Genomic DNA, 57,671 nt, shown 5'->3' with positions numbered 1-57,671 from the left:
CAGGCCTTTGTGGCGGTGACGTCGGTGGCTCACTGCGCCGTGGTGATCCGGGGGCGTGAGACGCCGCGCATTGTGGCGTATTACGTGGCGGAGATAACGCTGAATGACGAGCAGGTAAAACGCCGGTTGGCTGAGCTGCTGCCGGACTACATGGTGCCGACCGCGCTGGTGCAACTGCTGGCGCTGCCGTTGACCATTAACGGTAAGCTGGATACGCGCGCGTTGCCGGAGCCGGACTACAACCAGGCCAGCCAGGGCTATCGCCCAGCCAGTACCTACCAGGAAAAGCAGTTGCAGGCGGTGTGGCAACAGGTGATGGGGCGGGAGGATATCGGGATCGGCGATGATTTCTTGCGCCTTGGCGGTGATTCGATCACCGCGATCCGGCTGGTGTCGGAGATGCGCCGAGTGGGCATGGCATGCCGCACTCAGGATCTCTATCAGCACCGTTCGATTGCTGCGTTGCTGGAGAACCTTGCCGCCGAAGCCTTGCCCGACGCGCAGTTGGCGGAGCAGGGCAACCTCAGCCACAGCCTTCCTCTGGCCCCCACCCAGCAATGGTTCTTCGAGCAGGGATTTGAACAGGATAATTACTGGAACCAATCCTTCCTGATCCGGGTTCCGGCCTTGGATTTGGGGCGTTTGCAGCGGGCAATCGATGAGCTGGCGCGTCACCATGACATGCTGCGTGCCGCTTTTACGCAGGATAACCAAGGCTACCACCAGCATTATCAGGCGCAACTGGCTGCTCAGCCCATCCAGCGCTGCAACCGAGCCGAGCTTACCGAGGCCGAATTGGCGGCGCTGTTCGGCACCTGGCAAAGCGGTTTTGATTACCAGCAGGGGCCGCTGTGGCAGTTTGGCTACGTTGAGGGGTATCAGGACGGTTCTGCGCGTATTTTCTTTGCCTGCCATCACCTGATTATTGATGCAGTATCCTGGCGCATTCTGGTGGAAGATCTGCGCCGCCTGTATCTTGGCGAAGCCTTGGGGCCCAAATCTGCCAGCTATCGGCAATGGGTCAATGCCTTGCTGGATTATGTTCCGCTTGATGCCAGCGAAGCGGATTACTGGCAGCGGCAATGCGCGCAGCAGCGGGATTATCGCGCTGCTTTCACCTTGAGCGATAAGCTGAACCTGCATTATGACCGGTTGGACGCGGTGGCTACTGAGCGGCTGATGCAGATGAATGAGCCAGTGAATGAGGTGTTGCTCACCGCCCTGTTGCGCACCCTGCGCCATTACAGCCCGGCAAGCAACCATACGCTGATGTTAGAAAGCCATGGGCGCGATTTACCCGGTGGACACATGGACGTTGGGCGCACGCTTGGCTGGTTCACCGCATTGTATCCGGTGAGCTTCAGTCTGGCGGATAACCCGCAGGCGGATCTCGGGTTAGTTCAGGCCGCGCTGGCGGCGGTGCCCAATCACGGCATCGGTTATGGCGTGCTGCGGAGCCGGGAAACCGAACTGCGTTATCCCGGTGTGGTTTTCAACTATCTGGGGCAATTTGCCGATCGCGGGGCGGACTGGCAACTGTTGAGCGAGTTCGCCGGGCAAAACAGCCACCCGGCCAATACCAGCCGCGATCTGCTGATCCTCAATAGCTGGATCGCCGACCAGCAACTCGGTTTCCGCCTGGACGGCATGCTGACGCCGCAGGCATTGGCGGAGGTGGCCCGGCAATTTACCCATGAATTGCATCTGTTGATTGAACAGAGTGCCAGTTTACCGATGGCAATCGGTGCCGATCTGCCTGCAACGGTGCAGCAGGCGCTGCAACAGCGCTATGCGCCGCAGGCGATCTTCCCCTGCAATAGCCTGCAACAAGGGTTTATTTACCATCACTTCAGCCAGCCGGACGATCCGAGTTATCGCGTGCAAATGGTGCTGGATTACCTGACCGATCTCAATCTGGTGCGCTATCGACAGGCGTGGGAACTGGCGGCGGCGCGCTACCCGATCCTGCGCACCGGTTTTAACTGGCAATGGCAGCCGCTACAGGTGGTTTGCGCTGAAGTCGCTATCGATTGGCAATATGTGGATTACCAGCGAACAGAGGATTGGCAACAGGCGTTGAACCAGCTGTGCGAGCAGCAGCGCACTCAGGCATTTGATTTGCAGCAACCCGGCCTGTTCCGCTTGCGGCTGGCGCGGATTAGCGAGCAGCATTATTGCCTGGTATATACCGTACACCACAGCATTACTGACGGTTGGAGCGGCCAGCTTCTGCTGGAGTATGTGCATCAAACCTACCGGCAATTGCTGGCGGGGCAGCGGCCAGAGACCCGGCAGGAAACTACCTATCTGCAAGCGCAGCGCTATTATCAACAGCAGGCGGAACAGAGCCGGGCCTATTGGCAACGGCGGCAGATCGATCAATGCCAGGCCAACGATATTTCCTACCTGCTCAGCGTGCCTTACGAGGTAAAAAGCGTAACAGACACCGAACAGACTACGCTCAAGCGCCTGTTACCCGCTGCCGTGTTTTCATCGTTGCAGCAACTCGCCCTGAACCACGGGGTGACGCTGAATGTGATGCTGCAATTTGCTTGGCACAAGCTCTTGCACTTATACAGCCAGCAGGACGTGACGCTGGTAGGCACCACGCTGTCTGGCCGTAACCTGCCGATTGAGGGGATTGCGGAAAGCGTCGGCTTGTACATCAATACCCTGCCGCTGGTGGTGGAATGGAATAACAATCACAACTGTTTGCAGCAGTTGCAGGCGATTCAGCGTTCCTTGAATGAGCTGGATGAATACGGCTATCAGCCTTTGGCGGAATTGAGCCGGGGCGGTGAAGCGCTGTTCCACACCTTGCTGGTGTTTGAAAACTACCCGAGTGTGGCTATGCACGACATGCCGGTGCGTATCCGCTCGACCGCTGAGAAAACGGATTATCCGCTGAATCTGTTAGCACACACCACCGAGGAAGGGTTGATGCTGTCGCTGGCGTATGCCAGCCAGTATCTGAGCGAGCAAAAAGCCGACACGCTGTTGTCCCTGCTGATGACCCTATTAGCGCATTTGCCAACCCATCTGTACGTGCCGCATCAGCAATTACCGCTGCTGGCGGCGGCTGCGCCGGTTCCGCCACCGCTGAACATGCCTGCTACGGACTACCGTTTTGCCCTGCACCAGAACTTTATGGATTGGGCGCACAGGCACCCTGACGATATCGCCATTGTTGATGCGCAGGGGAGTTGCCGCTACGGCGAGCTGTATCAGGCGGCGCTGGTGCTCTCGAACCAGATCCGCCAGTGCGCTGGTAGTGATTCGGCGCTGGTGGCGATTCTGCTGGACAAAGGGCGTGCGCAGATCGTCGCCGTGCTGGCTACCCTGATGGCAGGCAAAGCCTATCTGCCGATGGATAAATCCTGGCCGGAAAAACGCCGCTTGGCGATTGTTGAGCAGGCGAACGTAGGGATGGTGCTGTGTGATGAGCCGTGGCAAAACCCCGCCTTCACTACTCTGTTGCTGGATGGTGCTGGCAAAGCAGCGGGCGTACCGCTGGAACAGCCGTTATTGGCACCGCAACCGGTGGAGCCGGACGCGGTGGCTTATGTGATCTTCACTTCCGGTTCTACCGGCGTACCGAAAGGTGTGGCAATCGCCCATGCGGCAATCAATAACACCATTATCGAGATCAATACCCGGCTGCGGGTTGGCCCGCAAGATGCCGCGTTTGCTATCAGCGCCCTGAGTTTTGATGTATCGGTTTACGACATATTTGGCGTCCTGTCAGTCGGTGGGCTGCTGGTGCTCCCGTCCGAACAACAGCGCTTTCAGCCACTGGCGTGGCATCAGTTGCTCTTGCAACATCGGGTGACGATCTGGCAGTCAACCCCGGCGCTGTTTGAGCTGTTGCTCCAGCATGTTGAGCAATATGCCCGTTCGTCCGATTCCCCGCTGCGCGCCGTAATGCTGGGCGGCGATTGGGTGGCTCCGGCCTTGGTGCAGCGCGGCCATGCCTGGGCCGCCCAATGCCGTATTTTCAACTGCTGGGGCGTGACCGAATCTGCTATCTGTTCAACCATGTATGAGGTTGGGCCCGCAGAAATCTTTAACCAAAACATTCCACTCGGGGTAACGCTGGCGAATCAGGCACTTTATGTGCTGGATGGCACACTGAAGCCGCTGCCGCAGGGCGTGGTCGGTGAGCTGTATATCGCTGGGGTGGGCTTGGCGCAGGGCTATTTCAACGATCCGGAACGCACCAGCGAACGCTTTATCTATCACCCAAACAGCGGTGAGCGCCTCTACTGTACTGGGGATGTCGGGCGCGTGCTGGAAAATGGAGATATCGAATTCCTGGGCCGCATCGACAATCAGGTCAAACTCAACGGCTATCGCATTGAGTTGGGGGAGATTGAACGTACTCTGTCTGGCGTCGCGGAGATCGCCCAGTGCGTGGCGCTGGTGACGGTGAACAACCCGAGGATCCTGCTGTATTACACCGCCAGCCAACCGATGGACAACGCATACCTGCATCAGCGGTTAGCACAAACGCTGCCGGAATATATGCGCCCCGCCGATTTGATTGCGCTGGAGAGTTTCCCGTTAAGCGTCAGCGGTAAAATCGACCGCCGTGCGCTGCCGGAGCCTGAGGCCACCGTGAATCAGCAGGCATATACCGCTCCGAGCGGTGAACAGGAAAAGCTCTGCTGCGCTGTGTGGGCCGAGGTGCTGCGTTGCGAGCGTGTGGGCGTTAACGATAATTTTTACAGCAGTGGGGGGAATTCGATCCAGGCGATCACGCTGTGCAACCGCCTGAGCCAAGCTCTGGCGAGAGAGGTGACGTTTGCCATGTTCAGCGCGAATCCGACGATCCGCCAGCTTTGCCAGCAGTTGGATCAGCAGGCAGAGGTGCATACGCCCTGGCCGATCGCTGCACAAGCACAAAGCAGATACCCGTTATCCTCATCGCAGAAGCGGTTGTGGTTTATCGAGGAACTGATGCAGGGCAGCAATCTCTATCAGGTTCCGATGTTGTTTGAACTGGGGGCGGAGATCGATGTCGATGCCTACCAACTGGCGTTGCAGGCGGTGGTCAAGCGCCACCATGTGCTGCGCAGCACGCTGGTGGAGCAGGGCGAAGATGGCAACGTGCAGTTTGCTCTGCAACAGAAACCGTTGCCGGTTGAGCGCCTGTGGGTGGAAGCCAGCGAATGGGAAGAGGCGCTGCAAAGTGCCATTAATCGGCCATTCAACCTGCGCAAAGAGTATCCGCTCCGCCACCTGCTGATTGAACGCCGGGCAGCCAGCGGCCAGTTAACCTGTTTCTCTTTGCTCAACTTCCATCACATGGTTTTTGACGGCTGGTCGGCCAATGTCTTGCTGGCTGAGCTGGAGGCGCATTATGCCTTCTTTGCCAGGGATAGCGCACTGGTGCTGCCTGAACTGACAATCCAGTATGCTGACTATGCTCACTGGCTGGATAACCAAACCGAAAACGATCGTCATCAGGCCCGGCAACGGTTCTGGCTGGATAACATGCAGGGTTATCAGTTGTTGGAACTGCCTACCGATTACCCACGGCCAAAACAGTTTGATCACCGTGGGGCAACGGTGGCTTTCCGGCTGGATGCCGAACTGAGCGACCAGTTGCGCCATTTAGCCAGAGCAACCGGTGTGACGTTGCACGCGGTATTACTCACCGGGTTCACCCTGTTGCTCGGTAAATACAGCCATCAGCAGGACATTATGATTGGTGCGCCGGTCGCCAACCGACCGCATGCGCAACTCGAGCCCTTGATTGGCCTGTTTGTGAACACGCTGGCGTTGCGCAATGTGATCGAACCTGCAATGCGCGTTGACGAGATGATTCGCCAGGTGTTTGCCAATACCCTGGCCTGTCAGGAATATCAGGATATGCCGCTGGAAACCCTGGTAGAAAGCCTGAACGTTGAGCGCGATCTGTCCAGACAGCCGCTGTTCCAGGTGGTGTTCAGCGTTGAGCAGGCGATCGGCGGGCAGCAGAAACAACCGTTGTTCACGCCGCTCGATCTCAGCGATTGCTATCAGGTAGCGAAGTTCGATCTCGGCCTGATGGTGGAAGACGGGCAGCCGCAGCTGGCCGCCAACCTCAACTATGCCTGTGCGCTGTTTGCTCCCGAGACGATCAACGGCCTGATACAGCACTTCCAGCAGTTATTGCGTGCCATGGTGCAAGCTCCGGCAGAGAAAGTGGCTAATTTGAGCTTATTGAGCGCCGATCAGCAGCGAAAATACCTGCAACCGGCGGTTGAAACCCGGCCAGCTGCGGACTATGCCTACGCCATTCATGAAGGGTTTATGCAGTGGGCAAAAGATCATCCGCATGATATTGCGCTGATCGATTCACTGGGGAGCTGCACCTACGGTGAGTTATATCAATTGGCGCTGGTGCTGGCCAATCAGATCCGCCAGGGCCAGTTTGGTGATTCGGCTTTGGTTGCGGTGGTGATGGAGAAAGGCCGGGCGCAGATTGTGGCGGTGTTGGCGGCGTTAATGGCTGGCCGCGCTTATCTGCCGATGGATACCTCGTGGCCGGAAAACCGTCGGCTGAGCATTATGCAGCAAGCGGATTGCCGCCTGGTGTTAACCGATCGCCCGTGGTTGCGGGATGAGTTTGGGACGATTTGCCTGAATGATCGCGGGCAAGCTCGCGATCTGCCCCCCCCCAGCAAGATCCTTCCTCCTGAACCGGTGATACCTGAGCAGTTGGCTTATGTGATCTTCACTTCGGGCTCGACCGGCGTGCCGAAAGGCGTGGCGATTCAGCATGTGACGGCCAATAACACGCTGGTTGATGTCAACCAGCGCCTGAAAGTTGGCCCTGGCGATGCCGCTTTGGCCATCAGTGCGCTGAGTTTTGACCTGTCGGTCTATGATATTTTTGGCCTGCTGTCGGCAGGAGGGCGATTGGTGCTCCCCAGTGAAAAGCAGCGCTATCAACCGGATGCCTGGTGCCAGTTGATGCTTGAGCATCAGGTGACGCTGTGGCTGTCTGCGCCAGCGTTATTTGAGCTGCTGATGCAGCAGGTTGAACGTGAACAGCTTGAGCAGAACCCTTGGTTAACTAAAGTGATGCTCGGCGGCGATTGGATCCCGGTGACCCTGCCGCAACGCTGCCACCGCTGGGCACCGCAGAGCCGGTTTATCAGCATCGGCGGTGCCACGGAAGCGTCAATTCTGTCCTGCGTTTATGAAGTGACACCGGGGGCGGTGTTCCAGCACAGCATCCCTTACGGCAAGCCGTTGACCAATCAGTGTTTCTATATTCTGGATCAGCAATTGAACCCGGTGCCACCGGGCATTATCGGCGAGTTATACATCGGTGGTGTCGGGCTGTCGCCAGGGTATTTTAACGATCCGGAGCGAACCGCTGAACGATTTATTCAACACCCGGTGACTGGGGAACGGCTCTATCGCCCAGGCGATCTTGGCCGCTGGCTGGCGGATGGCAATATGGAGTTCCGGGGCCGCGTTGATAATCAGGTTAAAATCAACGGTTATCGGGTTGAGTTGGGCGAAATTGAAAGCACCATGATGGAGTTTGGCGCGATCAGGCAGTGTTTGGCGATCAAATCAGGCGGCGAACAGGAGCGTTTAATTGCCTATTACGTGAGTGATACACCGTTGGACCACCCGCGTTTACTCGCCCATATGCAACAGCGCTTACCGGCGTATATGGTGCCTGCCGCGTTTATCTTCCTGAGGGAGTTCCCGCTTAACGCCAGTGGGAAAACCGATCGCCAACGGCTGCCCAAGCCTGAGTTCGCTGGCTCTGGGCAGGAATACGTGGCACCAGAAAGCGAGCTGGAGCGGCAACTGTGCGCATTATGGCAGGAGGCACTGAAGCAACAGAGGATCGGCGTCACCGATGATTTCTTTGCCTGTGGCGGCAGTTCCATTCTGGCGATTGCGCTGTGCCAGAAAATGTCCGGCCTGTTGGCAGAAAGCGTGCCGGTGGTGAAGCTGTTTAAGCACCGGACGATCCGCGGCATGCTGACGGTGGAAAGCTATCAACCGATTCAGCGCCTTAACCGTTATCAGCCAGAAGCAGGCAGCCTGTGGCTGATTCACCCGGCGATAGTCGGGTGCGAAGCCTACCTTAATTTTGCCCAGGCTCTGGAAGGGGAGATCAACTGCCTTGGGGTTGATAATTACAACCTGTACCACCCGCAACAACTGAGTGATTTGTCTGCAGTGGCGACTCATTATCTGGCCAATATGGAGCAGCAAGGGTTATTGGAACCGCCGACGATCCAACTGCTGGGCTGGTCTTTGGGTGGGTTGATTGCTCTGGAGATCGCCGCCCGGCTGGAAGCGCGTGGTGTTAAGTCGATCCAGCTTTATCTGTTGGACAGTTTCTATCAGGCCAAGGTGAATACGCAAGAGATGCCGGATCTGCGCCAAAACATGCTGGCGGAAATGGGGATTCACGGAGAGGCGGCTGCGCGTGCTTTGGCGGTGGAAGCGGCGGAGCAGAGCATCAGCCAGGGGCTGATTTCTGGCCGACTGCAACATACCCAAGTCACCCTGTTCAAGGCCACACAGATGTCTGCTTATTATCAGTCTGTTGCTGGGGGAAAGGCGCTATGGCTGAGCGAAGATAATGGGATAGGGGCAGTGTGTGATCAGTTGACGGTGATTCCGCTGGCGTGCAACCACCATAATATTATCGATTGTGTTAGTGAGATTGGGTCGGTGATAAGGTTGTTGCGGTGATTATGGGGTAATCAGAGAAAGGTTTTTATAACTTCGACCTTCTGATTTATTCCCGCATCAACCTGTCTCTTGTTCACATTTTGAGGGTTGTTGCGGAATGTGGATTTATTTCGGTCGCTACACAAATTATGTTCACTCGGGAATATGATGAAGGCGACCGAGTTGGGGGCTCAAGAGCCAGCCCCCAACACCCCGGCCCTTGCCATATCAGGCGGTGGGCTCCGCCCACTTCCCTCACTCCACCACAGCGCATCACGGCCGGCTACGACAGGCGTCCCTGCCTGTCTCGCCTGAACGCGCCGTCCATGGCGCGTTCGCCTATACGCTGTGTCTCCGTTCGGCGCCTTCAATGGCCTCAACACCCGTGCTCATCTCACCGACAATAATATCTAATCGGTTGTTATCAATACCCTTGTAAAGGTTGCCCTGCAATTGCCGTTCACTGTGGTTTCATGGGATTGCCTGCTGTTTACGGCAATTCCCTTACACCTGGCTGACATAGACAAACACGTTGTCTAAGAGACCAGCATCAGCGGGGATTAAGTCAGCGAGATCCCAGTGAGTGGTGTGAGATTATTACCCCTTCACCACCCAATACACCGCCTCAAATGGCCGCAGCGTCATGCTTTGCGGTTGTTGTGCCGCATCTGCGTAATTGCTCATTAACAGTTGCCACACATCGGCCTGCTCGACGCTTGCGGCGTTCCACGCCACGGGTTCGTGGCTCAGGTTGGCGACGACCAGCAACCGCTGCCCGTTCCAACGGCGCTGGTAGCACCACAGTGCCGGGTGCTCAGGGGCCAGATCCTGATAATCACCGTGTGTCAGCAGCGGATACTGCTTGCGTAAAGCGATCAGGTGGCGATAGGTATAAAATACCGAGTCTTGATCGGCCAGCGCCGCTTCGGCGTTGATCTGCCGGTAGTTATCGGCGCAGGCGATCCACGGCGTGCCGCAGGTAAACCCGGCGTTGGCGCTGGCGTTCCACTGCATCGGCGTGCGGCTGTTGTCGCGTGATTTGCTGGCCAGGATCGCCAGCAGTTCGGTGCTGCCTCTGCCCTGTGCGCTCAGTTCGGCGTACATATTCAGGCTTTCCACATCACGATACTGTGCGATCTGGTTGAACCCCGGATTGGTCATGCCAATCTCTTCACCCTGATAAATATACGGCGTGCCCTGCATCCCGTGCAGCAGCATAGCCAGCATCTTGGCGGCGGTGACGCGCAGTTCGCCTTCGTCGCCAAAGCGGGAAACAATGCGCGGCTGATCGTGGTTACACCAGAACAGCGCATTCCAGGCATGGTTGTGCATGCCTTGCTGCCAATGGCGGAAAATCTGCTTCAGCTCAACGTAATCTGGTGCGGCCAGCGTCCATTTCTGCCCGTTGGCGTAGTCCACCTTCAGGTGATGGAAATTGAAGGTCATCGACAGCTCTTTGCCACTGTGTGCCGCGTACTGCTGGCAGTGTTCCAATGAGGTCGAGGACATCTCGCCCACGGTCATCAGGCCGCGTGGCTGAAACACCTCGCGGCTCATTTCCTGCAGGAACTCGTGGATGCGCGGGCCATCGGTGTAGAAACGGCGGCCATCGCCTTGATGATCGTTGGGGAAATCCTGCTGTTTGGACACAAGGTTAATCACGTCGAGGCGCAACCCGTCGACGCCTTTATCTGCCCAGAAATGGCAGATCTTCTTCAGTTCTTCCCTGACCGGCGGGTGTTCCCAGTTGAGATCGGCCTGCTCGGTGGCGAACAGATGCAGATAATATTGGCCACTTGCGGCGTGCCATTGCCAGGCGTTGCCGCCGAATTTGGAGCGCCAGTTGTTAGGCGGCGTATCCGCCTCACCATTACGCCAGATATAGAATGGGCGCAGTGGGCTGTGACTCTCTTGCGCTGCCTTAAACCACGGGTGTTCGGTAGAGGTATGGTTGAACACCATATCCATCACAATGCGAATACCGCGCTGGTGGGCCTGCGCTACCAACTGCTCAAAGTCTGCCATGGTGCCATAAGCGGGATCGATGGCGCAGTAGTCGGCCACGTCGTAGCCGTTATCCACCTGAGGTGAGACATACACTGGCGTCAGCCAGATGGCGTCGACCCCAAGTTCCTGTAAATAGTCGAGCCGCTGGATCACGCCCACCAGATCGCCATAGCCGTTGCCGGTGCTGTCTTGGAAGCTTTTCGGGTAGATTTGATAGATGACACCGTTTTGCCACCAGGGGATAGGATTACTCATGGGAAGCGTTGCCTCTTTGTTTATTGCCATCGGCCCGCGCACAGGCGGGCCTTTTTATTGATTCAGACCGGCAACTCGCCGCGGCTGGCCTTGCGTTTGTACACCATGATGGTCAGCAGCAGCGGAACCACTACAGCAATCAGGATCGCCAGGGAATAGATCAGCCAGAATTGCGGTTTGATGGAGAGAATGCCCGGCAAACCGCCGACGCCGATGCCGTTGGCCATCACGCCGCTCAACCCGCAGATCAGGCCCGCGATGGCTGAGCCGATCATCGCGCACAGCATCGGGAAGCGGTATTTGAGGTTGATACCGTACATCGCCGGTTCGGTGACGCCGAGGTAGGCAGAAATTGCTGCCGGTACGGAGATCTCCCGCTCGTTGGCCTTGCGGCTGATAATGATGATACCGAGCACTGCCGAAGCCTGTGCGATGTTAGACAGCGCAATCAGCGGCCAGACCGGTGTGCCCCCCATGCTTTGGATCATCTGCATGTCGATTGCCAACGTGGTCTGATGCACACCGGTAATCACCAGCGGTGCATACAGGAAGCCGAACAGAGCAGCGCCGATCGGCGCAAAGCTGCCGGTCATCACCGCTTTCACCGCCCAGGCTACGCCATCGCCGATCATACGGCCAAACGGGCCGATCAGCGTGTGCGCCAGGAACACGGCCAGCAGCAGAGAAACCACCGGCACCACGACCAGATACAGATAATCCGGTACGATCTTTTTCAGTCGGGTTTCGATCCAGCCCAGCGTCAGGCCAGCGAGGATCGAGGGGATCACCTGTGCCTGATAGCCGACTTTCTGAATGGCAAACCAGCCGAAATTCCATACTTCCGGCACTTGCTGGCCGAGCAGGTAGGAGTTCATCAACTGTGGTGAAACCAGGGTAATCCCCATCACAATGCCGAGCACCGGCGTGCCGCCCATTTTTTTCACCGTTGACCAGCAGATAGCGACCGGCAGGTACATAAAGATGGCTTCACCGAGCAACCACAGGAAGTCGTAAATGGTTTTCCAGGCTGGATGCATTTGGGCCAGCGTTTGGCCGCCAGACATTGGGATATCGCCGATCACGTTGCGGAAACCGAGGATCAAACCACCACTGATCAGCGCAGGCAGGAGTGGGAAAAAGATTTCGGCGAAGTGAGAGATCGCGCGCTCGAACCAGGTCATGTTCTGGCGGGCGGCCAGTTTGGCCTGTTCTTTGTTGGCTTCGCTGCCGCCGGTAGTGGCAAGCAGTGCCTGGTAGTAATCGCCCACTTCCGGGCCAATCACCACTTGGAACTGCCCGGCATTGGTAAAGCAGCCTTTGACCATCCGCAGTTCTTCGATCGCTTTGGGATCGGCCTTGGCGGGATCGTTAAGCACGAAACGCAAGCGGGTAATACAGTGGCTGACGGTGGCGATATTCTCGCGGCCACCCACCAGCACAATCAGGCGATCAATATCCTGCTGCTGAACTTTACTCATGATGAAACCCTTTTGTAGGCGCAGAGGTGTGGATAAATAAAGCTTAGTCATTCGCTGGTTTTTATGAAATGGGAACGTTCCCATTTTGGGTTGGGGATCACAGAATGGGTCATGCCAGATGAAGCACCACGATTTTTGCGACAAAAGATGGCGAATTGACTTGTGTGATGCGATCTTTTATCGCAAGCTGTCAATGTCCTAAGCTGTATTGGATAGCTTTATCCTCGGTATCGCCAAGGATAGAATGTAGAGAAATTTTAATAGAATTAAGAGGTTATTCCATGACGACTGCAATTAGTGTTCGTCTCGATGGGGGCTTTGTTGAAGATGTGAAAGTACATGCTGAAGCGTCGAGCCGCAGCGTACCCAAGCAGATCGAGTATTGGGCCAAGATAGGCCGTATGGCCGAGGATAATCCCGACCTGCCATTCTCTTTCATCAGCGAAGCGTTGTTGGCCAAAAGCGAAGTTGATAATGGCAGAATGAAAAAGTATGAAAGAAGAACAGCAAGAACCGCCACAAAGGACGCGAAACAAGCTTGAGGTTTACGAAACCCGGCGCTTTGGTAAGGCGTTGGATAAGTTACACAAGGAAGTGTTACCGAGGGTAGAAGACGAGATTGATAAAATAATCGCCGAACCTGCCATGGGTGAGCAGAAGAAGGGCGACCTAAAGCATTTGCGGGTACACAAGTTTGTTATTGACGAGCAGTTGTACTTATTGGGCTATAGCTGGGTCGAGGATAAGCTGGTGTTGTATCTTATGACGCTTGGGTCACATGAGAACTTCTATGATGAGCAAAAAAAGCACCGCAAGAAAGATCTAAAGGACATCGAGAAGCTTCTTAAATAGAACCGAGCTTGGCGGTTCAGACTGCTGACAAAGCCCGTTATTAGGGGGAGCGCCCCTCGGTGCACTAGACCCGGGTATCTCGGGCTAAAAGATCACTTTGTCATCAAGCTCAACCGCCGCTTGGCGGTTTTTTCACAGAAGATTTTAATCAGGCCAGCTTGCTGGGAATAACGATCTGGCGGATGCCTAACTCACCGTTGAGCTGGCCCAGCAACTGTTGGGCCGCTTGCTGCCCGGCGGTACCATAACCCAGCTCGACCGACAACGTGTTGGGGAACAGAAAGTTAAGCAACGGGGTGTTACCGATAGCGCACACCTGTATGGGCGTAGCCAACTGCTGCAGGTATTTCATTGCGCCAAGGGCAATAGTGTCAGAGGCACACACCAGCGCGGTGGTGTGTGCCTCAATAACGCTGGCGGCCAGTTGGAAACCGCTTTGATAGCTTAATTCGCCCAGTGCGGTAATCGGTTGGAGCTTCAGCTTACGGCAGCTATCAAGGTAGGCCTGGTGACGGCGCATCCCGGTGGTGGCGTCAGCTTCCTGCACGCCGAGGTAGCTGATATGGCTATGGCCTTGTTTGCGTAAACGCTGCATCAGGAGCTGCACCGCGCCTTCATCGTCGTAACAAACGGAAGAAATACCGGGATACTCGCGTGCCATCACGACTATTTTTTCTTGCCAAGGCGTCAGCATGGCGGCGGTCAGGCCGGTAAAGCCGAACAGGATCACCCCATCGACGTTGCGTTGTTGCAGCACATGCAGGTGCTCCTGCACCAGCCGGGTTTCAAACTGGCTTTCCATCACAATCGGGTCAAAACCCTGCTGATACAGCAATGGCAGCATGGTGCGCACGGCCTGGTTTTCTGACGGAGAATCAAGGCGGGAAACGATAATTGCCACCACTTTGTCACTTTGGCCGCGCATGGCACGCGCCGACTTGGACGGTGTGAAACCGTGGCTACGGATTATTTCCTCCACCCGTTCACGGGTTTGCGGGCTTACGCTGCCTTCGTTATTCAGCACGCGCGAGACGGTGGATTTGCCTACTCCGCTCAGGCGGGCGATATCCTTGATTGTCAGCCGGTTTTGCATGGTCTCGTTGTCTTTAGGGTTAATAGGCTTGGGTTATGCCTGCCACAATAACGTATTTTTCTCCCCGGATCTTTGCGTAAAACAGAACGCTTGTGCCTGGGGAGAAGTCAGGCGCGCGCGAGTAAATCGGCATAAATCCCGCTCAGCACGCCCCCAGGTGCGAACTGCTTCTTGATCCACTGTGTGACCTGACCGGTCGCCGCATGCTGTGTGGCCAGCAACATACGTGAATCCTGCCGTGGGTTATGAATGTTGCGGATCACCAGTAAGCCTGCCGCCACCGCCTCAGCCACCATGTATTCCGGCAAAAAGCCGATCCCTTCCCCCAGAATCTGGCACTGGCACTTAGTGTTGAAGTCCGGCACCAGAATCGCTTCTTGACCATGCAGCAACCAGCCGACTTTTTTATTAATGGTATGTGCGGTGTCTTCCACCATGATGTTCGGATACAGCCGCAATTGGCTCTCGGATATGGGTTCCGGCATAAACGCCAGTGGGTGATCCGGCGCAATGGCGAACACCCAACGGATGGCACCAATTTCGGTGTAATCAATGCCGCCGCCATCCAGCAAAGTGCCGGGTGCGCCAATCGCCACATTGGCCTGATTATTAATGATGGAATCCCAAACGCCGTTGTATACCTCGGTGGTGACCGTGATATGGCAGGTAGGAAATTGCTTTTTCAGCACCTGCAATAGCCGGGCGGTATGGCGTGGCGTGTAGAGTAACTGGTTAATGCAGATGCGCATACGGGCTTCAATACCCTGTGAGATAGTATCGATGCCGCGCTTGATGGCGTGGAAATCATTCAGCAGATCGGTGGCTTTGCGGTAGAAATAGAAACCGGATTCGGTAAGTTCAATGCTACGGGTGTTGCGGTTAAACAGCACGACCCCCAAGCCGGTTTCCATGCGTTTAATGGTATAGCTGATGGCGGATGTCGTCAGGCCCAGTTCCTCTGCCGCCTTGCTGAAGCTGCCGAAGCGTGCCGTGATGGTAAAAGCCAACAGGTTCTCTTCGGTAAAAATGGAATGCATATATAGAACTCCGTAGCCAATCCCCTTGAGTTGGTGGATGCGGCGGTGTGAAACCCGGCGCATTCTCATGACTGAATATATTTGTAATTTCCCTTTTGAACAATCAGTCTTGAATAGGATTTAACACTGCCGTTACAACTGATTTGAAGAGAGTCACACTTCTGATTATTTGTTTGGGAGCTTATGTAGCCGGAGTTGAAAGCCGATCCATCACAGAACGGTTTCCCCGGCAAAAGCTCTGCAAATGCGCTAGAAAGCTTGCGCCGCCGCACATTTTGCCTCCATTGTTGAATATTATTCAATAATGCATCCCTTTGCGATGAATGATTCTTAAGCGGATGTTTTTCTTTTGCATCTGTTGTTATTCTCAGTACCCATCAAAAGTCACAAAAGCCCATCAGAGCAACGGGAGCCAGAATATGTCAGAGTCAGAGTTGATCACCGAATTTCTTTTTGCTGCGGAACAGGGCAACACCGATACCCTGAACAAATGCCTGGCTGCCGGTGTAGATATTAATATCACCAACCGTCAGGGGCGAACCGCAATTACGCTGGCCAGCCTGAATAAACATTATGACTGCGTGGCATTATTAATCTCTGCCGGTGCGGATATTGATAAACAAGACCAAACCTGTTTTAACCCTTTCCTGTTGAGTTGCCTGAATAACGATCTGACCTTGCTGCGTTTGATATTGCCAGCCAAGCCGGATCTGGATCGTTTAACGCGTTTTGGTGGCGTCGGCATTACCCCGGCCAGTGAGAAAGGGCATGTTGAAATTGTGCGTGAATTATTAATACACACCGATATTAACGTCAATCACACCAATTTTGTCGGCTGGACGCCGCTGCTGGAAGCGATCGTGCTCAATGACGGCGGAGCCAAACAGCAGGAAATCGTTAAATTGCTGCTCGATCATGGCGCTAATCCTCATATGACCGATAAATATGGCAAGACACCGCTGACGCTGGCACGTGAAAAAGGCTATCACCCAATCGCTGAACTGCTGGTTGCCGCAGGCGCTTAGCAGAAGGAGGACACCATCGCACGGCCATACAGGCAGTGCATTACGGCGCTATCGGCAGAAGGGGCATTCCCCCGCCAGGGGCTAAATGGGCAGGTCGAACAGGTGTTTACCCGCGCGGTAAACCTGTTCGTTCCAGAGCGCAACATGCTCTACACCTTATTAAGTGACGAGTACGATAACGCCCCTAATAGTTGCCGCATAGCGCTCAGGCACTGTGACAGAATATTTAGCCCCGGTGAACGGGTGCAGTTTTTTCCGGCGGGTATTGAAATTGGTCAGAATAAGTGGATTGATTTTTCCCACTGTGATTTATGGCAACCGCCTGAGCTACATTTAACCGACGAAAGTATAAGGTGCATTCATTGGAGGCAATGGGGGGAATGGATTAATCAGCAGGCAATATCAGGCAATTCACTTTTTCATTATTGTGGTGAAAATATATTTCACCAGGAAATAGCCAGATTATTACAGCGTAACCGTGAAGAGTTGCTGAGAGCAATAAGGCATAACGAGTCACCTGACAAGGCAATATATTCCCTGATGGGTTTAGGGATGGGTTTAACACCTTCTGGTGATGATTATCTGGTTGGGCTGTGCGTGATATTACTGATTTCAGGCCATCCGGCACAAAAGTATCGCGAAACTTTTCTTGCCGTGCTGAAAAGCGCACAAGAGAAAACCACGCTGTTGAGCGCAATTACGTTAGAGGCGGCAATTAATCAACGCTATCGGCAGGTCATTGGCAATCTGATAGTAAAAATAGTGCGTGACGATAGTCACCTCATTCTTCACACCATTAACGAGATTAAAAAGATCGGCTCAAGTTCAGGTTACGACATGCTGCATGGCATGGCGGATGCCTGCCTCTTGACCTCATATTTTGGAGAGCAATATGCCCATCAGGATCATGGTTAAAAAGAACACCTGGTTTGATTCCGTCTCACTGATGTCGATCTCAACCAAAGCCAACAAATTGGACGGGGTTGAGCAGGCGTTTGTGGCAATGGCCACTGAAATGAACAAAGGGGTGTTGCAGAACCTGGGGTTGTTAACCCCGGAGCTTGAAGCGGCCAAAAACGGCGACCTGATGATCGTCATCAAAGGGGCCAGCGAAGAGGCTAACGAAGCCACGCTGCAAGCGATTGAAGCGTTATTCACCCATAAGGATAAAGGCACCCGGCACGAGGCACGCTATGCCACATTGGCCAGCGCCAAGGCCAATATCCCGGAGAGCAATCTGGCAGTGATTGCGGTCAACGGCCTGTATGCGGCGCGCGAAGCCCGCCAGGCGTTGGAGAACAACCTCAATGTGATGCTGTTTTCCGATAACGTCTCGATTGACGATGAGCTGGCGCTGAAACAGTTGGCGCATGAAAAAGGGCTGTTGATGATGGGGCCAGATTGCGGTACCGCGATCATCAACGGCGCGGCGCTGTGCTTTGGCAATGTGGTGCGCCGGGGCAACATCGGCATCATCGGCGCATCCGGCACTGGCAGCCAGGAACTGAGCGTGCGCATCCACGAGTTTGGCGGCGGTATTTCGCAACTGATTGGCACTGGCGGGCGCGATCTGAGCGAGAAGATTGGCGGCCTGATGATGCTCGACGCTTTGCAAATGCTGGAGGAAGACCGCGAAACTGCGGTGATCGTGCTGATCTCCAAGCCGCCAGCGCCCGCAGTGGCGCGCAAAGTGCTGGAACGCGCCCGTACCTGCCGCAAGCCGGTGGTGGTCTGTTTCCTTGGCCGCAACGCCCCGCCTGCCGACGAGGATGGGTTGCAGTTTGCCCGCGCCACCAAAGAAGCGGCGCTAAAAGCGGTGTTGCTCACCGGTATCAAGCAGGAATCCCTCGATCTCCACCCGCTCAACTGGCCGCTGATTGAAGAAGTGCGCGCCAAGCTGACGCCGCAGCAAAAATACATTCGCGGCCTGTTCTGCGGTGGCACCCTGTGTGATGAGGCGATGTTCGCCGCACTGGAAAAATACCGCGACGTTTACAGCAATATCCAACCTGACCCGGCGATGCGCCTGAAAGACCTGAACCAGAGCGTGGCGCACACCTTCCTCGACTTTGGCGACGACGATTTCACCAACGGCAAACCACACCCGATGATCGATCCGACCAACCGTATCAGCCGCCTGCTGCAAGAGGCGCGCGATCCTGAAGTTGGCGTGATCGTGATGGACTTTGTGCTCGGCTTTGGTGCTCACGACGATCCGGTGGGGGTGATGATCGAGGCGATCAAAGAGGCCAAGGCGATTGCTGCCCGTGAAAAACGGCCACTGGAGATCCTGGGTTATGTGCTGGGGACCGATCTTGATACGCCATCGCTGCAACAGCAATGCCAGATGCTCACCGACACGGGCGTGATCTGGGCGAGCAGCAGCACCAATACTGGCCTGCTGGCGCGTGAATTTGTCTGCAAAGGGGAGAAAGCCTGATGAGCCATACCTTATTTAACCAGCCGCTGAACGTGATTAATGTGGGTCTTGCGATGTTCAGTGACGATCTCAAGAAACAGCATGTTCCAGTGACCCACCTTGACTGGACGCCGCCGGGGCAGGGCAACCTGGCGGTGATTGAAGCGCTGGATCAGATCGCTTCGCCAGCCCTTGCCGACAAAATTGCTGCGGCAAACCAACTGGCGCTGGAACGTATTATTCAGTCACACCCGGTGCTGGTGGGCTACGACCAGGCAATTAACGTGGTGCCGGGCATGACGCGCCACACCATTTTGCACGCCGGTCCGCCGATCAGTTGGGAAAAGATGTGCGGTGCGATGAAAGGCGCGGTAACCGGTGCGCTGGTGTTTGAAGGGCTGGCTGCCAATCTGGACGACGCGGCTAAGCTGGCGGCTTCTGGCGAAATCATCTTCTCGCCGTGCCACGAACATGATTGCGTGGGCTCGATGGCGGGTGTCACGTCCGCTTCCATGTTTATGCACATCGTCGAGAACAAAACCTACGGCAACCGCGCGTATACCAATATGAGCGAGCAAATGGCGAAGATCCTGCGCATGGGGGCCAACGATCAGAGCGTGATCGATCGCCTGAACTGGATGCGTGATGTGCAAGGCCCGATGCTGCGCGACGCCATGAAGCTGGCGGGGGAGATCGATCTGCGGCTGATGCTGGCTCAGGCGCTGCATATGGGTGACGAATGCCATAACCGCAATAACGCCGGTACCTCGCTGCTGATCCAGGCGCTGACGCCGTGGATTATTCAGACCGGTTACCCGGTGGATCAACAGCGTGAGGTATTCGACTTTGTCGCCAGCAGCGATTACTTCTCTGGCCCGACCTGGATGGCGATGTGCAAAGCGGCGATGGATGCGGCGCACGGCATTGAGTACAGCACCGTAGTCACCACCATGGCGCGCAACGGCGTGGAGTTTGGCCTGCGCATCAGCGGGTTGCCGGGGCAGTGGTTTACCGGCCCGGCGCAGCAGGTGATCGGCCCGATGTTTGCCGGTTACAAAGAGGAAGACTCGGGGCTGGACATCGGCGACAGCGCGATTACCGAAACCTACGGTATTGGCGGTTTCGCCATGGCGACGGCACCCGCGATTGTCGCACTGGTGGGCGGCACGGTGGATGAGGCAATCGACTTCTCGCGCCAGATGCGCGAAATCACCCTGGGCGAAAACCCCAACGTCACCATTCCACTGCTGTCGTTTATGGGGATCCCGACGGCGATCGACATCACCAAGGTCGGTAGTAGCGGCATTCTACCGGTGATTAACACCGCTATCGCGCACAAAGATGCCGGGATCGGCATGATCGGTGCCGGGATTGTGCATCCGCCGTTCGCCTGTTTTGAGCTGGCGTTGCTGGGTTATCGCGATCGCTACTACTCATAACCCCGTCGTCTTTCAAGCCGCAGCGTTGTTACCTGCGCTAACTCACCCCAGTCACTTACCTGATTAAGCTCCTGGGGATGAGTTAGCTTGGTGCCTAGCTGCAACTTGAAATCCATAGGGGATAACAATAACAGGGGCTCTAGCCCCAAAGTAGCGAACCAACACCAGAACCAGAATGTTGTTCACCTGCAGGACCGATAGCGATCCCGTGGATCGTAGAGCGTGTTTTAACGACCTGTGAAGGATAGCCCATGAACAGAATAAAATTAGAGTGGAAACGCGGTGACTGGGCAGCCTATTTTGGGCTGATGACCAATAACCTGACCAACCTGCTCACCATGATGGGGTTGCTCATCTTTGTGGTGGGGATTCCGAAAGAGATTGTGTACGGGCGTATTGCCCCGGCCTTTGGGCTGGCGGTACTGCTGGCCAGCATCTGTTACACCTGGTTTGGCCTGCAGATGGCGCGCCAGACCGGGCGCACCGATGTCACTGCGCTGCCGTCTGGCCCCAGCGCGCCGTCAATTTTTACCGTCACCTTTCTGGTGCTGATGCCGGTGTATCAACAAACCGGCGATGCTGACTTTGCTATTCAGATCGGCCTGGTGTGGTGCTTTGTAGAAGCGCTGATCCTGGTGGGCGGCTCGTTCCTGGGCGAAACCATCCGCAAGATGATACCGCGTACCGTGCTGCTCTCTTGCCTGTCTGGTCTTGGGCTGTTGTTACTGGCGATGAACCCGATGCTGCAGGCGTTCGAAGCGCCGACCGTCTCGTTTATCGTGCTGCTGCTGATCTTTATCAATTGGTTCGGCAAAAAGCCGATCTTTGCGCGTATTCCCACCGGTTTATTGCTGCTGCTGGCCGGTACTGCGCTGGCCTGGATCTCCGGCCTGCAAAGCCCGGAAGCGATTAAAGCGTCGATGTCTTCTTTTGGTTTCAACCCGCCAAGTGTGCATGTGGATAGCTTCCTGCAGGGCTTGCCGCACGCACTGCCGTACCTGGCTTCTGCCGTGCCTCTCGGTTTGGCGAACTATATCTTTGACCTGGAGAACATCGAAAGTGCGCACGCGGCGGGGGATAACTACAACACCCGCAAGGTGATGATGGCCAACGGCCTCTCTTCAATGCTTGGCTGCCTGATGGGCAACCCGTTCCCTGTGACTGTTTACGTGGGGCACGCAGGTTGGAAAGCGATGGGAGCCAGCATTGGCTACACGTTGGCGTCTGGCGTCACCATGTTTATCGTGCCGCTATTCGGGCTCGGTGCCTTTATGTTGGCGGTGATTCCAATGACCGCGATTGTGCCGATTCTGGTGTTTATCGGTGTGGTGACGGCTAATCAGGTGGTGAGAGAAACACCAAAAGTGGAGGTGCCGGTGATCTTCATCTGCCTGTTCCCGTGGATCGCCAACTGGGCGTTGACCATGGTCAACAGCGTGATGGGGGCGGCGGGCACCTCGGCGGCCAAACTGGGCACCGAACTGTTACACAGCAAAGGTGTGTACTATCAGGGTTTGGTACATCTGGGCAACGGTGCGCCGCTTGCCAGCATGCTGTGGGGCTGTATCGCTATTTTCGCCATCATGAATAAACCTCTGCGCGGTGCGATAGCGGCGGCAACGGGGGCGCTGCTGGCGCTATTCGGTATCATCCATTCGCCGATGGTTGGCTTTGCAGCGGGGAACTCGCTACTGTTCGTGGTGGCCTATCTGATGATGGCAGGCATGTTTGTGGTGAAACACTTCCTTGATAGCCGCGAAGAGGTGCCTGTGGTGGCACAGGAACCCAGCAAAACCACGTAATGCCAGTTTTCAGGCGCGAGAGTCAATTTGTGGCACGTTCAGCCCCCTTTCTTTGGGGAGAGGACGTTGAACGGATAGGCAGTATTTCTTATCGGATAAAACAGATGAAAGAACTTGTAGTCGTTGCCATCGGTGGCAACAGCATTATCAAAGATAACGCCAGCCAGTCGATTGAACATCAGGTTGAGGCGGTAAAAGCGGTCGCTGAATCGGTGCTGGAGATGCTGGCATCGGATTATGACATTGTGCTCACCCACGGCAACGGCCCGCAGGTGGGGCTGGATTTACGCCGTGCGGAAATTGCTCATGAGTCTGAAGGGTTGCCGCTGACTCCGCTGGCCAACTGTGTGGCGGATACTCAGGGCGGCATTGGTTATCTCATTCAGCAGGCGCTCAACAACCGGTTGGCGCTGCGCGGCGCGCAGAAAGCGGTAACGGTGGTGACACAGGTAGAAGTGGATAAAAACGACCCTGGATTTGCCCATCCCACTAAACCGATTGGCGCTTTCTTCAGTGCATCACAGCGTGATGCGTTACTGCAGCAGCAACCGACCTGGCGCTTTGTGGAAGATGCTGGGCGCGGCTATCGCCGGGTGGTGGCTTCACCGGAGCCCAAACAAATTGTAGAAGCCGATGCGATCAAAGTACTCGCGCAGCAAGGGTTTGTGGTAATTGGCGTGGGCGGCGGCGGTATCCCGGTGATCCGTGATGCTCGGGGGGATTATCAGAGCGTGGACGCGGTGATTGATAAAGATCTTTCTACCGCGTTGCTGGCGCGGGAGATCCGTGCCGATGTCCTGGTGATTACCACTGGGGTAGAGAAGGTGTGCATTCACTTCGGCAAACCGAATCAGCGCGCGCTTGACCGGGTGAATGTGGCAGAGATGACAGGTTATATGGAAGAAGGGCATTTTCCACCCGGCAGTATGTTGCCTAAAATTGCTGCCAGCCTGGCGTTTTTACGCGCAGGTGGAAAACGTGTGGTGATCACTACGCCGGAATGTTTGCCTGCCGCACTGCGCGGTGAAACGGGTACCCATATCGTCAACATCTGAGAGGGAAAGAAAGATGAATGAGAATAGCAGCCGTCGTGAGTTTCTGAGCCGGAGTGGCAAAATGGCTGCCGCCTGTGCGCTGTTGGGGGCCACGACCTCTGTGGGGTATGCCGCGACGACGGCAAAGGCCGAGGCGGGTGCGCGGATGAAGATTACTGACTCGTACTACTATCTGGATAACGTGCTGCTGGAGGCGGGGTTTGAGTTTGATGGTGGGACTACGCCGGTCAGCACCCGCACTGAGCTGAAAACCCTGGAGATCAACCAGAGCAAGATTGTTGCTTTGCGCGATAACCGCCAGCACCCGAACGGTGCATTACCGGCTTATGATGCGGGCGGTAAACTGATGCTGCCCGCGATGCGCGATATGCATATCCACCTGGACAAAACTTTTTACGGCGGCCCGTGGCGCGCGCTCAACCGCCCGGCGGGTACCACCATCAAGGATATGATCGCGCTGGAGCAAAAACTGCTGCCTGAACTGCAACCCTTTACGCAGGAACGAGCAGAAAAGCTGATCGACCTGATTCAGTCGTTCGGTTCCACCATTGCCCGCAGCCATTGCAACGTTGAACCCACCTCGGGGCTGAAAAACCTGGAAAACCTGCAGGCGGTGCTGGCGCGCCGTCAGTCAGGTTTCAGCTGTGAGATCGTGGCTTTTCCACAGCATGGTCTGCTGTTTTCCAAGTCAGAACCGCTGATGCGCGAAGCGATGCAGGCCGGGGCGCATTATGTGGGCGGACTGGATCCCACCAACGTCGATGGGGCGATGGAAAAGTCTCTGGATACCATGTTCCAGATCGCCTTGGACTATAACAAAGGCGTGGATATCCATCTGCACGAAACCAGCCCGGCGGGGATGGCGGCGATCAATTACATGCTGGATACCGTGGAGAAAACGCCACAGTTGAAAGGCAAGCTGACCATCAGCCACGCCTTTGCGCTGGCGACGCTGAATGAACAGCAGGTTGATGAGGCGGCGCACCGTATGGCAGCGCAGCAGGTCACGATCGCCAGTTCGGTGCCGATCGGCACGCTGCATATGCCGCTCAGCCAGTTGCGCGACAAGGGCGTATTCGTGATGACCGGCACCGACAGCGTGATCGACCATTGGTCGCCGTATGGCCTGGGGGACATGCTGGAAAAGGCCAATCTGTATGCGCAACTCTACATTCGCCCGAACGAGAAAACCCTGTCGCGCGCGCTGGCGGTGGCTACCGGTGATGTATTGCCGCTGAACGACAAAGGTGAACGCGTGTGGCCAAAAGCGCAGGACGACGCCAGCTTTGTGCTGGTGGACGCCTCTTGTTCTGCCGAGGCAGTAGCACGCATTTCACCGAGAACGGCCACCTTCCACAAGGGTGAAATGGTGTGGGGGCGTGTTGGACAGGACAGCAAAGCCTGATTGTCTGATGTTTTCAGAGCCCAATATTGGGCTCTGCATCCGTGCAGTTTGTGGCGTTCAGTGGCCGTATTGGCCCGTTGCTACTCAGAACTGCCATTGCAGGGTGAAACCCAGGTTCACCGAGCTGGTATCAAAGTTTTTAGGCTTGGCGATGGGCGTGCCGATAAACGCGTCGTAGCTGATGCCACTGATGCCCCCCCTGAGGCCAATCACACCGCCAGCGAGATGGCCCGAAGTAAACGCGTTATTGCTGGCGCTGACCTTACCGTAGTCAATCCCGGTATAGAGTTGCTGGTTCAGCTTAGGCAGGTTCAGGTTGATATCATTACGCAGATAGCCGCCTTTGTTTGCCGACAGATTAAGCTCCCCATCAAAGCCACGTACCGTCCAGCGGTTGCCGATGCTGAACTGATCCTGGGTTGCCAGTTGATCGGGGCTGTACTGTTGCTGATAGCGGGGTTGATAACTCATTGATTGCCCCAGCAGGGTAAAAGGAATCAAGGCGCTGACATCAAGATTAACGATACGGCTTGTTGAGTTGGCGTTGGGCTGCTGTTGAGCGCCAAACCAGGAGGTGTTGCGCTGGTAGCTTATCATCGCATCCAGGATTGATTGGCCGACATAATGGCGATGGTTCAGCCTGGCGATCACGTTGGTGGCGTCCCGATCCTGAATGCCCAGTCTGTTGTCATTCAGATAATAGCGGGCGTTATTCTTTAATAGCTGAATACTGACGGTGTTTTTTTGGCTCTCGTTACGGTACAGCAAGCGATTCACTTTCAGGCTAAGGTTGTCGCTTTTACCCTGATATTGAACGTCGGCCCAGAGACCAGAAATCCGTTGCAGGTATTCATTGTGGCTGGCGTACAGATCCAGTGACCAGAAACCATAGGGCACCGAGTAGTACATCGAGGCGGTTTTTGAGTTGTGCCACTGCTGAAAATGCAAATCGCGCCCGGTGGCCACATAGAACAGATCGTTGAGCGAGGCAGGGTTATCCAGATAGAGAGCGACACCCGCCTGGTAACGCCCGGTGTATCGGCTGCCTGAATCGTCGAACCACCCGCCAATACGCCAGGAAGAGGATTGGGTGCGCTGGATTTCAATATCGGTACCACCCGCCGCTTCGCCGGGGCGCAGGACCACGTTCGCGTCGGCACCGGGGATGCGTTGGATATTTTCCAAGCCCTGTTCGATAGCGCGCAGATCCAGAATATCGCCCTGGCGGCTCGGGAAGGTGGTCGACAGATTGGCGTGTTTATCACTGTCATCACTGAACCTGATGTTACCCACCACCCCGGATAACACGATCAGGGTCAGCACCCCGTGATTCAAATCCTGCTGAGGAAGAACCACCCGAGTCGTGATATATCCATGCCCGATGAGTTTGTTCTGTATGGTCGTGGCCAAGGTGCGGATGCCCTCAATCCCCAGGCAGCGTTTTTCTGCCTGTTCGGTGAGCTTTCTCAACGGGATCCAGTGCGGGATTTTATTGTCTTTTTCAAGAACCACCTGATTGATTTGAAAGCAGTTGGCTTCTTCAGGGAAAATAATCTTTGAACTTTGAACCCCACTACCGGTTGCGCGCACGTCTTTACCCTGCGTTTCCAGTTGGTGATAACGCGCTTTCTCTTGTTCTTGCTGATGATTGACTTGCTGTTCAAGCCGTTGAACATTTTCCGCGCCCTGAGAGCTAAAAACCCAACATGCCCACAATAGAGAGCAAGAAAAACGAACATGCATAGATCTACGTCCTTATAGTGCAGTGTGTGACTCTGAGAGCAGGATCTCGGGCGGCCCTGTGCAAGGGCCGCCAATTAAGTGATTACTTATAGATTGAGATAGGGCCGTTTATGGTGCCATTACTGGAGAAAACACCTGTTGGAGCCAGTACAAACTGCACGCCAGCAGGGCTGCTGATAATGGATTTAGTCTGGTTATAGAAACTACGGGTGTTAATGGTGGTCAGGCCATTTGAAGAGGACAGGGTACCGTAGTTATAGATATAACCGTTTACCGCGTTGATATTCAGCCCTTGCTTCCCGCTCAGGTTACCGTAATGGCTATAGCTGCCTGATAAAGTCAGATTGGCTTTTTCTTCCGCGTCGATATTACCGTTGCTGTTGGCGATCGAATTGGCGGTAACGACCGTATCACCGCGTGATTTGAGCGTACCACTGGTATTATCCAGACTGTTGGTTGTCAGCATAATACTCTTATCACTCTCCATCAGGCTGTAATTGTTTCTCAATGAGTAGGAGGCATTGGCAACAATATCCCCCCGTGATGATATCCACCCATAGTTGTTGTTGATGGTGCTGGAGATTAAGGTCATGCCACCGAACCCGCTTGACAGCTCGGCATCATAGGCGTTTCTGCTCGGGCTATAGTTAGTGAGCGTACCGCCGTTGGTATTGATATTGAGGTAATTACCTGCCGTTATACGGCCAGTAGTGTTATTGAGGCTATAGCTGTTAATAAACAGGTCGTTTGCGCTGCTAATGGCGCCATTGGTGTTATCCAGCGTATTCTTATTGGTGCTGATGGTGGTGTTATTTAATGAACGTACTAATCCCGCGTTATTATTCAAGGTGCCAATATTAAGGGCAACTTCTCCACGCGCATCAATGGTGCCTTTGGTATTGTACAGCGCATACCCGGCGGTATTGATATCAATACGCCCCACTTGGCTGACAATCATGCCACTGGTGTTATCCAAGGTATTGGACGAGATCACGACTCCGCGATCGCCACGGATTACCCCTCCGGTATTGGTTAACGTTCTGCCATATCCGTAGGTATACGGGTCATAGCGCATATTCACAGTACCATTGCTTTGAATGTTACCATATTTATTATCTATATTACCGCTGGCGATAGTGATATTGCCCGTGCTATCTCCACCCGCCTGAAGAATGCCGCCGCCGTTGCTGAGCATGCCTTTGGCCAGATCGATGTTAAGGTTACCCGCTGCCTTAATAACACCGTTCGATGTATTATCCAGCGCGTAACCATAAGCGTAGTAATAACCATTGCTGGCGTTTCTGCCGCGCATGGTGTCGATATTGATATTATTTACTGCGGTAATGGCACCTTTATTATTCAGAATACCATCGCTGCTGATATTAACATCACCCAATGCCGCGCCAATATTCCCTGCGTTACGCACGCCTATGCCGCGATCGGTACTCACCAGAGTGATTTTGTTGGCATACATCCCACCCAATTTGGCGACATCGATCGCGACAGCAGGTGCACCACTGGCGGGAGTCAGAGCCCCAATCTGGGTATTATCTGCGTTAACGTTATTGCGGCCAGCGGTCACTTTCAGGTCTTTGGCACGGATATCCGCATTGATTTGCACGGCACGCGCGATCACGTCGGTGTAAGTGGTGTCCGCAGCATTCAGGCCGTTACCATTAACGACGATAGTGCCTTTTTCTACGGTATAGCCGAGCAGGCTGCCATTGGCGACCTGCGGTTTACCGGTGGTCAGCGTGGCGCGTTCCGTATTGATAAAGCCACAGCCGCTACAGGTAATCCCCGACGGGTTGGCCACGATCACCTGAGCCTTTTGGCCCGCCACTTCCATCATGCCATTCAACTGGCTTGCCTTGGTGGAATTGACTTCGTTGAGGATGATAGAGGCCGAACCGCCCGCCATATTGGCGTTCCCGGCAATCACGCCAGAAAGTTGAGTGGTTGAATTGGCAGCGCTGTTATTCAGAACAACGCCACCTCTGTCTACGTCGAATTGCGTATAGATATTGTGAGAAACGCCGCCTTTGCCTGCAGCGTTGATGTTAACAACGGTACTGCCATTCGCACCGGCATTGACTGCCGGGCCGCCGAGTGGAGGGGCGGATGCAATAATGGTCGCGTGCGCTACTGCTCCCCAAGCCATCAGGCTAAAAAAACAAATAGGAGAGAGTTTGGCAATAAGTTGTTTTTTATTTTTGCTCATTAAAATAAATTCCTTGTCACTAATTACTTATTAGCAATGCCATTATTGAATTACTTTAATTGAATGTATGAATCAGACTCCCTGTGTATATATAATGCAGAGAGTCTGAATTACAAAATAAATATAATTCATTTAAATAATTGCAATAATAGCTCCGTGAATTACCCCATTGATTGGGGCTTATTAAGGCTAGCACCCTGAAATCATGAGAGTCAATGTTATTTAATTAATGCCTTAAAGGATACAATTTACTACCATAAATAATATTGGCCAATATTATTGCGATATTAAATGTCGCAAATTAACAATGCATTATATGTGTGTTTATTTGCAACTTACTTCCTGTATTAATTAATCCTGTTTGGGTTATTGTGCTGCCGGAGAAGGGGAGCCTTAAAGACGGCGATGCCCAGTCAATCTGTGAGCCACCTCGCTTTTCTGCCTTTGCAATTGGACATCCCAACACCGCTCGGTCTTTATCTACCTGTTTGGTAATGTTGATTTTTCCTTTGAGGAACCTCCAATGCATAAACCCTGCAGTTATACGCTACTGGCTGCTTCGCTGTTATTTTCTCTCAACCTTTCTGCGCAACCTGCGGGAGATTTGCCGCTCATGCCTTGGCCGCAGCAGGTTGAACTGGCGCAACCGCAAGGCAAACTGGTGCTGGATTATCGATTAACCATCGGCCTACAGGGTGACGATCTGGCGGAGGCGATACCGCGCTGGCGTGAACGTATCGAACGTCAAACTGGCTGGACGCTGGCACCGCAGGGTGCGAAAACCGGGCCGGCAACCATTTCGATCGTCATCAAGCGCAAGGTTGCACCCCAGCCAATGCCGGATAGTGATGAAAGCTACCAGCTTAAGGTGACGCCACAGGGCGCAACGCTGACCGCCAACACCCGCTTCGGGGCGCTGCACGGTATGGAAACACTGCTGCAACTGGTGCAGACCGACGGTGAAAACACCTTTATACCGTTGGTGAACATTAGCGATGTGCCGCGCTTCCCGTGGCGCGGTGTGCTGCTGGATTCGGCGCGCCACTTCCTGCCGGTTGCGGATATTTTGCGCCAGCTCGACGGCATGGCGGCAGCCAAGCTTAACGTGTTCCATTGGCATCTGACCGACGATCAGGGTTGGCGGTTTGCCTCTCAGCATTACCCCAAGTTGCAACAGCTAGCCAGCGATGGCTATTTCTACACTCGTGAGCAAATGCAGCAGGTGGTGGCCTATGCCACCGCGCGCGGGATCCGGGTGGTACCGGAGATCGATTTGCCCGGTCATGCTTCCACCATCGCTGTGGCTTACCCGGAGTTGATGAGTGCACCAGGGCCTTATCAGATGGAACGTGCCTGGGGGGTGCATAAGCCGACGCTCGATCCGGCCAACAGCAAGGTATATCAGTTTGTCGACAGCATTATCGGCGAACTGGTGGCGATTTTCCCCGATCCTTACTTGCATATCGGCGGGGACGAGGTGGATGCAACCCAATGGCAAGAGTCGAAAAGCATTCAGGCATTTATGCAGCAAAACCAATTGGCGGATGCACATGCGCTGCAAGCTTTCTTCAACCAGAAGCTGGAAAAAATCCTCGAGAAACATCACCGCCGCATGGTGGGTTGGGACGAGATCTATCACCCGGCCTTGCCGCATAATATTGTGATCCAATCCTGGCAGGGGCCGGATTCCCTGGCGGCCAGCGCGCAGGATGGTTATCAGGGCATTCTTTCTACCGGTTTCTATCTCGATCAGCCACAAAGCACCGCTTACCACTACCGTAATGAAATTATGCCGCAACCGCTGGGGGTGGCGACGGCGGTGCAGGAAGGGGAGCAGGCGCAAAGCTGGCAGTTCAGCATGCCACGTTTTAAAGGCAGCGCGGTCGAGGGCACTTTCACACTGATTGAAGGTAAAACGGGTTGGCGTGGCTTTATTGATTTCAAAGGTAAATCGCGCCGTGCGGTGCAGGATATTCAGTGGCGCACGCCGGAGCAGGTCACTTTCCGTATCGATAGCTGGATGGGGGAAACGCACCCGGTATTGACGTTGCAGCAGGATCAACTGAGCGGCTATACGCTGGTGGGCAACGTGCGTTATCCCACTACCGGCAGCAAGCTGGCGGCGATCCCGGCAGGTAAAGCACCCGTAGTGCCGGATGAACAGCATCAGGCCCAGATCCTGGGGGGCGAAGCCGCTTTCTGGGCAGAAAATATTCGCGCACCGATCCTCGATATCAAAATGTGGCCCCGCACTTTTGCGGTGGCGGAACGCCTGTGGTCGGCGCAGGATGTCACCGATGAAAGCAACATGTATCAGCGTTTGGCGGCGGTGGATGCCTGGTCGGTGGTGTCTGTCGGGTTGCAGCAGCAGGCTGAAACTGCGCGCGAGTTCACTCGTTTGGCGAACAGTGTGGATATCACGCCATTGCAGATCCTCGCAGAAGCAGTGGAACCGGCGCAGTATTACACCCGTAACCACCTGAAGTTCAAAGCCGGTAATTATCATCAGTTCGAGCCGCTCAACCGCTTTGCCGATGCTTTGCCAGCAGAAAGCATGGCGGTGCGTGATCTGCACGCCCAGGTGACATTGCTGTTGCAGGACAAAAACCATCAGGCGGCAGCACAGGCCATTCGTGAACGGTTGCAGCACTGGCAGCGTAACGCGGTGCCGGTGCAGCGAGTGATTGCGGGCAACGTGGTGATGAAGGATTTAGCTCCGGTGGGGCAGGACGTCAGCGCGCTGGCGGATCTGGGGCTGATGCTGTTGGAACGCTATCAGCAGGGCAAGCCCTTGAGCCAGGCGGAAGTTGCACAGGCGCAACGGCAACTGGATGCGGCTGCGCAGATCCGTGATGAAGTGGTGATTGCGGCGGTGTATCCGCTAGAGGCGTTATTGCGCGGCGTGACTAAACGGTGATTGCTGAGTGCAAATAAAACGGCCAGCAAACGCTGGCCTGAACTTGATGACAAAGTGGTCTTTTAACCCGAGATACCCGGGTCTAGCGCACCGAGGGGCGCTCCGGCGGCTTACGCCGCTACGACCCCTTCGGCACGCTCCCCCTAATAACAGGCTTTGTCAGCAGTCTGGGGCCAGCAAACGCTGGCCTTACAGCTATGGCACGGGGATTAACGACGAACGGCGATAGCTTCGATCTCGATTTTCACGTCTTTGGGTAAACGTGCCACTTCCACACAGGAACGGGCCGGGAATGACGCCTGGTGTTCGGTGAAGAAGGCTTCATAGGTGGCGTTAACGGTGGCGAAATCGTTCAGATCTTTCACGAAAACGGTGGTTTTAACGATATCGCCCACTTTCAGGCCAGCGGCTTCGACGATCGCTCTGACGTTTTCCAGTGACTGACGGGCCTGAGCGGCAACGTCATCGGCCACAGCACCGGTTTTTGGGTTTACCGGAATCTGGCCGGAAGTGATGATCATACTGCCCAGATCGACGCCCTGTACATAAGGGCCAATAGCGGCTGGTGCGAGTTCAGTGCTGATATTACGTGACATTTTCTCTCCTAACTCGAGGGTTTCCTTTCAGAAATTCCATTATATACCCAAGCAACTTGAAGTATCACGGGTATAGGGAGTGGCGGCCAGATTAACCGCACCACTCGTGTAGGAATCAATCTGCCTGCAAAACCACCTGATGTTCAAACTCTTTTTCGCAGTAGCGGCATTTCAGATGAACTTCACCGGCGCGGGATTTCACGCTAAAGCTGGACGCCACCGGTTCGCTACGGCTGATGCAGTTGCTGTTCGGGCAGGTCAGCACGCCATCAATATGATCCGGCAGGCTGAGGTTCAGCTTGAGCACCACTTCGTAATTGTCGATACGGTTGACCGTGGCCTTTGGTGCATACATCGCCAACTGGTTAGCCTGTTGCTCGGTCAGGAAAGTATTCTCGATCTTGATCAGATCTTTGCGGCCCAGCTCGCGCGAAGGCAGGTTCAGCCCAATGGTGATGCGCTGATCGGTGTCGGTCAGTTTGAACAGCGACAGCAGTTTAAAACCGATGCGTGCCGGAATGTGGTCGATCACCGTACCGCATTTGATCGCTTCAACCTGGAGTTTGTTATCGTGAGTCATGATGGTTCCCCTTAAATTAAAGAGCCAAATCGGCGTTTAATACCAGCGCCAACAGCGCCTGCCGGGCGAAAATGCCGTTGCCCGCCTGTTGGAAATAGTGCGCGTGCGGCGTTTTATCGACTTCGGTGGCGATCTCATCAATACGTGGCAGAGGGTGCAGCACTTTCATATTGCTGCGTGCGCCTGCCAGATCGCTGGCCCGTAATATAAATTGCGCTTTCACGTTGGCGTATTCAGAAGGATCGAGGCGTTCTTTCTGCACGCGGGTCATATACAGAATATCCAGCTCCGGCACCACTTCTTCAATGCTGCTGTGATGGCTGTAAGTGATGCCTTTTTCTTCCAGCATCTTCAGCAGGTAGCCCGGCATCGCCAGCGCCTCTGGGGCGATGAAGAAGAAGTGATTACCGTCGTATTTGGCCAGCGCCTGGGTCAGTGAATGAACGGTGCGGCCATATTTCAGGTCACCCACCATAGCGATGTTGATATTGTTCAGGCGGCCCTGAGTCTCCTGAATGGTGAATAGATCGAGCAGAGTCTGGGTAGGGTGCTGGTTAGAACCGTCACCAGCATTCAATACCGGGATACCGCCTGCGAACTCTGCCGCCAGGCGCGCAGCCCCTTCCTGCGGATGGCGCATCACAATGGCATCCACGTAGGTGCTGATTACCGAAATAGTATCAGCCAGCGTTTCGCCTTTTTTGCCGAGGGAGGTGTTGGTACTGTCAGAAAAACCCACCACCGACGCACCCAGGCGCTGCATCGCGCTTTCAAACGACAGGCGGGTGCGCGTTGATGCTTCAAAGAAGCAACTGGCGATCACTTTGTGCTTGAGCAGTTCCGGCTGCGGGTTAGCTTTCAGGCTGGCAGCGGTGCGCAACACCAGTTCCAGATCCTCGCGGCTGAGATCGTTAATAGAGATGATGTTTTTGCGATACAGCGGGTTGGCCATGTTCACTCTCCTCGACTCGTGCTGTTCTTAAGGCAAAAAAAAGCCCCTCACTGAGGGGCTTAATGAATGGGGAATGCAACAGGAGAAACAACGGCTGCTGGCTGCCGATGGGCAGTCGGTTTTGTCGGTTGTTGCGAACAAAACAAGCGGCGTTTTTCATGCGTTCTCCTGGCAAATTGTCGCGCATTATACTCGCGCTTTTTGCTACTGCAAGCGTTAAAACACCACTTTTTGCCATTTAGCAACCGATTGGCTGCTGAGCGATGGCGTAGCCAATATGGGTGTTGGTTATTTGTTAGGCTGAGAAAGATGCGTATGATAAATGTGCTTGTCCGCTTGCAAATCCCCCCGGCTGAAATGGCGCACGATATGGCCGTTTTCCATCAGCGCTGCGCGCTCAGACATATGGGCGATCACCTCGCCGTCGTGGCTGACCAGTAGATAAGTCATGCCGTGTTCGCGTTTCAGGTGGTTAAGCAGGTTGAGGATCTCCGCCTGCACCGACATATCCAGCGCCGACGTGGGTTCATCCAGCAACAACAGCTTGGGCCGCAGCAACAAAGCGCGGGCGATTGCCACCCGCTGGCGTTGGCCGCCGGAAAGCTGGTGCGGGTAACGCTCGGCCATGGCCGGGGTTAAACCGACCTGCTGCAAGGCCGCGTTGATACGCGGCAGAAGGTGTTTTTCGCCGTGGATCCTCAGCGGTTCCCCCAGCGTGCGGCCAATCTTGTGCTGCGGATGCAGCGAAGCGTAAGGATCCTGAAACACCATCTGCACGTCACGGCGCAACTGGCCGGTGAAGCGCTGCAATGGCTGAATCGCCTGACCGAGCAGCCGTACTTCGCCGCGCCATTCGCGTTGCAGCCCCGCCAGCACGCGCAATACGGTAGATTTACCGCAGCCGGAGGCCCCGATCAGGCTGAAGGTTTCCCCGGCCTCGACGGCAAAACTTACCGATTCGACGGCGATTTTATGGCCGTGGCCCTGCGGGAAGCTGACCTGCAGGTTCTCAATTTCAATCAGTGCCATGTTTGCTCCGGGTAAAATCGAGGTTGCGGTCCAGCACCGGCAGTTCCTGACCATAGGTGGCCGCGCTCGGGCGGCAGGCCCACAGCGTGCGGGTATAAGGATGCGTTGCCCGTGGCAGATCGGCAGCGATGCCCTGATCCACCAACTTGCCCTGATACATCACCAGCACCCGATCGCAGTGGGTGGCCACCAGCGGCAGATCGTGGCTGATCAGCAGCAGGCCCATATTGCGCCGCTCGGTTTGCTCGACGATCAGATCGAGAATTTGATTACGCAACCGGGCATCCAGCGCCGAGGTCGGTTCGTCGGCAATCAGTAATTGCGGATCGTTAACTAACGCAATCGCCAGCATGGCACGTTGGCCCATGCCGCCGGAAAGCTGGCCGGGATAGCTGTGATAGACATGCTCTGGTAAACCGACGGCGGCCAGAGAGTTCAGCACCCGCTCATGGCGATCGGCGCGGGTCAGAGCGTTGTGCAGCGTCAGAGACTCTTCGATCTGTTTGCCAATGCTGCGCACCGGGTTCAACGCATAGCGTGGATCCTGCAACACCATGGCGATTTGGGCACCGCGCACTTCGTTCCACTGGCGTGGTTGCAGCGTCAGCAGGTCGGTTTGGCGGTAACGCAAAGCATCGGCGTTGACGAGGCCCGGTTTACGCACCAACCCCATCAACGCGCGGGCGGTCATCGATTTGCCGGAACCCGATTCCCCCACCAGGGCGACCTTTTCGCGGCCAATCGTCAGCGAAAGATTATCCACCACCCGGTGGCCGTTAAAGTTGATGCAGAGATTGCGTGCTACCAAAAGTGCTTCAGTCATGATGCGGATCCAGTAAGTCGCGCAGGCCATCGCCCAGCAGGTTAAACGCCAGACTGCTGATCAGGATCGCGCAGCCGGGGATCGCGGCAATCCACCATTGATCGAAAATCACCTGCATACCGTCTGCCACCATTGAGCCCCATTCGGCCATCGGTGGCCGCGCGCCCAGGCCGAGAAAGCCCAGCCCGGCAGCGGCGAGAATAATGCCTGCCAGATCGAGCGCCAGCCGCACCACCGCCGAAGGCAGACACATTGGCAGAATATGCCCCCACAGCAAGCGTGGCCCCTGAATGCCCATCATTTCGGCGGCGGCCAGATAATCGCTTTTGCGCAGCAACTGGATCTCGGCCCGCGCCTGACGGGCATAGGCGGGCCAGGTGGTGAGTGCCAGCGCCAACGCACCGTTAACCAACCCCGGCCCGAGCATCGCCACAAAGGCAAAGGCTAGAATCAGCCTTGGCATCGACATCACCACGTCGGTAAAGCGCATCAATACGCGCTCCAGCCAGCCGCCGTAATAGCCGGAAAGCACGCCGATCAGCAGACCGAACGGCAGAGTGATCACCGTGACTAACAGCACCAGCCCGAGCGTGGGGCGGGTGCCGTAGATCAGGCGCGAAAGCACGTCGCGGCCATAGCTGTCGGTGCCGAGCCAGTGGCCAGCACCTGGTGGCAGCAGGCGGTTGGCGGCGTTCTGCCAGTTTGGATCCACCGGTGCCAGCCAAGGGGCGAACAGGGCGATCAACACCAACATCAGCAGGATCAGCGAGCCGCAGGTGGCAGAAGGGGAACGTTTGAGCATCGTGATCGTCATCTTGGCCGCGTCCTTGGGTCGATCGCGCGTACCAGCAGATCGGTGAGCGTGTTGATCAGTACAAAACACAGGCCGATCAGCAGGGTACCGCCCATAATTGCGGTGGTATCACCGGCAAACAGCGCGGTAGTGAGGTAGCGGCCAATGCCGGGCCAGGAGAACACGGTTTCGGTCAGCACTGCGCCTTCCAGCATGCTGGTATAAGACAGGGCGATCACCGTCAACAGTGTGCCGCCAATATTCGGCAACACGTGGCACAGCATAATACGCATCTCGCTGGCACCCTTGGCGCGTGCCAGCGTAACGTATTCTTTATTCAACTCGCTCAGGCAGGCCGAGCGCGTCAGGCGGGTGATGCTGGCGAGTGAGTAATAGGCCAGCAGGCAAACCGGTAATACCAGATGTGCCAGCGCATTACGCACTGCGCCGGGATCACCGGAAAGCCAGGTGTCGATCAGCGTAAAGCCGGTTTTGCTCTCTACGCTGTATTGGTAGATATCGTCCAGCCGCCCCGGCCCGGCGCTCCACTGCAGTTTGGCGTAAAACAGCAGCAACATCAGCAGCCCGAGCCAGAAGATCGGCACCGAATTACCGAGCAGGGTGATGAAACGCACCAAAATATCCAGCTTGCTACCGGCATAACGGGCGCACAGTACGCCGAACAGCACGCCGAGCGTGGCGCCGATGATCAGCGAAAGCGTGGCCAATTCCAAAGTGGCCGGAAAGGCGTGCAGCAGATCCTGCAACACCGGTTGGCCGGTGGCGCTGGCGGTGCCGAGATCGCCGTGGACCAGCCGCTCAAGATAGTGCCAGAACTGCACCGGCAGCGAGCGATCCAGCCCGAGCTGATGTTTCACCTGCTCATAAGTGGCGGCGCTGGCGTGATCGCCGACGATCTGTAACACCCGATCCACCGGCGACAGCGCCGAAAGCAGGAAAGTGATTAACAGCAGGCCGAACAGCGTCAGCGCCAGCGTGAGCAAGCCTTGGGCCAACGCCAAAATGTGACGCCGGGCAGAGCTCCCCGGCGTAGTTTTTATTGCTACCGACATGGCAATCCTGGTTATTTGCTGACGCGATCGTAGTAAACCATATCCGCATTCAGGCCCTGTTGATAGCCTTTCACGTTATCGCGCAGCACCACCTGTGTTTTGGCCTGATCGATAAATACATAAGGTGAACTGCGTTGCAGTTCCTGCTGCATGGCGGTGTACAGTGCGGTGCGTTTGGCAGGATCGGCCTCTGCCACTGCCGCCAGCGTTTCTTTCGTCAACTGAGGGATTTGCCAGCCATTGAACCAGGCCACTGTGCTGCTTTTGCCGTCGTTATAGGCAAAGGCACTGGCGTTGGAATGCGCGTCGAAGTAATCCGGGATCCACAGGCGGATCGCCGCCTGATGCTGCTTGGCACGTACGCGGGCGTACACCTGGCTGCCCGCCGCAGGCAGCAGTTCAAGCTTTACACCACCTTGCGCAAAGCTGGCCTGCAACGATTGGGCAATGGTGATAAACGGCGGTTTGTTTTCTACATCCAGCGTCAGGCCGGCGTTAGCGATCCCGGCTTTTTCCAGAATCGCTTTGGCTTTGGCAGGATCGAAGCTGAATGGGGTATCTTCCAGCGCCCCCGGTAAACCGACCGGCAGGAAGCTCTGGTGCACGAAGTATTGCCCTTTCAGCAGATCTTTGGTGATGCCCTGATAATCCACCAGATAGCGTGCCGCTTCCCAGAATGCCGGGTTTTGCAGCAGCGGATTAGCACTGTTTCCGCTGTTGAAGACCAGATAGTTTTGCTCGGCAGACGGGATCTCCAGCACTTTAACGCCCTGCTGGCTTTTCAGTGCGGCGGTCTGATCCGGGCCCAATTCACGAGCCACGTCGGCATCCCCTTGCTGGATCAGCAAGCGACGCGCGCTGGGATCCGGCACGTTTTTGATGATGATATTGCTGAGCAACGGCTTATCGCCCGGTGACGTTGGGTTGGCATCCAGCACGATCGCCTGATGCGGCTGATATACCCGCATCTTGAACGGGCCGCTACCGGCAGAGTGCATTTTCAGCCAGGCGTTGCCGAAGTCGTCGCCTTTCACGTTTGACTGCACGGCTTTGCTATCGACAATTGACGCGATCGGCGTTGAGAGAATATTCAGCGCTACCGCTGGGCTGACGTCTGCCGTCCAGCTCAGTTGCACGGTATGATCGTCGATCTTCTTCAATTGTGTGTCGATATTGTCCGGCTGCCAGCCGAGCACGTTAAGGATAAACGCGGGTGATTTATTCATTTTCACCGCGCGCTGATAAGAGAAGATCACATCGTCGGCGGTTAACGGGTTGCCAGAGGAGAACACGGCTTCCGGGCGCAGCTTAACCGTCAGGGTTTTAGCCGCCGCAGCATCCTGCCAACTTTCTGCCAGCACCGGGATCACCTTGGCCGGGTTGTCGCGATCGGCCTGCACCAGCCGCTGATACAGGCTAGGTACGGTCTGAATGCTGGAGAGTTCGTTGGCTTCCGCCGGATCGAGGCTGACAATATCATCCAGCGACTGGACTACCACCAACGTATTGGGCGGCGTGGCGGCGAATGCGGTTCCGGAGAGTGCAGCGACAATAAACAGCGGTAAGGCTTTGGCTTTCATAGACGTTTCCCTTGAGTGTGCTGGTAAACCAGAACGGAGAACAGGTTGTTATCATTGATTTTTTACGGCATTGACACCGTCAAAGTGCCACGGTAGAACGTTCGTAAAAGGCAGGCAAAGGCTAATAGGTTATTTGATATAGCTAAAAGAACTATAAAGTGGGTTAAATAGTACCGTTTCGATGTGTGGCGGATAGAGCCCCTTTTAAATTAGGGGCTTATCAGCGAGATTGAAGGCTTACAGCACCTTGCTCAGCGTGGCGACCATCACCGCTTTAATGGTGTGCAGGCGGTTTTCTGCCTGATCGAACACGACGCTGTGCGCAGATTCGAATACCTCGTTGGTGACTTCCATACCGCCATGCAGGCCGTACTGTTCAGCCATTTGCTTGCCCAACGTGGTTTGATCGTCGTGGAATGCGGGCAGGCAGTGCAGGAATTTTACCTGCGGGTTACCAGTCAACGTGATCATTTCCATGTTCACTTGGTAAGGCTTCAAGAGAGCGATACGTTCCTGCCACACCTCTTTGGGTTCACCCATCGAGACCCAAACGTCGGTATACAAGAAGTCAGCGCCTTTTACCCCTTCGGCAATATCTTCCGTCAGCGTGATTTTGCCACCGGTCTGCTGCGCCAGCGCCTGGCATTCTGCCACCAGTTCCGCCTGCGGCCAGCAGGCTTTTGGCGCCACCAGGCGCAGATCCATCCCGACTAGCGCAGCGGCTTCCAGCAGGGTATTACCCATATTGTTATGTGCATCACCAATGTAGGCGAACTTCACTTCGCTCAACGCTTTGCTTGGCAGGTGCTCACGCACGGTGAGCAGATCCGCCAGCAGTTGGGTTGGGTGGAACTCGTTGGTTAAACCGTTCCACACCGGAACACCGGCATGGTTTGCCAGCGTTTCCACCAACTGCTGGCCAAAACCGCGATACTGAATACCGTCATACATACGGCCCAGCACGCGGGCGGTGTCTTTCATCGATTCTTTATGGCCGATCTGGCTGCCGCTTGGGCCAAGATAGGTGACCTGCGCTCCCTGATCGAATGCGGCAACTTCGAAAGAGCATCGGGTACGGGTTGAGTCTTTTTCGAAGATGAGCGCGATGTTTTTACCTTGCAGATAACGGGTTTCCTGGCCTTGCTTTTTGGCCTGCTTTAAATCAGCGGACAGTTGCAGCAGAGACTGGATCTCGGCAGGAGTAAAATCCATTAACCTTAAAAAGTGACGACTGTAAAAGGGGTTGGCTTTGCTCATCTTCGTATATCCTTAACGTTTTAATTGAATTAAAATTCACTTTATATGTATGAATATTCAATTTCAACCCTGAGAAAGAAATCTTTCACGTTTATCATGGCAGCGGTGACACTGGTGTGTGAAAATGGAAGGATTGAAAGCCATTTACTGAGGATAGAGGCATGGCAAACCGCGAATTGCTGGAAGAACAACGTGAAGAAACCCGCCTGATCATCGAAGAACTGCTGGAAGACGGCAGCGATCCGGATGCGCTCTACACTATTGAGCACCATTTCTCTGCCGAAAAGTTTGAGGTATTAGAGCAGGCCGCTGTTGAAGCTTTTAAACTGGGCTATGAAGTGACCGATGCCGAAGAACTGGAAGTGGAAGATGGTTCACTGGTGATGTGCTGTGACGTGATCAGCGAAGTCGCGCTGAATGCTGAACTGATCGATAGCCAGGTGGAGCAACTGGTGGCGCTGGCAGAAAAATGCGGCGTTAACTACGACGGTTGGGGCACCTACTATGAAGATCCGAACGGCGAAGACGGTGAGGATGACGACGAAGACGGCGAGTTTATTGACGAAGACGACGACGGTAAGCGCCATTAATTAATCCGTGGGCCGGGTTCCCGGCCCTTTGCTCCTGTGTAATTTCAAATGACATACCATTCTTTATTAGCTCCGATTCTGAATTTCCTGCACTGTGAAACCCCCGATGGCTGGATTAACGCAGCGCGTCGCCCGGAAAATCTGCCGCTGTTGCTGACTGACCATATGGTTTGCGAACTGAAAGCGGCGCAGACCGGCATGTGGTTGATCCGCCGCTATGTCGTGGACAAAGAAAGCGGTGATGCGTTGCTGGCACTGTTACGGCCCTACGAAGCCTTTGTGCATGAGGAGCAGGGCGTGCCGGAAGCTTTGTTCCGTCAGAGTGCTTTCACCAAGAAGATTCTGCCGAAAAATGGCTCAGCCTATGGGCAGGATCTGGTGGATAAAATGGTACTGCTGATTAAGGAAGAGCTGCATCACTTCTCACAGGTATTGGAGATTATGCAGGCACGGCAGATCCCGTATAAAAAGATCACCGCCAGCCGTTATGCCAAAGGTATGATCCGTGAAGTGCGCACTCACGATCCGGTCACCTTGATCGATAAACTGATTTGTGGTGCTTATATCGAAGCCCGATCCTGCGAGCGTTTCGCCAAATTGGCCCCGTTTCTGGACGACGAACTCAACCGGTTTTATGTTTCGTTGCTGCGATCTGAAGCACGCCATTATCAGGATTACCTGACGCTGGCGCAGCAGATTGCCGGTGATGATATCAGTGAACGCGTGGCGCATTTTGGCCGTATTGAGGCGGAACTTATCCGGTCGTCGGATAACGAGTTCCGCTTTCATAGCGGTGTGCCAGTGGAGTAAGGGGTTACACTCCTTTACCCAACATCAAATCCACCGCCCTTTCCGCTAGCATAATGGTTGGGGCGTTAGTGTTACCGCTGGTGACCTGTGGCATAACCGAGCAGTCCACCACCCGTAGACGTTCAAAACCATGTACCCGCAGTTGCAGGTCGGTCACCGAGTCCGAGGTGTTTTGCCCCATGCGGCAACTGCCCACCGGGTGATACACCGTTTTGCAGAAGTTACGCACGAATTCCGCCAATTGTGCTTCGTCGCGAGTCCACTGTGGTTGTGGCATCAGCAAATCCTTAATCAGTGGCTTAAGGGCGGCGGTTTCTAAGAAGCTCAAGCCAAATTTCACTGCACGTATGCTGCCAGCCAGATCGTCCGGGTGACCGAGGTAATTGGCCCGCAACTTGACCGGATCGCTTGGGTTACGGCTGCGCAGTTGCACTTCGCCACGCGCCTTCGGCTGCAGATAGCCGACTTTTAGCGTCATGCCGTGGATCGCTGGCAGCGGTTCGCCGGGCACGTCGTCCCAACTGTCCAGCAGCGGCAGGAAATGGATCTGCACATCGGGCCGGCCATCGCCCAGGCTGTCGGTGAAGGCCGCACCTTCTAACACGTTGGAGCTTAGCACGCCGCTACGAAACGCCATCCATTCGGCACCGTGGCGCAGCGCCTGTAAACCGCGATCGGCACCGAACAGGCTGACAGGTTCGCGCAGGCTGACGTTGATCGACATGTGCAGATGATCGTGGAAGTTTTTGCCTACGGGCAGATCCGCCAGTGGCGTAATGCCTAACTGTGCCAGATGCGCTTGTGGGCCGATGCCGGAAAGCATCAGGATCTTCGGTGAACCGACCGCGCCAGCGCTGAGGATCACTTCCTGGCTGGCTTGTGCGGTGATTTCACTACCACCGTTTTGGCTGTAAATCACTCCGGTTGCCACGTTGTTTTCAAGAGTAACCCGGTGAACCAGCGCATTGAGTTTCACTACCAGCCGATTGTTATCACGTACCGCTTTTAGGTAGGTGCGCGCGGTACTGGCGCGTTCACCCTTATGGGTGGTGGTTTGATAGAAACCGACTCCGTGCTGACTTTCACCATTGAAATCATTGCGATAGGGTAGGTTCAGCTCTTGGCCTGCGCGGATAAATGCCATGCTGAGCGGGTGCCGATAGCGGTTCTCGCTGACGGGCAGCAATCCGTCACTGCCGTGATAGCCATCAGACAGGCTTTCGTTGGCCTCTGCGCGTTTAAAATAGGGCAGCACATCCTGATAACTCCAGCCGGTGCAGCCGAACTTTTCGGCCCAATCATTGTAATCCTGCTTTTGGCCACGGATGTAGATCATGCCATTTACCGAACTGCTGCCACCCAGCACTTTGCCTTGGGCGATCTGCATACGTCGGTTGTTGGCGTGGGGTTCTGGCTCGGTTTCATATGGCCAGCTTTTCTTGGCGATGATCTTTGCTACCCCGGCGGGCATTTTGATGAAGAGGTTATTGTCGTCGCCACCGGCTTCCAGCAGCAGAACGCGTGCCTGAGTACGGCGGATTAACTGTGCTGCCAGCACACAGCCCGCTGAGCCTGCGCCAACAATAATGTAATCGAAGGTATTTTCCGACATGACTGCCTCCTGTGCGTGATAGCTTGTTATTGCAGAGTAACGCAGCAGGATGGATGGTCAATTTCAGATTGTTAATTTATTAATGAATATCACATTAATTTTAATTAAAATCGTATTTAATTTATAAATTTACTTAAAATACAAATAATTAAATGTATATTGAGTTTATATTAATAAGGTATTGATGTTGTTGGAGGGCCAGGTATGGATGTTAAACCTGTTCCCCCCTCATTTTCTTTTAGCGGTGCGTTGTATTCTGGTATTGCTGGTAGTTCCGTTGTGTAGCGATATGGTCGGCAATATATTTGGCATCATGCCAGACTCCCCAAATAAAGGTTGAACCACGGCGCGACAGCCAGGGCAACCCTAAGAAATAGATACCCGGCTCGCGCGAAACTCCGCGTTGGTGTTGCGGTTTGCCTTGCTCATCGAAAGCATCGACGGCAAGCCAGCGATAATCCACCGTATACCCTGTTGCCCAGACAATAGAAGTAATGCCAGCTTCAGAGAGATCAAGCTCCAGAATCGGATGGGTCATGCATGCCGGGTCGGGCAAAAGATGGCGGGCTGCTGGTTCTTCTGGGAGATCCAACCCATTGCGGGCGATGTAGGCATCCGCCGCATCCAAGAGTTCCAGGTAATTCTCATCGCCGCGAGCAATATTCTCTTGCAGGTCGGGAGCAAAAGTCACCCTACCATTCTGAAAGGAACGGGTTAACCCAACCAGTTTTACGCCTTCATGAGCCAATTGGCGGAAATCGACCGTATAGCCTCCGTGGGCGCCGCTGACGGCGATCGTAACGTGTTCCTTACCCGGTTGATTCACTGCCGCATCCCATAAACCCAGTACGCCTAACCACCAGCAGAAGTCGCGGTTACGGTAGGCCCGGGGTGGGCGATCGTGCGCCCCGACAGAGAGATAAACCTGTTTTCCGGCTCGCCGCAGTTCGTCGGCGATCTGCACCCCAGATGAACCCGCGCCAACAATCAGCACAGCCCCTTCGGGCAACTGTTGCGGGTTACGGTAGTGCGCAGAGTGTATTTGCGTCAGAGCGTTATCTCGCGGGGCGATGGCGGGGATCACCGGGCGTTGGAATGGGCCGGTAGCGGCCACAACGCGCTGTGCTTTTATGGTGCCTTCGGTTGTTTCAATGCTAAAACCAGGGCTGCCCAGATTACGCTGGACGCGTTTTACCTCTACGCCAGTGTGAATAGGGGCGTTGAATTTATCGGCGTAGGCCGCAAAATAATCGGCGATCTGCTCTTTGGGTACAAAGCTGTCGGGGTCGGCTCCTGCAAATTCCAGCCCAGGGAAGCGGTCGTGCCAGGCAGGGCCGTTGGCAACCAGAGAATCCCAGCGCCCTGTACGCCAGGCTTCGGCTATCCGATTCTTTTCCAACACTAAGTGTGGGATGCCAAGTTTCGTCAAGTGTTCGCTGATGGCGACACCCGCCTGACCCGCTCCCACCACGAGGGTATCGATTTCGATTTTATCTGATTTCATCTCTGCATCCTTAGAATAGTTATATCAGGCAAGCCTTGTTATCTATCCGCCAGGTGAAATATGGCGGTATCGGTTTTCAAGGCTATGAAATGGAACTGCATGGGTAAAATATTATTAAACTAAGGATTGAAGATAATTTAATGATGCAAGGTGGGGATAAGCGCCAGGCTCATGACTCCCATTCCACCTCAAATTAACGGTATATGCGGGTTAGTTTTTACCTTGTCAGTCATAACTAAAAATATTGTTTTACTCATTATGTTTTTTTTGCATGATAAACCAAGAGGATTATTTACCGGGTTCATATTTATCATAATGAATCTCACACGATATTTTATTGGTCGTAGCATACGCATCGCTGTCATATTTTCAGTTAACAGGAGTCGTTCATGAGTAATGTCATCCATACTCGTATTCGCATGTTCAATACTAAAGAAACTTATCCTAATCAATCCTTGGATAACGATCTTTGTCAGGCGGTGCGTGCGGGAAATACCGTTTATGTTCGTGGCCAGGTTGGGACTGATTTTGCGGGTAATCTTGTCGGGCTAGGCGATCCACGTGCTCAAGCAGAGCAGGCGATGAAAAATGTCAAACAACTGCTTGAGGAAGCCGGGAGCGATCTGTCACATATTGTCAAAACTACGACTTACCTTATTGACCCAAGGTATCGTGAGCCTGTCTATCAAGAAGTGGGTAAATGGCTTAAAGGGGTGTTTCCTATCTCCACCGGCATTGTGGTGTCGGCTTTGGCGCAACCGCAATGGTTGATGGAAATCGATATTATTGCCGTTATTCCCGATGGCTGGAAAGCGCAGGAGGCGTTATGACCTTTTCCATTGCCGCACGCTGTGCAAAGACCGGGCAATTGGGTGTTGCCCTGAGTTCTTCGAGTATCGCTGTCGGAGCCCGCTGCCCATGGTTGCTGGCTGGCGTTGGGGCCGTTTCCAGCCAGAATATCACGCTCCCCATGCTGGGCCAGCAGGTGCTGGAAAAACTGGAACAGGGCGTGCCTCCTGGCGCGGCACTGGATAACGTGCTGGCTAACCAGCGTTTTAGCGAGTATCGCCAGGTTATCGCTATCGACAGTGCTGGCGTAACGGCGGGGTTTAGCGGTGAGCAAACACTGGGTGTCTACCATGCGGCGCAGGGGAGGGATTGCGTGGCAGCGGGCAACATGCTGGCCGATCAACAGGTCATTAATGCTATGGTTGCCGCCTTTGAACGGGCGACAGGCCAACTGACCGATCGTTTGATGGCTGCATTACAGGCGGCGGTGGATAACGGTGGCGAAGCGGGGCCTGTGCATTCTGCTGCGGTTAAAGTGGTGGGTAGCTACTCTTGGCCGATCGTTGATCTGCGGGTTGATTGGGCAGAGCACGATCCGATTGGGGAGTTGGCCGCGCTTTGGCAGGCGTATGCGCCGCAGATGCAGGCGTATATCGTTCGGGCGGTGGATCCCCGCGAGGCGCCAAGTTATGGGGTGCCGGGCGATGAGTGATGAGGTGCGTAATATATTGGGGCAATTGCTGGCTTTTGATACCACTAGCCGGGAATCCAATCTTGAACTGATTCATTTTATACAAAATTACCTGGTCGGTTTAGGCGTGGAGACGCAACTCTTTCATGATGCCGATGCCAGAAAAGCAAACCTCTACGCCCGTACCGGTCCGGCCGGGCAAGGTGGGGTAATGCTGTCTGGTCATACCGATGTCGTTCCCGTTGATGGGCAGCAATGGAGCATGCCGCCCTTTGCGCTGACGCACCACAATGGCCGTTACTATGGCCGGGGCAGTGCGGATATGAAGGGATTTCTGGCGTGCGTGTTAGCTTCTGTACCAGATTTTCTTGCTCAACCTCTGCGTATGCCGTTACATCTGGCTTTTTCTTACGATGAGGAGATCGGTTGCCTGGGTGTACGCAGTTTGGTCGCGCATTTGCAGGCATCAAAAGAGAAACCCGCAATGTGTATTGTGGGGGAACCGACGGAAATGAAGCCCGTCTATGGCCATAAAGGGAAACTGGCGATGCGTTGCCATGTGCGCGGCCACGCCTGCCACTCGGCCTATACGCCGCACGGTGTGAATGCCATTGAATATGCCGCTAGGCTGATTAACAAATTGACCTCGCTTGGCACTCAATTGGTGGCCACGCAGAATCCGCGTTTTGATCCGCCCTACAGTACGTTGCAGGTGGGCACGATTCGCGGAGGTGCCGCGCTTAATATCGTGCCGCAAGACTGCCAGTTTGACTTTGAAATTCGCCATTTACCGGGCGTGCAGGTTGGCGCGATTATCCGCGAGCTGGAACAATACGCTGAAACTGAGCTATTGCCCGCCATGAGACAGGTTGCTGCGAGCAGCGATATTCAGCTGCAGCCATTGAGCCAATATCCGGGGTTATTAACCGATCTACAGTCGGATTTTGCCTACTGGTTGGCGCAATGGTGCAGCAGTGATGAGTTCGCTACGGTGGCTTTTGGTACGGAAGGTGGTCTGTTTGATGAAGCTGGCGTCGCGACATTGATCTGCGGGCCCGGCAGTATGGCGCAGGGCCATAAACCGGATGAGTATGTCAGCGTGGAACAGCTTGAACGCTGTATGAAAATGCTGACCAATTTGCGTATCTGGATGATGGCCTAAAGTACATTGGCCAGTTCGCTCTTGCAAAACTCAACGAACAACTGAGCCGGTTTGGTCAGTTGATTGTGGGTTAACCAAGCCGCAACCAGCCCGGAACCTTCGACTTCGTCTTTCAGCTCAAGCGTCGCCAGCGGCTGGCCGTCGTAACTGTACTTGCCGTGGGGCCTGGTGACTAAAATCGCAAACCCCAATCCCTGGCCTACCATGCCGCGTACCATTTCTATGGAGGGTGAACTGAAAACGATATTCGGCGTGATGCCGATGCGCGTGAACAAGTTGACGAAATAATGGCGGCTTGGCAAGACATCCAACAAAATCATCGGTTCAGCAGCCAAATCTGCCAGAGATATCTGCGTTTGCTGCGCGAATTGATGATTGGCGGGTAATAACACATAGGGTTTTCTCGGCGCTGCCAGCATATCGGTTGAGAGATTGTCATTCAGATCGTGGCGGTATAAAAGAGCCACATCAAGGCTACCCGTCGTTAACTTTTGCACCAATTCATGCTGTTCTCCATCACGAATAATGGTTTCTATGCCAGGGTAAAGCGTTTTAAATCCTCTGATCAGTTTCGGTAAAATTAATGGTGCCACCGTTTCGAAGCAACCAATACTGATTTGCCCTGAAATCATGTCATTATCCGCCAAGGCATTTTGCTCAAAAATATGCGCCATTCTTAATAATTTTTGTGCCTTGCTATAAAAACGCGTGCCAGATGGAGTCAATGAAACGCCTTGAGCATGGTGGCGAATAAAAAGCTGCACGCCAAAGTTGTCTTCAAGGCCTTTTATCGCCGTGGAGATCGAGGGTTGGGCGATATATAACTTACGCGAGGCTTCAGCAACGCTGCCACATTTGGCGGTGGTCACGAAGTATTTAAGCTGGCGCAAGGTGTAGTTAGCCATTATTCGATTCCTCAACTGCTCTGGCGCTATGTAGGTGCAGGATTCTGTCGCCTACAAGCAACGCGAATTATTCTGGGTATAAGGAGGAGATAAAACGTCTGAATAGCGAACTTAATGTTTTAATTAAATGTTGTCAATATGTTAATTTTCGGCTGGCGGCATAAGATAATGCGCAGGGTTTAACCGTGAGGAGGTTCAAAGAATTTATACCTTGAGAGGGTTCCTATCCACAGCTATTTCCCAAAAAGCTGGAGAGCGTCTGCCTGATTGCTTAAATTCCCATAAATCTTGGATATATCTCTGCTGCTAAGTTTTTTTATTACCATCCAGCATATTTTTACTGCTTTTCCCCCATCAGGAAGCCAGATAGCATCAATTTTCATATTTAACATTTAATAAACATATGGATTGCATGATGGGGGCGTAGGTATGTTCAATCTCAGTGACTGGCAAGAGCGAGCTGCTCGTCAAAGCTTTATTGATCAGGCAATTATTGATGGGCGTCGTGTGACTGCCGCTTCAGACAGCAAGTTCGAGGTGGTGAATCCCGCGACAAACCAGCTTTTGGCGCAGGTTACTGCCTGCGATGCAGCGGATGTCGATCGGGCCGTGTGCGCCGCACGTCGCAGTTTTTCGCAGGGGATATGGGCACATCAACCGCCCGTTGAACGTAAAAAAGTTTTGCTGCGCTTGGCTGAGCTGATCCTTGAACACCGTGAAGAGCTGGCGCTGCTGGATTCAATGAGTATGGGCAAACCGGTGATGGATGCCTGGAACGTTGATGTTCCCGGCGCGGCGCGGGTGTTTGCCTGGTATGCAGAAAGCCTGGACAAGCTTTACGGGCAGGTTGCGCCAACGGCGCAGAATGCTCTGGCGACTGTTACCCGGGTGCCGCTCGGGGTGGTGGCGGCGGTGGTACCGTGGAATTTTCCACTGGATATGGCGGCCTGGAAACTGGCGCCCGCGCTGGCGGCAGGCAATAGCGTGGTACTCAAACCTGCCGAACAGTCGCCATTCTCGGCTCTGCGTCTGGCGGAACTGGCGTTAGAAGCCGGGTTGCCCGCTGGTGTGCTGAATGTGGTGCCCGGGTTGGGTGAACAGGCGGGTAAAGCGTTAGGGCTGCATCAGGACGTCGATAGCCTGGTTTTTACCGGCTCAACCCAGGTCGGGAAATACTTTATGCAGTATTCGGCACAATCGAACCTCAAGCAGGTCTGGCTGGAGTGTGGAGGGAAAAGCCCGTGTCTGATCTTTGATGATTGCCAGGACCTGGATCTGGCTGCGGAAAAGGCCGCTTTTGCCATCTTCTATAACCAGGGCGAAGTCTGTTCGGCTAATTCCCGTCTGTTTATTCAGCGCTCAATTCACGATGCGTTTATCGAACGCCTGATCGCTCATGCTGCGGGTTGGCAACCCGGCGATCCGCTCGATCCGCAGAGCCGTGCGGGGGCGTTGGTCGATGCCCGTCAGACCCAGAACGTAATGAACTTTATTGCCGAGGCCAAGCAGGAAGGGGCTCACCTGGTCTACGGTGGCCAGCGTTTGTGCTTCAACGGCTCGGATAACTTTGTGCAGCCCACGTTATTCACTCAGGTACGAGCCGAGATGCGCTTGGCGCAGGAGGAGGTTTTTGGCCCGGTATTAGCGATTTCCACCTTCGATACTGAAGATGAAGCGGTCAGCATGGCGAATAACAGCGTTTACGGGCTGGCGGCCTCCGTCTGGAGCGATGATCTCAACCGCGCCCACCGGGTAGCGCAGCGTTTGCATGCTGGAACGGTATCGATCAACACCGTAGACGCGCTCGACGTGGCCGTGCCTTTCGGCGGCGGTAAACAGTCAGGCTTTGGGCGCGATTTATCTCTGCACTCGTTCGATAAATATACCCAGTTGAAAACCACCTGGATTCAGTTGCGCTAGCGTGTCAATGCAACTCCCTGACAACAATAATTTATACCCCAAATAATTCGAGTTGCTTGTCGGCGGCAGGGCGCAGCCAATACCCAAGCAACTTGAAGTATGACGGGTATAGAGGGTAAGTCGATGACTCAAAAAGCTAATATCCTATTGGACGCCATTCCTCAAGCCCGCCTGCGCGCAGGAGCAGGGCATAAAACGTTGGGCCTGGGCGCATTGCTGTCTGTCGCTATCGGTTTAGTGGTATCGCAAGGCGTTATGGTCCTGATGTTGCAAGCTGTCGGTATTGCGGGGTTCGGTTTTATCATCCCTTTGGGGCTGGCGTATCTGTTGGCGCTCAGTTATGCATTTTCATTTTCTGAACTGTCGCTAATGATTCCCCGTGCAGGCAGCTTGAGCAGTTATACCGAAGTGGCTATCGGCCAGTTTCCGGCTATTTTGGCGACGTTTTCCGGCTATATCGTGGTCGCGATGTTTGCGCTTTCTGCCGAGCTGTTATTGCTTGATCTGATCATTGGTAAGGTATTCCCAACGACGGAGCTACCGCCGTTTACGGTCGCTTTCGGTATTCTGGGGATATTCACCTTACTCAACCTGATGAATATTGATATTTTCGCTCGGCTACAGTCCTTGCTGGCCGTCGTGATGCTGGTAGTTCTGTTGTTATTGGGATTAAGCGCAATCAGCCACGAACAGGCGCAACCGCTCGCCAACGTACTGGCCAACAGTTCGGTGAATCCGCTCGGCTGGGGTGTTTTAACGCTGGTCGCCATGGCGATCTGGGGCTTTGTGGGGGCGGAGTTCGTCTGCCCGTTGGTGGAAGAGGCCCGCTGCCCTGAGCGCGATATCCCACGCTCAATGATCATCGGTTTGAGTGTTATTTTCTGTACCATCGTTATTTATTGTCTTGGGGCGCTTTTGCTGATCCCGGCCGAAGAGTTGGCAACGAATGGTCTGCCGCACTATCTGTTTGCCACCACCGTTTTTGGCGAGACAGGGCAGATATTTTTGGTGACTGCGGCAGTAACGGCGACCTGTAGTACGCTGAATTCTTCGCTAGCGACGATCCCCCGTATGTTGAGCGGCATGGCGCAAAACGGCCAGGCTTTCCCTTGTTTTAAGCGGCATAGCGCCAAAACGGGTGCGCCTTGGGTGTCGGTGTTATTCATTGCCAGTATTACCGGCCTGCCTCTTTTGCTGATGGAAATGGATTCTATCAATCTGCTGCTGAGTGCCGCCGCGCTCTCTTGGTTACTGGCTTACATTATTACGCACGCGAATGTTCTGGTGCTGCGCAAGCGTTATCCCGACAGGCATCGGCCTTTCCGCACGCCCTTTTACCCGTTGCCGCAGATTGTGGGCATGGTCGGCATGCTGTATGCCATATGGAATATTTCGCCTTCTGCTGAACAGGCGAGACAAATTTATACGGTATCGGGGGTGGTGCTGGGGCTGGTTTCATTGATTGCGGTGTTGTGGATCAAATTCGTGATGCATAAACCCCTGTTCCAGCCAGAACCTTTAGAACCTGAACTGCGGCCTTAGCAGCAATAAGAGCCGTTCATGATATGCAAAAGGATAGTAGCCAATGACTATGCAAAGTAAGAACCAGCGCGAAACTCGTGATTATCAGGCCGTGGATGCAAGCCATCATATTCACGCTTTTTTGGATCAAAAAGCCCTGAATGCAGAGGGGCCGCGAGTGATGGTGCAAGGTAAAGGGCTTTACCTTTGGGATAATGATGGCAAGCGTTATCTTGACGGGATGTCGGGCCTATGGTGCACCAATCTTGGCTATGGGCGTGAAGATCTGGTTACCGCCGCAGCGCAGCAGATGGCGCAACTGCCCTACTATAATATGTTTTTTCACACCACCCACCCGGCGGTGGTGGAGCTATCAGAAATGCTGTTCAGCCTGCTGCCGGGCCATTACAGCCATGTGCTTTATACCAACTCGGGCTCAGAGGCCAACGAAGTACTGATCCGCACCGTGCGCCGTTACTGGCAGGTGGCCGGGCACCCGAGCAAACGCATCATGATTGGCCGTTGGAACGGCTACCATGGCTCTACACTGGCCAGCTCAGCGATGGGGGGAATGAAGTTTATGCATGAAATGGGCGGTATGCTGCCGGAGATCGCCCATATCGATGAACCTTACTGGTATGCCCATCAAGGTAATTTAACCCCGGCTGAATTTGGCCGCCGCTGCGCTCTGCAATTGGAAGAGAAAATTCTCGCCCTGGGGGCGGATAATGTCGCCGGGTTTATCGCCGAACCTTTTCAGGGCGCGGGAGGGATGATTTTCCCGCCAGAGAGTTACTGGCCGGAAATTCAACGTATCTGTCGCCAATACAATGTACTGCTTTGCGCCGATGAGGTGATCGGCGGCTTTGGGCGCACGGGAGAATGGTTCGCCCATCAGCACTTTGGGTTTGAGCCAGACACGTTATCGATAGCCAAAGGTTTGACATCGGGCTATGTCCCGATGGGCGGTCTGGTTCTGTCCCGCACCATGGCTGAAACGCTGGTAGACCAGGGCGGGGTGTTTGCACATGGGTTGACTTACGCGGGTCACCCGGTTGCTGCGGCGGTTGCGTTGGCAAACATTAAGGCGTTGCGCGATGAGGCGATTGTCGGCAGGGTGAAAACGGACATCGGTCCATACCTGCAAAAAGGGTTACGCGAGATCTTTACTCACCATCCTTTGGTCGGGGAGATTCAAGGCACCGGGATGGTGGCCGCGTTGCAATTTGCACAGGATAAAGCCAGCCGCCAGCGCTTTAGTAACGAAAGTGATATTACCTGGCGTTGCCGGACGTATGGTTTTGAAGAGGGTGTGATTATCCGTTCTACCGCAGGGCGGATGATTATGGCACCGGCCCTGGTGGCAAGCCATGCTGAGATCGATGAGTTGTTGGAGAAAACCAAACGTGCAGTGGATCGAACCGCGCGCAGTTTAGGGCTGATTTGATACCCTCCCCATCCTTGAAGGCGCGGTCTTTTATATGAGATGAACACCGGTGTTGATGCCATGGAAGGTCTCTGGCTATGAGCGTACATTGTTCCGGTAAGTTAATGCAATATGCACACTTTTGGTTATGACGTATAAGGGATGCTGCTCCTGCCGGGATAAATTCATACTGGAAGAGTCTATTAATCATCATATAGAAAATGTGAAACACTGGGCGGTGCCTGCATTCGATTTCGGCGTGTTGATAATCCGCCTGGCAATACCAAAGGCATCGTTTTACACCGGTTTTTTAAGGGGATTACCCACAGCTTTAAACTCATTGCAGAATCACTACAATGAGTTTAATAATGCATCTCTGACTAAAAAAATCTCAGCATCCCTTTTAAAACCCAACTTCTTTATGGTACTGCATTTTTGGGCGCTTATCGTTTTGATACTGCGACACAATAAGCGAGCTATTTGACTTTGAGAATACCCCTTCAGAAGAAATGATAATACTCTCCTTTCACTGAGCGTCAGCGAGCTTACTCTATTATCAAGGCTTTTTTGCTTAGGTATCACCGCTGGATTGTAATAACGCTCCCCGCATAAAATGGCCGCAAAAACTTTATACACTTCCTGTAAAGGGGCTTTGCGTGACAAAAAACTCACTTGTGAGCAGTCTTGAAACAGCTCATGCATTTCTGGCGTTAGATATTGGGTGTAAATAATCACCTTTAACTGGGGGTGATGATGACATAATTCTAGTAACAGCTCAGCATCTTGCCTGTGCGCATTCAATTCATCACGCATATCTGTTATAAATAAATCCACTGTCATATCGACAATAGTAAAAAGTGTTGAATTGAAATTCTTGACATCAGAATAAACGTTACAACCAGGAGCAGACATAAATGCTATCTGTTTCATACCCAATTGGGTTAGTGGTTCCTGAATCAAAATGACTACGTTATATTTTGAAACTTTATGTTCCATGCAGATTTCACTCCTGGGATAACAGATGAATTATTATATATTGAACTGTTTTAATCCTATCCAGTTCGAGTTTGAGAACATTTCACTATCATTTTTAAAGCCGATTTTACGCATGGCATTTCTTTTATGTGTACTGATCGTTCGGATATCGCGGTTCATCAATTTGGCCACCTCGGTGACATTTTTTCCACTGAAAAGATGTACTAACACTTCTAATTCTTTTGCTGTGAGAAGAGAGTAATACCCCTCGGTTTCTGCAAGATATTGGTTCACCATAGGGCTAAATTCATAGCCTCCATGTAATACCTGCTCGATACAGTGAGCCAAAGTTTCTATTGACTCCTGCTTCAAACAGATACTACGGATGTCTATTGCCCGCAACAAGCGGAAAAAAGGCGCATTTCGAATAGTGGTACACACTACAATGGGTATTTTCGGCTGCCAAAAGTGAATACAATCACTGATAGTAGACAGTACCTCCAGAACGGAATCGTTGTCATCACCCAGTTCTACGATCAGTATATCCGGTCTATGCTGAGTGATGAGTTCCGGGATTTCAGCAAGATCCCCAGTATCTTCAAGCTGCTCTATATGTAATGGCATTAGGCTAATCGCCTGACGTAACCCTAATCGGGTTACCGGGCATGGTTCTGCCAATACAATCTTGTAAGGCCCTCGCAGAGGGCTTAACGTTTTATTATTTAACATATACTTAATAAATTAAAATCAAGGTGGGCGGACACTCCGCTTTCTGGATGAATATATAATGTATATCAGCCTTCTTCATTGCTATGAAAAACACATTCTGCGAGCATTACTGACCCTATTCAGTTATACATCACCGTACAGGTGACTCTGGACTGCACCATTCCACCTTTATTAACGTAACTATATCCGTCATACTTCAAGTTGCTTGAGTGTTGGCTTTGTGACTTGGCCCAAATCTGGGCCAGCACAAGTGCTGTTCAAAAACGCGTTGCGTTTTTGTCAAGCAACTCGAATGATTTTGGGTATAGATCAATTATAATACATCGTAATTGTCAATGTTGAATTAAACGTGCCCGGGGAGGGTTTGTTATTTAACCAGACAACTTCAGCACTAAATGGAATGGATTTGGATGTTTCTGAACCTAAGCTGGTAAAGCTTTCTACGCCACTATAACCGATATAATTGTTGGTCTCCAGGTTTTTTATTTTCAGACCGACTCCATTGAGCAAAACCCGAGTATTAGCGTCATATACTGCTGACGAAGATGAATACAGGGCTGTTAACACCATTGGATTTGTACAATTTTTTGTTATATCAACATTAAAGCCAACATTTTTAGCCACGGCGCCAACTACTGCTGGTGCATTGTTAATTTTACCAAAGTCTACCGTGCCGGGGCTTAGCAGAGATGCCTGACAGGGTAAAAACCGAATGCCTTGCATATTATTTACTGCATAGCGGAAATTACCAGCGACGTTATTCAGCCCGCCAACGCCATCGATCTGGAATACATCAAAGACATTTTTCCCTGAGTAGTTCCCTGATAAATTGGAGCCATTCTTAGTAATGTAAACATAATAATTAATAGTGAAGTTCGCTGAGTAATAAGCTTTGCAATAATCTGAACTACCTGTACATGCAGGTACTACTACATTAGGAACCATCTGTTTTTGAGCATTCGTAACATCAGGAATATCAATCCCCCCCAAATTAACCCCGATATGAACTCCAGAACCTAAAGTGGCCGAGTTTGGATTGAGGTAAAAATAGACATTCTCTGCTGTGGTTTGAGGTCTGTCTTTCCAACACTGTACTCTCATTGTGCGGTTTTCTGAACGCCACACCGTTGTTCCATTGGCCAATGTTTGTGGAACCGAGATGCTACCTATATTTTCCTCATACCTGAGGGTGCCATCACTAGCATTGGCACAAGCTAATGCATAGGCATTTTCGATTGAAAAAACGCATGTGAGCAGAAGTCCTAAAACTTTCAGTAACATGATTATCTTATATTTAGAGAATGTACTGATCATATATTGAATATCCTTAAATATTGAGTGGAAGTTCGAGCTCACGTGTAAGCCGCTCTATCCTCATACGACCAATCAGGCAAAGTACCGACGCCGTTATCTTTTTCATTGCAGACAGAGCTGCCTCACTGGCACAGCCCTTTCAAAATCTGAACACCCGCATATTCTGCTGTCTGCTTCGCCAGGGTGTAATTCACCCGGCACCGCTGATCTGGCTCAGTACCCCATTGCACGTTGAGGGAACCACTCTCTGCCAACCCCGTCAGGTACACCTGACCGTTATCACCCACGATAAAACCCTGTGCCATCTTTTGCGTCGGATCGCTGACCGTGGCACCAAACGGCACTGGCGTACCGCCAGCCTTGAGCAGGCTCATCAATACACGCTGCCCCACATTGGTGGCAAACTCGGCGCGTACCACTGCTCCCCTCGTCGGCACCACATTCTGGCTTGATAGCGTCAGGTCGACATTGTCCGCCAGCGTTTCGGTATTCAACTGCACCTGGTCTTTGCGGTACGGGCTGCTGTACGGCACAATGGCATAGCCCCGCCAGTCGGTCTTCACCCCGGTCTGGCCGTTGATGCCCACTCCTGCGGCACCCGGCGCTTTCACCAGCGCGATGGTTTCCCCCAGTGGCTGACCGAAGGTCACCCCGTTTTCATGTACCAGTATCCCTCCTTGCACACCATAATTCAGGCGCTGACTGTTGCGGTCATAACCATAGCCCGCATTCAATGCACCATAAGTGCCACGGTAGTCGGTATTCAGGCTACCGCTGTTGCCCACACCCTGGCTGCCATATCCTTGCTGCACACCCCAGCTCAGGTTTTTGTCTGCCAGAGCCGTGCCGCTCAGGCTGGCGAAGTTGGTCGCTCCCCCCTTCTGGCTGCTATTCAGGCCGTAACTGGCATAGGTATTGCGCATCCAGCGATCCAGCGGAACGCTAATGTTAAGCGCAAATACCTGATCTTTGTCATATACACGTCCGCTGCCATTGCTACCGCTGGCGGTTGCGTTCTCGTTGTAGTTATAGTTCAGCGCATAGCTGACGCCTTGCCAGCTGTTGCTGTACCCAACCCCGATTGAGCGCATGGTGCGATCGCTGTTCCAGTAGTTTTCGCTGATCCAACTCAGTGACAGGGTGCCGGCCCCCTCCCACAGATTCTGGTTCATGGTCACTTCGGAACGGTTACGGCGGCGTTCAACCAGCGGTTGGCTGACTTGGTCGCGGTAGGTGTCCAGCACTTCCTGCAACGAGAAATAACCGTCGGTGGAGTAGCGGTAACCTGCAATCGCAAAGTTGGTTCCGGTCTGTACAAAGTTCTTGCTGTAGCGAATACGCCATGACTGACCATTCTCCTGTGGTCGGTCTTTCATCGTCGACCACGCCTGGATCACGTCGGCCGACAACGCACCAAGGTCACCTAGGTTTTTCCCCATACCTACCGCCAGAGAGTGGTATTTCTCGTTGGCAAACTGCCCGCCGCCATAGGCCGTCAGCCCATACGGCAAGCCATAAATCGCGGTAGCCTGGCCGAAAGAGGTTTTCTCCACGCTGCTGTCGTAGGAACGGTATTGCCCGCTGGTCATGGCATATTTCAG

42 protein-coding genes (2 of these 42 cut by a window edge) are annotated in these 57,671 nt (G+C 53.9%); 18 read left to right on the top strand and 24 right to left on the bottom strand.

Annotated features, from left to right (window positions below; all coding sequences use genetic code 11):
• Positions 1-8,712, top strand: partial view of a non-ribosomal peptide synthetase gene (locus IV04_RS24600; protein WP_072010802.1) — the 3' portion only. It extends 2,583 nt beyond the left edge of the window; only the last 8,712 of its 11,295 coding nucleotides appear in the window; its start codon lies beyond the left edge, outside the window; its stop codon occupies positions 8,710-8,712.
• 576 nt (positions 8,713-9,288) lie between these two features.
• Here the strand turns inward: IV04_RS24600 and treC are convergent.
• Positions 9,289-10,953 carry an alpha,alpha-phosphotrehalase gene (gene treC, locus IV04_RS01075; RefSeq protein WP_037400409.1) on the bottom strand — a complete coding sequence of 555 codons (1,665 nt, stop codon included), beginning with the start codon at positions 10,951-10,953 and terminating at the stop codon, positions 9,289-9,291.
• Between the two features lie 62 nt (positions 10,954-11,015).
• Positions 11,016-12,431, bottom strand: a complete 1,416-nt coding sequence (gene treB, locus IV04_RS01070) for a PTS trehalose transporter subunit IIBC (protein WP_037400411.1) — start codon at positions 12,429-12,431, stop codon at positions 11,016-11,018.
• A gap of 281 nt (positions 12,432-12,712) precedes the next feature.
• Between treB and IV04_RS24920 the strand changes: the two genes are divergently transcribed.
• Together IV04_RS24920 and IV04_RS01065 are read left to right on the top strand one after the other, a co-directional pair.
• Complete coding sequence (locus IV04_RS24920) at positions 12,713-12,973, top strand: hypothetical protein (protein ID WP_072010801.1); 261 nt, start codon at positions 12,713-12,715, stop codon at positions 12,971-12,973.
• Complete coding sequence (locus IV04_RS01065) at positions 12,924-13,283, top strand: type II toxin-antitoxin system RelE/ParE family toxin (protein WP_037400413.1); 360 nt, start codon at positions 12,924-12,926, stop codon at positions 13,281-13,283. Before IV04_RS24920 ends, IV04_RS01065 begins: the two co-directional genes overlap by 50 nt.
• Before the next feature lie 148 nt (positions 13,284-13,431).
• On the opposite strand, the gene treR is transcribed toward IV04_RS01065, so the two are convergent.
• Together treR and IV04_RS01055 are read right to left on the bottom strand one after the other, a co-directional pair.
• Positions 13,432-14,376, bottom strand: coding sequence for a trehalose operon repressor TreR (gene treR, locus IV04_RS01060; RefSeq protein WP_037400414.1), 945 nt, complete (start codon positions 14,374-14,376; stop codon positions 13,432-13,434).
• 107 nt (positions 14,377-14,483) lie between these two features.
• Positions 14,484-15,413: a LysR substrate-binding domain-containing protein gene (locus tag IV04_RS01055; protein WP_037400418.1), complete on the bottom strand. Its 930-nt coding sequence runs from the start codon at positions 15,411-15,413 to the stop codon at positions 14,484-14,486.
• 419 nt (positions 15,414-15,832) lie between these two features.
• Between IV04_RS01055 and IV04_RS01050 the strand changes: the two genes are divergently transcribed.
• From IV04_RS01050 to IV04_RS01035, 4 genes are all read left to right on the top strand, one after another.
• Positions 15,833-16,438, top strand: coding sequence for an ankyrin repeat domain-containing protein (locus tag IV04_RS01050; protein WP_037400421.1), 606 nt, complete (start codon positions 15,833-15,835; stop codon positions 16,436-16,438).
• A gap of 102 nt (positions 16,439-16,540) precedes the next feature.
• Positions 16,541-17,353 (top strand): DUF2877 domain-containing protein, encoded by an 813-nt coding sequence (locus IV04_RS01045; RefSeq protein ID WP_231566283.1) that lies wholly within the window; start codon positions 16,541-16,543, stop codon positions 17,351-17,353.
• Positions 17,331-18,878 (top strand): acyl-CoA synthetase FdrA, encoded by a 1,548-nt coding sequence (fdrA, locus tag IV04_RS01040; RefSeq protein WP_037400426.1) that lies wholly within the window; start codon positions 17,331-17,333, stop codon positions 18,876-18,878. The genes IV04_RS01045 and fdrA overlap by 23 nt, the downstream gene beginning before the upstream one ends.
• Positions 18,878-20,296, top strand: a complete 1,419-nt coding sequence (locus tag IV04_RS01035) for a DUF1116 domain-containing protein (RefSeq protein ID WP_037400429.1) — start codon at positions 18,878-18,880, stop codon at positions 20,294-20,296. Before fdrA ends, IV04_RS01035 begins: the two co-directional genes overlap by 1 nt.
• Before the next feature lie 845 nt (positions 20,297-21,141).
• Here IV04_RS01035 and IV04_RS27080 read toward each other — a convergent pair.
• Complete coding sequence (locus tag IV04_RS27080) at positions 21,142-21,363, bottom strand: hypothetical protein (RefSeq protein ID WP_369794858.1); 222 nt, start codon at positions 21,361-21,363, stop codon at positions 21,142-21,144.
• An 839-nt stretch (positions 21,364-22,202) separates the two neighbouring features.
• On the opposite strand from IV04_RS27080, the gene IV04_RS01025 reads away from it, so the two are divergent.
• Positions 22,203-23,153: a carbamate kinase family protein gene (locus IV04_RS01025; protein WP_037400435.1), complete on the top strand. Its 951-nt coding sequence runs from the start codon at positions 22,203-22,205 to the stop codon at positions 23,151-23,153.
• Between the two features lie 13 nt (positions 23,154-23,166).
• The gene (locus IV04_RS01020; protein WP_037400438.1) at positions 23,167-24,558 is read left to right on the top strand and encodes an amidohydrolase family protein; all 1,392 of its coding nucleotides are present in this window, start codon (positions 23,167-23,169) and stop codon (positions 24,556-24,558) included.
• A gap of 84 nt (positions 24,559-24,642) precedes the next feature.
• Here the strand turns inward: IV04_RS01020 and IV04_RS01015 are convergent, their stop codons facing one another.
• Together IV04_RS01015 and IV04_RS01010 are read right to left on the bottom strand one after the other, a co-directional pair.
• Positions 24,643-26,301 carry a ShlB/FhaC/HecB family hemolysin secretion/activation protein gene (locus IV04_RS01015; RefSeq protein ID WP_037400441.1) on the bottom strand — a complete coding sequence of 553 codons (1,659 nt, stop codon included), beginning with the start codon at positions 26,299-26,301 and terminating at the stop codon, positions 24,643-24,645.
• Positions 26,302-26,383: 82 nt separating this feature from the next.
• Positions 26,384-28,522, bottom strand: a complete 2,139-nt coding sequence (locus tag IV04_RS01010) for a filamentous hemagglutinin N-terminal domain-containing protein (RefSeq protein ID WP_037400444.1) — start codon at positions 28,520-28,522, stop codon at positions 26,384-26,386.
• 523 nt (positions 28,523-29,045) lie between these two features.
• Here IV04_RS01010 and IV04_RS01005 point away from each other — a divergent pair.
• A complete protein-coding gene (locus IV04_RS01005; RefSeq protein ID WP_037400446.1) occupies positions 29,046-31,439 on the top strand; it encodes a family 20 glycosylhydrolase in 2,394 nt (797 codons plus the stop codon).
• 209 nt (positions 31,440-31,648) lie between these two features.
• Here the strand turns inward: IV04_RS01005 and ridA are convergent, their stop codons facing one another.
• The 10 genes from ridA to argF form a co-directional block, all read right to left on the bottom strand.
• Complete coding sequence (gene ridA, locus IV04_RS01000; RefSeq protein ID WP_037400448.1) at positions 31,649-32,035, bottom strand: 2-iminobutanoate/2-iminopropanoate deaminase; 387 nt, start codon at positions 32,033-32,035, stop codon at positions 31,649-31,651.
• A gap of 115 nt (positions 32,036-32,150) precedes the next feature.
• Entirely contained in the window at positions 32,151-32,615 is a 465-nt protein-coding gene (pyrI, locus tag IV04_RS00995) for an aspartate carbamoyltransferase regulatory subunit (protein WP_037400450.1), read from the bottom strand.
• Between the two features lie 16 nt (positions 32,616-32,631).
• Positions 32,632-33,567 carry an aspartate carbamoyltransferase gene (gene pyrB / locus IV04_RS00990; protein ID WP_037400453.1) on the bottom strand — a complete coding sequence of 312 codons (936 nt, stop codon included), beginning with the start codon at positions 33,565-33,567 and terminating at the stop codon, positions 32,632-32,634.
• Positions 33,527-33,727 (bottom strand): hypothetical protein, encoded by a 201-nt coding sequence (locus IV04_RS26530; protein ID WP_197062177.1) that lies wholly within the window; start codon positions 33,725-33,727, stop codon positions 33,527-33,529. The genes pyrB and IV04_RS26530 overlap by 41 nt, the downstream gene beginning before the upstream one ends.
• A gap of 128 nt (positions 33,728-33,855) precedes the next feature.
• Entirely contained in the window at positions 33,856-34,596 is a 741-nt protein-coding gene (locus tag IV04_RS00985) for an ABC transporter ATP-binding protein (RefSeq protein ID WP_051916545.1), read from the bottom strand.
• Positions 34,583-35,419 carry an ABC transporter ATP-binding protein gene (locus tag IV04_RS00980; RefSeq protein WP_037400456.1) on the bottom strand — a complete coding sequence of 279 codons (837 nt, stop codon included), beginning with the start codon at positions 35,417-35,419 and terminating at the stop codon, positions 34,583-34,585. The genes IV04_RS00985 and IV04_RS00980 overlap by 14 nt, the downstream gene beginning before the upstream one ends.
• Entirely contained in the window at positions 35,412-36,221 is an 810-nt protein-coding gene (locus IV04_RS00975; protein WP_369794857.1) for an ABC transporter permease, read from the bottom strand. Before IV04_RS00975 ends, IV04_RS00980 begins: the two co-directional genes overlap by 8 nt.
• Positions 36,222-36,229: 8 nt before the next feature.
• Entirely contained in the window at positions 36,230-37,285 is a 1,056-nt protein-coding gene (locus IV04_RS00970) for an ABC transporter permease (protein ID WP_037400462.1), read from the bottom strand.
• Between the two features lie 11 nt (positions 37,286-37,296).
• Positions 37,297-38,865, bottom strand: coding sequence for an ABC transporter substrate-binding protein (locus IV04_RS00965; protein WP_037400465.1), 1,569 nt, complete (start codon positions 38,863-38,865; stop codon positions 37,297-37,299).
• Positions 38,866-39,102: 237 nt separating this feature from the next.
• Positions 39,103-40,122, bottom strand: a complete 1,020-nt coding sequence (gene argF / locus IV04_RS00960) for an ornithine carbamoyltransferase (protein WP_037400470.1) — start codon at positions 40,120-40,122, stop codon at positions 39,103-39,105.
• Positions 40,123-40,283: 161 nt separating this feature from the next.
• On the opposite strand from argF, the gene rraB reads away from it, so the two are divergent.
• Entirely contained in the window at positions 40,284-40,712 is a 429-nt protein-coding gene (gene rraB / locus IV04_RS00955) for a ribonuclease E inhibitor RraB (RefSeq protein WP_037400473.1), read from the top strand.
• A 48-nt stretch (positions 40,713-40,760) separates the two neighbouring features.
• On the top strand, positions 40,761-41,522 hold the full coding sequence (miaE, locus tag IV04_RS00950; RefSeq protein ID WP_037400477.1) for a tRNA isopentenyl-2-thiomethyl-A-37 hydroxylase MiaE: 762 nt from the start codon (positions 40,761-40,763) through the stop codon (positions 41,520-41,522).
• A gap of 4 nt (positions 41,523-41,526) precedes the next feature.
• On the opposite strand, the gene IV04_RS00945 is transcribed toward miaE, so the two are convergent.
• The gene (locus IV04_RS00945) at positions 41,527-43,134 is read right to left on the bottom strand and encodes a GMC family oxidoreductase (protein ID WP_037400480.1); all 1,608 of its coding nucleotides are present in this window, start codon (positions 43,132-43,134) and stop codon (positions 41,527-41,529) included.
• A 238-nt stretch (positions 43,135-43,372) separates the two neighbouring features.
• Entirely contained in the window at positions 43,373-44,638 is a 1,266-nt protein-coding gene (locus tag IV04_RS00940; RefSeq protein WP_037400483.1) for an NAD(P)/FAD-dependent oxidoreductase, read from the bottom strand.
• A 389-nt stretch (positions 44,639-45,027) separates the two neighbouring features.
• Here IV04_RS00940 and IV04_RS00935 point away from each other — a divergent pair, with 389 nt between their 5' ends.
• From IV04_RS00935 to argE, 3 genes are read left to right on the top strand one after another with little or no spacing between them, the layout of a single operon-like run.
• The gene (locus tag IV04_RS00935; protein ID WP_037400486.1) at positions 45,028-45,468 is read left to right on the top strand and encodes a RidA family protein; all 441 of its coding nucleotides are present in this window, start codon (positions 45,028-45,030) and stop codon (positions 45,466-45,468) included.
• Positions 45,465-46,139 (top strand): DUF1028 domain-containing protein, encoded by a 675-nt coding sequence (locus tag IV04_RS00930; protein ID WP_037400489.1) that lies wholly within the window; start codon positions 45,465-45,467, stop codon positions 46,137-46,139. The genes IV04_RS00935 and IV04_RS00930 overlap by 4 nt, the downstream gene beginning before the upstream one ends.
• Positions 46,132-47,280, top strand: coding sequence for an acetylornithine deacetylase (gene argE, locus IV04_RS00925; protein WP_037400492.1), 1,149 nt, complete (start codon positions 46,132-46,134; stop codon positions 47,278-47,280). Before IV04_RS00930 ends, argE begins: the two co-directional genes overlap by 8 nt.
• Here argE and IV04_RS00920 read toward each other — a convergent pair.
• Complete coding sequence (locus tag IV04_RS00920; RefSeq protein ID WP_037400494.1) at positions 47,277-48,185, bottom strand: LysR family transcriptional regulator; 909 nt, start codon at positions 48,183-48,185, stop codon at positions 47,277-47,279. The genes argE and IV04_RS00920 overlap by 4 nt on opposite strands.
• Before the next feature lie 429 nt (positions 48,186-48,614).
• On the opposite strand from IV04_RS00920, the gene IV04_RS00915 reads away from it, so the two are divergent.
• From IV04_RS00915 to IV04_RS00905, 3 genes are all read left to right on the top strand, one after another.
• Positions 48,615-50,105, top strand: coding sequence for an aldehyde dehydrogenase (locus IV04_RS00915; RefSeq protein ID WP_037400496.1), 1,491 nt, complete (start codon positions 48,615-48,617; stop codon positions 50,103-50,105).
• Positions 50,106-50,228: 123 nt separating this feature from the next.
• Positions 50,229-51,647, top strand: coding sequence for an APC family permease (locus IV04_RS00910; RefSeq protein WP_051916516.1), 1,419 nt, complete (start codon positions 50,229-50,231; stop codon positions 51,645-51,647).
• Positions 51,648-51,690: 43 nt separating this feature from the next.
• Entirely contained in the window at positions 51,691-53,073 is a 1,383-nt protein-coding gene (locus IV04_RS00905; RefSeq protein ID WP_037400498.1) for an aspartate aminotransferase family protein, read from the top strand.
• A 330-nt stretch (positions 53,074-53,403) separates the two neighbouring features.
• On the opposite strand, the gene IV04_RS00900 is transcribed toward IV04_RS00905, so the two are convergent.
• The 4 genes from IV04_RS00900 to IV04_RS00885 form a co-directional block, all read right to left on the bottom strand.
• Positions 53,404-54,048, bottom strand: coding sequence for a LuxR C-terminal-related transcriptional regulator (locus IV04_RS00900; RefSeq protein WP_037400501.1), 645 nt, complete (start codon positions 54,046-54,048; stop codon positions 53,404-53,406).
• A gap of 33 nt (positions 54,049-54,081) precedes the next feature.
• A complete protein-coding gene (locus IV04_RS00895; protein WP_051916514.1) occupies positions 54,082-54,651 on the bottom strand; it encodes a response regulator transcription factor in 570 nt (189 codons plus the stop codon).
• Between the two features lie 414 nt (positions 54,652-55,065).
• Positions 55,066-56,070, bottom strand: a complete 1,005-nt coding sequence (locus tag IV04_RS00890) for a fimbrial protein (protein WP_037400504.1) — start codon at positions 56,068-56,070, stop codon at positions 55,066-55,068.
• Positions 56,071-56,192: 122 nt separating this feature from the next.
• Positions 56,193-57,671: the 3' portion of a fimbria/pilus outer membrane usher protein gene (locus IV04_RS00885; RefSeq protein WP_081893137.1), read on the bottom strand. The gene runs 1,095 nt beyond the window's last position; only the last 1,479 of its 2,574 coding nucleotides appear in the window; its start codon lies beyond the right edge, outside the window; its stop codon occupies positions 56,193-56,195.

It is taken from the genome of Serratia sp. Ag1, assembly GCF_000743355.1.
In the GTDB taxonomy this organism is placed as follows: Bacteria; Pseudomonadota; Gammaproteobacteria; order Enterobacterales; family Enterobacteriaceae; genus Chania.
The sequence above is the reverse complement of the archived record's forward strand: the minus strand, read 5'-3'. Positions and strand labels throughout refer to the sequence as shown.

Excerpts from the sequence above, each read along its gene's own strand:
- IV04_RS00965 (WP_037400465.1), bottom strand. The coding sequence starts at position 38,865 with ATGAAAGCCAAAGCCTTACCGCTGTTTATTGTCGCTGCACTCTCCGGA.
- treC (WP_037400409.1), bottom strand. The coding sequence starts at position 10,953 with ATGAGTAATCCTATCCCCTGGTGGCAAAACGGTGTCATCTATCAAATC.
- IV04_RS01055 (WP_037400418.1), bottom strand. The coding sequence starts at position 15,413 with ATGCATTCCATTTTTACCGAAGAGAACCTGTTGGCTTTTACCATCACG.
- IV04_RS00945 (WP_037400480.1), bottom strand. The coding sequence starts at position 43,134 with ATGTCGGAAAATACCTTCGATTACATTATTGTTGGCGCAGGCTCAGCG.
- IV04_RS00910 (WP_051916516.1), top strand. The coding sequence starts at position 50,229 with ATGACTCAAAAAGCTAATATCCTATTGGACGCCATTCCTCAAGCCCGC.
- IV04_RS00905 (WP_037400498.1), top strand. The coding sequence starts at position 51,691 with ATGACTATGCAAAGTAAGAACCAGCGCGAAACTCGTGATTATCAGGCC.
- rraB (WP_037400473.1), top strand. The coding sequence starts at position 40,284 with ATGGCAAACCGCGAATTGCTGGAAGAACAACGTGAAGAAACCCGCCTG.
- fdrA (WP_037400426.1), top strand. The coding sequence starts at position 17,331 with ATGCCCATCAGGATCATGGTTAAAAAGAACACCTGGTTTGATTCCGTC.
- IV04_RS01010 (WP_037400444.1), bottom strand. The coding sequence starts at position 28,522 with ATGAGCAAAAATAAAAAACAACTTATTGCCAAACTCTCTCCTATTTGT.
- IV04_RS00930 (WP_037400489.1), top strand. The coding sequence starts at position 45,465 with ATGACCTTTTCCATTGCCGCACGCTGTGCAAAGACCGGGCAATTGGGT.
- IV04_RS01020 (WP_037400438.1), top strand. The coding sequence starts at position 23,167 with ATGAATGAGAATAGCAGCCGTCGTGAGTTTCTGAGCCGGAGTGGCAAA.
- IV04_RS00975 (WP_369794857.1), bottom strand. The coding sequence starts at position 36,221 with ATGCTCAAACGTTCCCCTTCTGCCACCTGCGGCTCGCTGATCCTGCTG.
- IV04_RS00980 (WP_037400456.1), bottom strand. The coding sequence starts at position 35,419 with ATGACTGAAGCACTTTTGGTAGCACGCAATCTCTGCATCAACTTTAAC.
- IV04_RS00900 (WP_037400501.1), bottom strand. The coding sequence starts at position 54,048 with ATGGAACATAAAGTTTCAAAATATAACGTAGTCATTTTGATTCAGGAA.
- IV04_RS26530 (WP_197062177.1), bottom strand. The coding sequence starts at position 33,727 with ATGAAAAACGCCGCTTGTTTTGTTCGCAACAACCGACAAAACCGACTG.
- IV04_RS00895 (WP_051916514.1), bottom strand. The coding sequence starts at position 54,651 with ATGCCATTACATATAGAGCAGCTTGAAGATACTGGGGATCTTGCTGAA.
- IV04_RS01035 (WP_037400429.1), top strand. The coding sequence starts at position 18,878 with ATGAGCCATACCTTATTTAACCAGCCGCTGAACGTGATTAATGTGGGT.
- ridA (WP_037400448.1), bottom strand. The coding sequence starts at position 32,035 with ATGTCACGTAATATCAGCACTGAACTCGCACCAGCCGCTATTGGCCCT.
- IV04_RS00890 (WP_037400504.1), bottom strand. The coding sequence starts at position 56,070 with ATGATCAGTACATTCTCTAAATATAAGATAATCATGTTACTGAAAGTT.
- IV04_RS00935 (WP_037400486.1), top strand. The coding sequence starts at position 45,028 with ATGAGTAATGTCATCCATACTCGTATTCGCATGTTCAATACTAAAGAA.
- IV04_RS00920 (WP_037400494.1), bottom strand. The coding sequence starts at position 48,185 with ATGGCTAACTACACCTTGCGCCAGCTTAAATACTTCGTGACCACCGCC.
- treR (WP_037400414.1), bottom strand. The coding sequence starts at position 14,376 with ATGCAAAACCGGCTGACAATCAAGGATATCGCCCGCCTGAGCGGAGTA.
- argE (WP_037400492.1), top strand. The coding sequence starts at position 46,132 with ATGAGTGATGAGGTGCGTAATATATTGGGGCAATTGCTGGCTTTTGAT.
- argF (WP_037400470.1), bottom strand. The coding sequence starts at position 40,122 with ATGAGCAAAGCCAACCCCTTTTACAGTCGTCACTTTTTAAGGTTAATG.
- IV04_RS01065 (WP_037400413.1), top strand. The coding sequence starts at position 12,924 with ATGAAAGAAGAACAGCAAGAACCGCCACAAAGGACGCGAAACAAGCTT.
- IV04_RS01050 (WP_037400421.1), top strand. The coding sequence starts at position 15,833 with ATGTCAGAGTCAGAGTTGATCACCGAATTTCTTTTTGCTGCGGAACAG.
- IV04_RS00970 (WP_037400462.1), bottom strand. The coding sequence starts at position 37,285 with ATGTCGGTAGCAATAAAAACTACGCCGGGGAGCTCTGCCCGGCGTCAC.
- IV04_RS01015 (WP_037400441.1), bottom strand. The coding sequence starts at position 26,301 with ATGCATGTTCGTTTTTCTTGCTCTCTATTGTGGGCATGTTGGGTTTTT.
- IV04_RS00940 (WP_037400483.1), bottom strand. The coding sequence starts at position 44,638 with ATGAAATCAGATAAAATCGAAATCGATACCCTCGTGGTGGGAGCGGGT.
- IV04_RS01025 (WP_037400435.1), top strand. The coding sequence starts at position 22,203 with ATGAAAGAACTTGTAGTCGTTGCCATCGGTGGCAACAGCATTATCAAA.
- IV04_RS00915 (WP_037400496.1), top strand. The coding sequence starts at position 48,615 with ATGTTCAATCTCAGTGACTGGCAAGAGCGAGCTGCTCGTCAAAGCTTT.
- treB (WP_037400411.1), bottom strand. The coding sequence starts at position 12,431 with ATGAGTAAAGTTCAGCAGCAGGATATTGATCGCCTGATTGTGCTGGTG.
- pyrB (WP_037400453.1), bottom strand. The coding sequence starts at position 33,567 with ATGGCCAACCCGCTGTATCGCAAAAACATCATCTCTATTAACGATCTC.
- IV04_RS24920 (WP_072010801.1), top strand. The coding sequence starts at position 12,713 with ATGACGACTGCAATTAGTGTTCGTCTCGATGGGGGCTTTGTTGAAGAT.
- miaE (WP_037400477.1), top strand. The coding sequence starts at position 40,761 with ATGACATACCATTCTTTATTAGCTCCGATTCTGAATTTCCTGCACTGT.
- IV04_RS00985 (WP_051916545.1), bottom strand. The coding sequence starts at position 34,596 with ATGGCACTGATTGAAATTGAGAACCTGCAGGTCAGCTTCCCGCAGGGC.
- pyrI (WP_037400450.1), bottom strand. The coding sequence starts at position 32,615 with ATGACTCACGATAACAAACTCCAGGTTGAAGCGATCAAATGCGGTACG.
- IV04_RS01005 (WP_037400446.1), top strand. The coding sequence starts at position 29,046 with ATGCATAAACCCTGCAGTTATACGCTACTGGCTGCTTCGCTGTTATTT.